The organism is Streptomyces sp. NPDC055025 (assembly GCF_053608565.1).
The window spans coordinates 1-57,671 of record NZ_JBSGVS010000014.1; the positions used below are offsets into that span (position 1 = coordinate 1).

Here is a 57,671-nt window from a genome sequence, read left to right on the forward strand (position 1 = left end):
GCGTGAGGCCGCGTGCGGAGTCGTATTCGTCGGGGTGTTGGGGCAGTCGGCCGGTGTGCGCGCGAGCTGGCTTCCTTCTGGCGCGCGCATCCGGCGGGTCGCGTCCGCGCGATCCGTGGTCGGGGCGGTGTTCGCGCCGTCCAACGAACAGCCTGTGTCACCCGGGCAAGGTCAGTCGCCTGCCGTGATGCGGAGCCTGATCGTGCGGGATTGAGGGCGAAGCGCGAACTCGGGCCATACGTCAGGTCCGCAGGCACGTGAGCCGAGTCCGTGCTGGGCCGCGTCGACGAACAGGTGACTCGTCGTCGACTCCGGCAGCTCGAAGGGGTGTCCGGCTCGGGCTGTCTGCTGTGGGGTGTGGCGGCTGAGCGTGAAGCCGGGGCGGCGTCCTTGCGTGTCGGGGATGGTCGTGACGCGCAGCACCCTGGTGCCGCCGCTCGTCAGCGCCAGCTGCCGTAGTTGGGAGCGGTGACCCGTCTCCTGGGGCCGCGCGTAGTCGACGGAGAGGCCGCGGACGGTGGAGGAGAAACGGCCGGTGCGTGCCGCGCGGAGGCTGTCGGGGTAGGACTCCAGCGGGCCGAGGCCGAACCACTCGGCGCCGTCCACGGGAGCCGCGCCGTCGGGCAGATCGAAACGGATCCCGATCCGCGGCCACACCGTCGGCCACCCTCTTGAGGGCTCGATCTCCACACGCAGTTCGAGTTCATCGCCCTCGACCGACCAGACGGACTCCACCATCACCGACAAGGCGGAGTCAGCCGCGGAGACCCTGTCGAGGGTTCGCAGGGCGTTCGCGGTGTGTTCCACGGATATCCGCCGTGTGGTCAGCCGGTCGAGACCGTCGCGGCGCCACAGTTGAGCGTGAGAGACCCCGGCGAGGCCGGCGTCGCTCTCCTCGACCTGGTCGGACGTGCCTTCGTCGTTGTCGGTCGGGGCACGGAACAGTTCCAGCCGCGGGCCCGCCGCGGCGCGGCCGGCGAGGCGTACGAGGGACCCGTCGGTGAACTCGGCGATGGCGAGGGTGAGTGTTCCGTCGCCCTGCCGCCAAGAGGATCGGGGCCGGACAGCCGGCGTGGGACGGGGCGCCGAACGGTCCAGCTGGGCGGTCGCGATCACATGCCCCTCGCTCGCCCAAGCGGTCCCGGCCGCCAGCACCGCGTCCATGGTGAGCCACGTCTCCGCGTCGTGCGACACCGGAACGGGTGGCAGGGGTACGCGCTCCGACTCGCCCGCCGCGACGACGGGGACCTCCATGTCCCCGGAATCCACGGGCGTCCCGTCGTGCTCGACGCGCCAGCGGAAGCGCAGGTCGGACGTGTCGGCGGAGTGCCGCAGATTGGTGATCGCGACGTGGTCGCCGTCGAAGGTGAAGCGGACCGGCTGCACGACCGCCTTGAACTCGTGGAGACCTGGAGTCGGGACGTCGTCGCTCAGCACCATGCCGTCCATCACGAAGTTCCCGTCGTGGACGACCTCTCCGAAGTCGCCACCGTACGCGTAGTAGGGCGTGCCGTCCGGGGCCGTCGTCAGGATGCCGTGATCGCGCCACTCCCAGACGAAACCGCCGTGCAGCCGCGGATGCTCGTGCACGAGCGCCTCGTACTGGTCGAGCGCTCCCGGCCCGTTGCCCATCGCGTGGGCGTACTCGCAGAGCAGGAACGGCTTGGTGCGCTGCCGGGCGCCCTGCGCGGGTGTGCAGTTCAGCAGCGGGGAGCGTGAACCGTCGGTTCCGATCTGCTCGGTCTCCAGCACCGACGCGTACATGCGCGAGTAGATGTCGGTGTATTCGCCGGTGTGGTCACCTTCGTAGTGCACGGGCCGTCCGGTGTCGCGGGCGTGGACCCACGCCGACATCGCGGCGAGGTTGCTGCCGGTTCCCGCTTCGTTGCCGAGCGACCAGATCACGATACTGGGATGGTTCTTGTCCCGTTCGACGGTGCGCTGGACGCGGTCGAGGTACGCGGCCCGCCACGCCGGGTCATCGCTCGGATTGCCGGCCCAGTCGAGCGCGGCGAAGCCGTGCGTTTCGAGATCGCATTCGAGGACGACCCAGAATCCGAGTTCGTCGGCGAGGTCGAGCAGACGTGGATGCGGCGGGTAGTGGCTGGTGCGGATGGCGTTCACATTGAACCGCTTCATGCGGGCCAGGTCTTCGCGGGCGTGCTCCTCGTCGAAGACGCGCCCGCGCTCGGGGTGGGTCTCGTGACGGTTCATCCCGTGGAACACGACACGGCGGCCGTTGACCAGGAACCGGTCGCCGCGGATCTCGACCGTACGGAAACCCGTCCGTACGGCGATGCTCTCCGCGGCCGTCGACACGGTGACGTCGTACAGGCGGGGCCGCTCGGCGGACCAGGGCTCCACACCGTCGATGTCGAGAGGGGCTATGTCGGCCGCTGTCGCCCAGACCCGCTCGACGCCCAGTTCGGGGAGGCGGAGGGTGACCGGGAACGCCGCCGCGTCGGCGGTGATCTCCGTCTCGATCCGTCCGCGTCCGTTGTCGAACCCGGTTCGCAGCCAGACGTCCTCGATGCCCCCGGCGGGCCGTGCGATCACGGTGACATCGCGGAAGATGCCGGGAAGCCACCACTGGTCCTGGTCCTCGACATAGCTGGCCGCGGACCACTGGTGCACCCGGACGGCGACGACGTTGTCGCCCGGGTGTACGGACGAGGTCACGTCGAATTCGTGGGCGAGCCGGCTGCCGGCGGCGCTGCCGATCTCTTCGCCGTTCACCCACACCTTGAAGACCGATTCGACACCGTCGAAGCGCAGGACGACGCGCTCGGCGTCCGACCAGTCGGAGGGCATGTCGAAATGGCGGCGGTAGTCGCCGGTGGGGTTCTCGTCCGGAACATGAGGCGGGTCGATCGGGAACGGGAACCGCACATTCGTATAGATCGGCCGGCCATGGGCTCCATCACCCTGGAGCACCCAGTGGGAGGGCACCGGGATGCTGTCCCAGCCGCTGTCGTCGAAGCCTTCGGCCGCGAAATCCTCCGCCGCCGGCACCGTCGGGGAGAGACGGAAACGCCAAGGCCCGTTCAGCGAACGTGAGGGGGCGTCGGAGTGCAGCCACGAGCGCGCCGCGCGCAGCGCGCCACGCCCTGGTGTGGTGTCCGAAACGTACGCGGAAAGTGCGGAGGGCAAGAGGTCACGACTCTTTCTTGGTGACAGGAGGATCCGAACGCCGGCCGGGTGCGCCGCCGTGAGGTGATCGGGGGGTTGGGCTCGTCCTTGGTGTGCGTCGCCGCCGCTGCCGTCGTCTACCGGATCACGACCGTTCGGATCTCCCATGGGCCGAGGGCGAGTTCGAGGCCGTCGGCGGCCGGCGTCGTGGAGAGCGGCCGGCCGAGCAGGTCGACCGTGGTGGCCCGGCTGAACGCGCCCGTCACGCGGGCGGTCGATCCCGTGTCGCTCATCGCGACGAGCCGTACCTCGGTGCCGGCACCGAGGTCGGCGTCGATGACACGGCGGATGCTGGAGACGAGGATGTCCGCGCCGTCGACCCGCACACCGGCCGTGTCGGGGGGCAGTTGGTCTCCGGCGGGTGCGGTTCCGCGGGCGACCAGCACGTCGTTGCGGAAGTCCTCAGCGAGAGCGACCGCGTTCGCGCCCTGCCAGCCGGTCGCCGAGGGCAGGACGGCGAAACGGTTCTCGATACGCACGCCGAGATCCTGCGCGCCCGGTGCGGGGATCTCGGTCGCCGCGGGCTCGTCACGGAGCGGATGGATGTTGACGCTGATCGAGCCGATCGCGCGCAGCAGGGTGATGGCGAGTTCGGAGCCGTCGTCGACGAGTTCGTACTCGGTGGCGTGGTCGAGCAGTACGTTGGCGGCGCCGGCCGACACGAACGAACTCGCGGGGAAGGTCGGGATCGGGTATTCGCCCCAGCCGCCCTCGGCGGTGAGCCCCCGTTCGGTGACGGCGAACTGTCCGGCGGACGCGGACACGGACGCCGGCTCGGGCAGCGGCACATGGAAACGCAGCCGGTGGTCGGCGGACTGGTTCAGGAACGCTGTGGAGACACGCACGAACGGCTCACCCGCGCGCACTTCCACGAGGGTCTCCACCGGGGTCGGCGCGGTCCGGTCGCCGCGCAGGTCGTGTTCCGAGGAGAGCGCGGTGGGCCATTCGTAGACGCGGGTGACCCGTACCCTCGAACGCAGCGGACCGTTCTCCAGGAGTTCGACGGTGGTCGTGACCGGCTGCGACACGAGCACATCGTGTGCCGGCGGGGCGTAGTTGTAACTGTCGCCGCGGTCACCGCCGTCGACGAGGCGGCCGACTCCGCGCAGTACGGTGCCGTCGGCTCCGGTCACGTCCAGCGTGCCGTCGGCGGCGACCTCGACCTCGACCAGTCCGTTCGACAGTGTGCGGGCCGTCGCCGTCGCGGGTGCGAACGCCGTCGGCCGCGCGTCGGTCCGGTCGCTCGCTCCGACCCGGAAACTCGCCAGCCCGGAGGCGGGGACGTGCACGGGCACGAGCGCGGTCGCGCGGGCCTCCTCCAGCGTCAGCACCGTCCACTCACCCGGATGCGCGGCGGCCGCGGCGGCGACCTCCTGGCGCAGGATCAGCAGGTCGAACGGTCCGCCGGCCGGCACCTCGGCGAGATGGAAGACGAGCGAGCCCGGGGTGAGTTCGTAGTGGTCGATCAGACGGCCGAAGAGCTCACGGCGGTGGATGCGGCGCAGCACGCGTTCGAGCCGCGAGGCGTCCATGCGCTCGTCGCTGAGTACGGTCGGGGCCTTCGAGACCAGCTGCACAGGAAGTGTCGAGCCGTCGGCGGCGGTCGCGATCGCAACGGTTCCCTCGGCCGGGGCCGCGACATCCACCTCGACCAGTGCCGTGCGCGGGAACGGCAGCGGATTGGCGACCAGATAGCCGTCGCTCGGCACCAGGGCGGCGGGCTCGGCGAGGGCCGTGTCCCGGACCGCGCGCGCGGTGTGTGTGGCTTCGGCGAGCCGCGCCTCGACCTGCTCGGCGGTCTCGTCGGTGCCGGAGCCGACGACCGAGTCGTGCGCGCTCGACTCGATGATCTTGTGCCACGCGAGTGAGAGGAAGGGCGAGTCGTCGCGCCGGGACCACAGGGCGTTCATCCGCTCGGCGTGGTCGACGGTGCGCTCGGCGACGGCCATCCGCTGCTTGAGCGCGAGCCGTACGGAGAGCACACCGGGGAGGATGTTGCCGCGCACATGGCTGCGCAGCTCACCGGTGACGACGGCGGAGACCTCGTCGCGTACGTGCTCGCGGATGTACTCGTCGAGGGTGGCGATGGTGATGGCACGCTCGTCGCCGGACGCCTGCCGCAGCCAGGCCGCCAGTCGCGGGTCGGGCGCGTTGTGATCGGTGCCGGCCATCGCGAGCAGCGGATCGTCACCCCACCGCTCGGCGGTCATCCGCGCGTAGTCGTCGAGCGCACGCCCGATCCGGTCGGGCACCAGGAGGATGTCGAGGCCGTTGTCGTAACCGTCGAAGAGGAACTCGGTGCGCACCTCGGAGCCGTCGGGAGCGCGCCAGCGGAAGGCGTGGCCGTCGACGGAGCCGGGCACACCGCGCCACAGCGCCGCGTGCCCGATTCCGGCGCGCGCCAGGATCTGCGGCATCTGCGCGACATGGCCGAACATGTCCGGCAGATAGCCGATGGGCATCGAGCCGCCGAGGGCCGCCGCGGACGCCCATCCCATCTGCAGATTGCGCACGATGGTCTCGCCGGAGCAGAGGAACTCGTCGAGCAGGATGAGCCACGGCCCGATGGCGAGCCGGCCGCCGGCGACCAGTGCCACGACGCGGTCGCGGTTCTCCGGCCGCATCTCCAGATAGTCCTCGACCGCGGCCATCTGCCCGTCGACGGTGAACCGGAAGTCCGGGTTCGCCTCGGCCGTCTCCAGCACGGTGTCGAGAGCGGCGACGAGCCGGTGCCGGAACACCTGGAAAGGCTCGTACCATTCCCGGTCCCAGTGGAAATGGGGCACGAAGACCGCGGAGTTCTGCATGGGGAAAGGAACCTTCTGTGTCGGCGGGGCAACGGGGGAGACGGCGGAGCGGTGGTACGAGGTCACTTGAGGGAGCCGGTGGCGAGCCCGGTGCGCCAGAACCGCTGGAGGAGGATGAACACGATGATCACGGGCACGATCGAGACCAGCGAACCGGTGATCACGGACTCCTGGAGGAGCGGTGCGCGGGCGGTCTGCCCGTTCCACTGGTAGAGGCCGAGCGTGATCGGGAAGAGCGATTCCTTCTGGAGCATCACCATCGGCAGGAAGAAGTTGTTCCAGATGGCGACGAACTGGAACAGGAAGATGGTCACCAGCGACGGGGTCATCAGCCTCATCGCCACCGAGAAGAACGTGCGGAACTCGCCGGCGCCGTCCAGGCGAGCCGACTCGATGATCTCCTGGGGCACGGCGGCGGAGGCGAAGATACGGGCGAGGTAGACACCGAACGGGCTGACGATGCTGGGCAGGAACACCGCGAAGTACGTGTTGACGATCCCGGTCGCCGAGAACAGCAGGAACAGCGGGAGGGCGAGCGCGGTGGTGGGGACGAGGACACCGCCGAGGATGACCGAGAACAGGAACTCCCGGCCCCGGAAGGTGAACTTGGCGAGCGCGTAGCCGCACAGCGCGGAGATCAGGGTTCCGACGGCCGCGCCCAGCACCGCGTAGATCACACTGTTCAGAGCCCACCGGCCGAAGATGCCGTCGCTGCGGCTGAACAGGGTGCTCAGGTTGTCGAACAGATTGAAGTGCGAGAACGCCAGCCCGTTGGTGGAGGCGAGGTCGCCCTGCGGCTTTGTCGCCGCGACGATCAGGAAGTAGATCGGCAGCAGGAAGTAGATCGCCAGGAGGAACATCAGGGCGATGACGGCCGTGCGGCTGACACGGCTTTCACGGATCAGGGGCTGATTGCTCACAGTCCGGCCCTCTTCGAGGTCAGTCGCATGAATCCGAAGCTCAGGACGAAGGTGATGACGGCGATGACCACGGAGATCGCCGCGGCCTGCTGGTAGTTGTTCCCGGAGGCCACCGCGTAGGCGAGCATGTTCGGTGTGTAGGTGCTTGAGATGTTCGAGGAGATCTGGCGCAGTACGGCCGGCTCGGCGTAGAGCTGCAGTGTGCCGATGATCGAGAACACCGTGGTGAGGACGATCGACGGGGCGATGATCGGGACCTTGATCCGCCACGCGATCGCCCAGTTGCTCGCGCCGTCGAGCTTGGCGGCCTCGTAGAGCTCCTGCGGGATCGACTGCAGTGCCGAGTACATGATCAGCATGTTGTAGCCGGTCCAGAGCCAGGTGGAGACGTTCGCCGCCGACCACAGCACGGCGCCCGGCCCGAGGAAGTCGGGCTGGAGGCCGATGCCCTTCAGCACGTCGACCAGCGGGCTGAGCTGCGGCGAGTAGAGATACGACCACATGATCGCGGCGATGACGCCGGGCACGGCGTACGGCATGAACGCCGCGATGCGGAAGAACGACTTGAGCTTCAGCAGGGGAGTGTCGAGCAGCAGCGCCATGATCAGCGCGACGAACAGCATGACCGGTACCTGCACGATGCCGAACAGTCCGATGCGCCCGATGCTGTTCCAGAACTCGGTGTTCTGGAACACCTGCGCGTACTGCTCGAAACCGCCGAAGGTCGTGTACGACGTGCCGTACTGCCCGCCGCCGCGGCGCACGACGAGGAAGCTCTGCCAGATCGCGTAGCCGACCGGCACCAGATAGAAGAGCACGAACGGGAGGAAGAACGGGGTCAGGAACGCGGCGATGGTGCCCGCCCGGGGGCCGCCGCCGCGGTGGCGGCGACGGCTTCCGGGTGTCACCGCCACGCGGCTCGCGCGGGGTGCGATATCTGTCATGCTGCGGTCACTTGCCCGCGGTGGCCGGGATCGCCTGGTCAGCCATCGACTTCAGCGCGGCCGCCTGGGCGGCCGCGATCGCGTCGGTGAGCGTGCCGCTGCCCGCCGCCGCCTTCGCCACCGAGTCCTGGAGCGCCAGGTTCACCGTCTTCTGGGTGGGACCCCAGGTGAAGCCGGTGTCGATGTTCTTGGACGAGTCGGCGAAGACGTCGAAGATCTTCTCGTTGTTGTAGTACGGGACGCCCTGCGAGAGTGCGGGAAGGTCCAGACCGGCGGTGGCCGCCGGGTAGAGGCCGCCCAGCTTGTTCTCCAGCGCGAGGGCCTCCGGGTCGGTGTTCAGCCAGGAGTTGAACTTGACCGACTCGTACAGATGCTTGCTGCCCTTCATGAACGCGACGGTGGATCCGCCCCAGTCGCCGGACGCGGCGTTCGAGCCCCAGGTGGGCATCGGGACGATCGACCACTTGCCGGCCTGGTCGGGCAGGTTGTCACGGAACATGCTGTAGCCCCAGGCGGCGCCGACGTAGCTGGCGATCTGGTTCTTCTGGTACGCGGCGTACATCTGGGTCGACCCGTGGGCGAGGTCGGTGCGGACGAGCTTGGCGTCGATCAGCTTCTGCCAGTACTCGGCGACCTGCTTGCTCTGGTCGGACGCGACGGTGACGTGCCACTTGTCACCGGAGTAGCTGTACATCTCGGCGTTGTTCTGCCAGAGGAGTCCGTTGAACCACTCGGCGTTGTTCGGGTCGAAGAACGTGATGCTGAGGTCGGAGTCGGCCTTGTGTAGCTTCTGCGCGTCCGCCGCGTACTCGTCCCAGGTCTTCGGGACCGTGAGGCCGTGCTGCTTGAAGATGTCGCTGCGTACGTAGAGGGCCATCGGACCGGTGTCCTGGGGGAAGGCGAACACACCGGTGTCCCCGAAACTGGCCTGCGACCAGGTCCACGGCACGAACTTCGACTTGGCCGCGGTGGCATCCGAGCAGGCCGAGACGTCCACGAAGGCGTTCTGGGTGCGCAGGTTGGGAAGTTCGTCGTAACCGACCTGGGCGAGGTCCGGTGCCTTGTCGGCCTTGAGGGCGTTGCCGAGGGTGCCGTACTGGTCGTTGGAGATGTTCTTCATCTCCACCTGGATGTCCGGGTTCTTCTTGTTCCACAGGGCGACGACCTGGTCCATGCCCGGAACGGTGTTCCAGTACTGGAGGGTGACTTTGCCCTTCGCGGGCGCACAGGAGGACGCGGAGGCGTCACCCGACGGAGCGGGCGACGAACACCCGGCGAGTACGGCGATACTGGCCGCCGCGGCGATGGCGGCGAGGCGGATGCGCGTGACGGTGCTGCTCATATTTTCCGTTCCAGAGGACGACTAGCGGCGGCGCTAGACGGGTCGACGTTGACACTCAGGCGGGGGATGCCTTCTGGTTGGAATGGACAGGACACAACGGGGTCGGTTCAGGGCCGAGCGCCGTGGCAGACATGGGAAAACCATGCATTCCGCCCGTGAGCGTTCACGTGAACGTTCACGGGAGCGCTCACGGGTGCTGTGAATTGTTCGGAAGTGTGCGCTCCGGTGCGGTCGAGTGTCAAGGCTTTGGAGTCGCGCACGAGTCCGGCAGGTTAAGCGGACCCGCCCAGCCGCAGTTCGGCCCGGACGACGAGATCGTCGGCCCCCAGCGGATTCACCCCGGTCAGCAGCCTCGCGGCCTGGTCGATGGCGAGCGCGCCGAGCTTTCGTGTGTCGAGGGCGACGCTGGAGAGCGGGGGCTCGACGAGGGTGCCCAGCTGGAGGCCGTCGAAGCCGATCACGGCGAGATCCCGGGGGACGCTCCTGCCCAGCCGGCGCGCCTCGCGCAGGGCGCCGATCGCGATGATGTCGTTGAAGGTGAAGACCGCGGTGACCTCGGGATGGGCGGTGAGCAGGGCCTTGAGCGCCGCTCCGCCGCCGTCGGCCGACTGCTCCGCACCGACCGCCAGGCCGGCGTCGATCCCGTACGCCGCCGCGGCCGTCGTGAACCACTCGCGCCGGATGCTCGGCTCCGCGCGGCCGTCGTGGTCGAGCATGCCGATCCGGCGGTGCCCCCGCGCCACCAGGTGCGCGACCGCGGCATGGACGCCCTCCTCGCCGTCGATCCGGATCGAGCTGAACCGCGCCGTGTGGTGTTCGCGGCCGATGAGCACCACCGGGGCGCCGCGGGTGAACCGCTCCAGATCGTCCTCGGAGCAGCTGAAGTAGCCGACGACCGCGTCCACCTGGGAGGCGATCACCTGCAGTGTGCCGAGTTCCTCCTCGGCCCTGTCCGCGGTGTCGTATACGACGACATGCCAGCCGCGGGCGCGGGCCGCCTCCAGCGCCGCCGCGGCGACCTCGGTGAAGAACGGGTTGAGCAGGTCCGGGATCACCAGGCCGATGGTGGTGGTGTCCTGCCGGACCAGACCGCGGGCGAACCGGCTCGGCCGGTAGCCCAGCTCGCGGGCGGCGTCGAGCACACGCTGTTTGGTGGAGCCGTCGATCTCGTCCTTGTCGTTGAGCGCCCGCGACACGGTCTGACGGGACACTCCGGCGGACCGGGCGACGTCATGGATCGTGATCCTCCGGGGTTCCGTCCCTGACGACGACACCATCGCGCACCTCCCGCTGCTCGCGGGCACCCGCGTGCTCGCAGGGCTGAGTATGCCTGTGCCGGGCGCGGCGGCGCGATGCCAGGTGTCCTCGCGGACCTGACCTCCGGGCTCCGGGCTCCGGGCTCCGTGGCCGCGCTCGCGCGCGTGCCGCCGCTCACGGATCGCGGTGACGGCGACGGTGACGGTGACGGTGGCGGTGATCGTGCCGGCAAAGTCGGGTGACCGCGCCGGTGAAGTCGGGTGACCGTATCGGGAAGCCGGGTGACCGTGCCAGGGGAGCCGTAGGGGTTGCCACCGCACGAAACCGCTTGCGGGCGTCGGCCATTCGCTCGGTGCCCTGTTCAGCACATATGTGTGGCGCGTTCGTCACCGTTGCCAGGCTCCTGATCGGCGCGTAGAAGAAGAGGACAAGCCCGACGCCGTGCGGGCCGGCGATTCGGGTCCGGGTCCTGCCGAAACCGACATCGACGGCCGCGATATGCCCCCCGGGAGCACGGCGGCCGAGAGGAGCGTCATATGTCCGCTTTATCCGATTCTCGGTGTCCTGTGCTGGATCCCACAGCGCGTGCGGCCCATGCCGACGCGGCTGTTCTGCGTGCCATGGGCCCGGCAACCCCGGTCGAACTCCCGGGAGGTGTCCGCGCCTGGTCGGTCACACGCCACAGTGTCATCCAGAAACTGACCAGCGATCCCCGCGTCTCCCGCGATCCCCGGCACTGGCCAGGCCTCGCCGACGTACCCGAGGGCTGGCCCCTCGCGGTCTCCGCCCTCATGCAGAACTTCCTGAACGCCTACGGTGAGGAGCACCGCAGGCTGCGCCGCAGGATGGCCCCGTCGTTCTCACCGCGGCGGGTGGAGGCGATGCGCCCGCAGATCCAGGCGACGGCGGACCGGCTGGTCGAAGCGCTCCACTCCCTGCCGCCCGGCCGGAGCGCCGACATCCGGCGCGCGCTGTCCCTGCCCCTGACCATGACAGTCATCTGCGACCTGTTCGGTGTCCCCGAGGCCCTCCGGGAAAAACTCGGCGCCTCCATCGACGCGCTGATGGACACCACGGCGAGCCCCGAGCAAGGGCGAGCCCGCATGGCCGAACTGTACGCACGGCTCGTCGAGTTGCTGGAGCACAAAAGGGCGCACCCCGGGGCCGACTTCACCAGCGACCTCCTCACCCCGCCCACGGAGAGCGAGGCGCCGCTGACCGACAAGGAACTGCTCGACCATCTCTTCCTGATGCTCGCCGCGGGGTACGAGACGGCCGTCAACCTCATCACCAGCGCCGTCCACGCCCTGCTCTCCCGGCCCGAACACCTCGTCCAGCTACGGCTGACCACGGTCAGCTGGGACGACGTCATCGAGGAGACGCTGCGCCACAACGGCCCGATCATGCACCACCCGATGCGCTACGCCCTCGAGGACATCGACCTCGGCGAAGGCGTTCTCATCCGCAGGGGCGAACCGGTCATCATCGCCTTCGCGGCCGCCGGACGCGACCCCGAGATCCACCCGGACAGCCCGGACACGTTCGATCCCACCCGAAGCGGCAAAGAACACCTCGCCTTCGGCCACGGCCCCCACTTCTGTCTCGGCGCCCACCTCGCGCGGGCGGAGACCCATATCGCTCTGACCACCCTGTTCGCCCGCCTGCCCCACCTCACTCTCGCCCACCCCGACGAGCCGCCCGCCCCTGTCCCCTCGCTCTCCCTCAACGGCCCCGCCCAGCTCCTCGTCGTCCCCCACCCCGGAGCTCCGGCAACCGACGGATAACCCCGCCATCCACGGCACCCCGCCATCCACGGCACCCCGCCATCCACGGCACCTCGCCCGGCGCTGGGCCGTTGGTTCGGTGGGCTGATGGGCTGATGGACCGGGGGGCAAAGCCGGATGTGATGATGCTGTCGTGTTGGACGTGATCGAGACGATCGACGCGGTGGACTGGGGCGCCGTACCCGGCCGTCCCGGCTGGTACGAACCGGCTCGTGCCGCCGGCGGTCTGCGCGCCCTGGCCCGCGCGGCGAACCTGGTGGCGGCCGCGGAAGCGCACTCTCTGCTCAGCGGCGGCGGACTCACACACGCCACAGTGCCGCGGTGTTCCCAGCGGTCGCGGTCGCGGCCCCTCTGCTGCTGGGCATCGCCCGGACGGGGCACCCGGCGGTACGGGACACCGCTCTCGGGCTGCTCGACGAGGCCTTGTCCTCCTTTCCCCACGCCGGCTACACGCGGGTGACGACGCCCCACGGCACAGCCGTCCCGGTCTGCTGCGCCCTCGCCCATCACCTGCGGACCCGCGCCGACTGGCTCGCGGGGCTGGGCGGAAGAGGCAGATCCCTCCTCGCCGACGCGGCCGGACACTGGTGCTTCGAGATCCGGGAGTGTGTCGCCGACGGCGGCGGCACGGCCGCCTTCGGGACCCTGGCCGGCCGTTTCCCGGACGGCGTGCACGCCGCGGAACTGCACGTCCAGGGGGAGATCACCGTACTGGGCGAGGTCGCCCTCGAATACCCGCCCGCGAAAGGCTCCCCCGAAGCCTGCCTGCGGGTCGCCGGACGGTATCCGGGTGAACTGCCGCCGGGCGCCGTCCTGTTTCCGGCGGAGTGCGGTGAACGCGTGCACTGACCGCCTTCCGAACGACTCCTCCACCTCACCGCATAGGACACGGTATTAGGGCTCAAGGAGTTGGTCGAGATCTCTCACCTGTGTCCCATAGCGCGTGTTCGAGCCCTCCAGAGTGGCCGCCTTCAGAACATCAGGTCGTACATCCGCGACGTTACGTGGAGACGTGATTCCGGGCGTGCTCTCATAGTTCGAGACGATGACATCGAGGTAGACCGGCGCTTTGAGTTGCCATCCCCGAAGCAGGAGCATCTGAGAAATCGCCGGGTAGGGCGTATAGACCGGATTGACGAGCCAGGTACGCAATACGGCCTCTGAGACGCTGAAGTCCACGCCGGCTCTGCCCAGCGCCCGGATGACAGCGGGGGCGAGTGGCGGCGCGTTCCGGTCCGGGTTCAACTTGATGAGTTCGTCGTAGAGCCGCACCGCGTCGACGATTGCCGCCTGTGCTTCTTTTGCTCTTCCACTCCGGTCCAACTTCTGGGCGGTGGCGAAGAGCGCTTGGGCGCGTTCGACCGAGGGCGGGATCGAGGGCGTGACGGAGGATAATTCATTGCCCTCGTCACGCTGGAAGACGCGCACCGACCCGATCGCTGCGGGCAGGACGACCGCGGTCAGAGCGGCCAGCATGGTGCGCCGGGGTGTCAGCCTTAACCGTATCCGTCTGGGCGGTGTGCCGGTCGCGGGCGTGCCGGTCGCGGGTGTGTCCGTCCCGACCGCATCGACGCGCCCGGACGACGTCTTGGGCGGCTGCGGCTCTTCGGTGGAGCCGGGTTCGACGGGTTCGAGGGCGGCGCCGTGATCCGGCGCCAGGGGGCCGTTTTCGGACGGCATGGTGGGTGACTCGTCGCCGTCCGCGGGAGCGAGTTCGGGCCAGTGCGGGGCTGTTGCGGAGGGCGAGGCCGCGGGTTGCGGGTGCGGGGCCGGCGGAGTGACGGTCCTTACCGTGGTGACGCGATCCCTTGGTGCGGGCGGCAGTTCGCCGTGCAGGACGGCCTGATGCAGGGCCCGTAACTCGGGACCGGGGTCGGTACCCAGCTTGTCGGCCAGCCGTTGCCGGACGGCGGAGTAGCGATCGAGGGCTTCCGCATCCCGCCCGGTCGCGTGCAGCGCTCGCATGAGCAGGGTTTCGAAGGGCTCGACCAGCGGATACTCGGCGGCAAGATCGGGCAACGTGGCGATCACCAAGGCGGGATGGCCGAGTCGAAGCTCGATCTGTGCCCACTGCACCACCGCGTCCAACCGGCGCTGGTGCCAGCTGTCCCGGACCTGCGCGGCCCATTCTCCGGGAAGGCCGGCGAGGGGCGATCCCCGCCACAGGCGCAACGCCTCGGCGAGCGCGGCGGCCCGAACATCGTCGCCGCGCCGTCGGTCACCGCCTTGTTCGGCTAATCGCCGGAATCGGTGTAAATCTGTCAGATCCGGGTCGGCGTCCAGCACATAGCCGGCGTGCCGACGTTCGATCCGCGCCGTTGTCCCGTCGGCGAGAGGGGCGGCCTGTGCCAACAGCCGCCGGATCCGGCTCAGATGCGAATACAGCACGGCCCGGGGATTGGCGGGCGGGGTGTGATCCCAGACCCGGTTGACGAGTGTCTCGATCGCGACCGGTCGTCGTGCGTCGACGATCAGGGCAGCCAACACCGTTTGCTGCCGTGGCGTCCCCACGTCGAGCGACTGACCTGCCGACCGTACCTCCATCTCGCCGAACATCCGGAATTCCACGTGTTCCCCCCAAGTGATCGATTGCGGGTGAAAGGCGGTCCGAGTCTCGATGCTGGCCGATCCGCAAGGTCGCCGCAAGGTTCGTGAGCAGGGCGCGACGTCATGGTGGAGACCGCCGGAGCGACTGGTCCGGCAGGAGTCAGACTGAGGGAGGAAACAATGCGCATTCGTAGCATCGCGTCGGTGTCAGTGGCCGCCGTGGCCATGGGAATGGCGCTGGCCACGACGCCGGCGCAGGCGGCGCCCGCCGTCTCGTACGGCCCCTATCAGTTCAAGAATGATTACAGCCATCTGTGCATGGATGTGGCCAATGGCTCAAAGGCCGACGGTGCCCGCATTCAGCAATGGGACTGCTACGGCGGCCCGGCGGAGAAGTGGCGCCTGGACGTGATCAGCACCATCAACGGCGTGAACTACTACGCGTTCGTCAACATGAACAGCGGCAAGTGTCTCGATGTCCCAGGGGGCAGCACGACCCCGGGCGTCGAACTGCAGCAGTGGACCTGCTGGAGCGGCGACATGCAGCAGTGGGCACTGTACAGAGCCGGCACCAGCTCCTTGACCATCAGAAACCTCAAGAACGGTCTCTGTGTGGACGTCAAGAACTGGGGCGGTGCGGGCGCGGCCCTTCAGCAATGGGACTGCAATGACCTCGCGGTACAAACCTGGCAGTACAGCTGACCCTCGGCCGGGTGGGACGGCATGCCGCCCATGAACCCACCGCCCGCGACCAGGGGAAGCACCGAACCGTGATACCGACCGCCAGCAAACCGTTCTGGCTCTTCGTCAAAGATGCCGGCAGCACGACCCCGGCCGTCCTCAGCCCGATCCGGATCAACCCCACCGCGGGGCGTTGACACACCCGTGCCGATTCAATCGCGCTCGGCCTGCTCGATATGAGCGGCACGGTTGCCTGACGGGTGGTGGCGTCGGTGACGGTGAGCTCCGCCGCGCTCTGCGGAGGGCGGCGGAGGGCCGACGGGAGGCGCTGGGAGACCTTCACCTGGTGGGGTCCCGCCCCTTTTCGGCTGCCTGTCCGGCCGCGGATCGCCCGGTATCACCGCTGACCGGCCAGCCAGACCTTCAGCTCGTGCCAGGCGGCCCGCTCCTCCGCCTCGGTGCCCCACCACCAGGTGAAGGGCGAGATCTCGGACATCAGTTCCTCCCGCCAACGGCTGAGGCTCTCGTCGAGGTGCTGACGAGCGATCGGGCTCATCTCCGCCTCCCAGCGGGCGAGCCACGAGGTGACCGAGGAACTCGCAGTCACACAGCACTCGAAAACCTCGCACGCCGAAGTCGGCGGAGACTGCTCCCGCAGGGTCCGCGTCCACCACGCCTCAAGGAAACCGGCGACGGACCGGGCCTGCTCGCGGGGCCACTGCGACCAGCCTGCCGCGGCAAGACCGCGAGCCATGAGGTCCGACTCGCTCGCACCTTCAGCGAGTTCCACGACGAGTTGTGGCAGGATCCGCCGGATGATCGCGGGCCGGTCGGTCCAGTGGAAAGGATCTTTCTTCGCGATCCGGCGGACAAGGTCCACCGGGAGGGGAACGTCAGGCGCCCGCAGCAACTCGACTTCACCTTCATCGAAGCACCGGCCACAGCCCGTTTCGTCCGCTTGGGCCTTCATGCCACCGAAGGTCTTCGCGATCCTTGCCACCGCAGCGGCAAGGGCCTCGCCATCTGGAGAAGTCACTGTGCATCCCGTCAAGACTCCAGCAGGCTGTCCCGGCCGAAGAGAGCGACGCTACCAGGCGACAGCGACCCCGTGCCTGCCTCACAGGGCGAGCCCGCTCGCGAAGGCGAGTTCCGTGCTCAGCGTGTTACGGCGAGCGGGGTTCGGTCAGCGGGGTTCGGTCAGCGGGGTTCGGTCAGCGGGTTCGAGCCGGCCTGCACCACAGTCGAGGTCAGTTCATCCGCCGACGGGCCCGCTTCACCTCGCGGTCGACGGCCCAGGCGTCGGCCACCGGCCCGAGATGGCCGAGCTTGTCAGGGTTGATCACCCCGCGGATGGTCTGAATCCGCCCGTCGAGCACCTCCAGGACCAGGATGTACAGGACCCTGCCCTCCCTGTCGCGGAAGATCGCGCCGGACTGGCCGTTGACCTCGTGCGGCTCGAACGTCACGTCGATCCGGATCAGCCAGGGGAAGACCGCACCCAGCACCCGGGCCACGTTCTCCGCACCCATGACGGCCTTGGCCAGCTGCGGGGCCTTGCCGCCGCCGTCCCCGACCAACCGCACGTCGGCGGCGAGCAGATTCCGCAGCCCGCCCACATCGCCGTTCTTCAGCGCGTCGAAGAACCGCGTCGCCAGCTCCCGCCGTTCCTCGGGGTCCGCCGCGAACCGAGGCCGCCCGGCCTCCATATGCCGCCGCGCCCGCACCAGCAGCTGCCGGCACGCCGCCTCCGAACGCCCCACCGCCGCGGCGACCTCGTCGAATCCGAAGGCGAACACTTCCCTCAGCAAGAAGACCGCCCGCTCCAGGGGGCTGAGCCGCTCCAGCAGCAGGAGCGCGGCCATCGACACCGAGTCGGCCAGCTCCACCGACCGCGCCGGATCCTGATACGGATCGCTCAGCAGCGGCTCGGGAAGCCACGGTCCGACATACTTCTCCCGCCGCACCCGCGCAGAACGCAGCACATCGATCGAGATCCGTGTCACCGCGGCCGACAGGAAAGCCTTGGTCGACGTGGGCCGGGTCGTCGAGCCGTCAAAGCGCAGCCACGTCTCCTGCACCGCGTCCTCGGCCTCACTCACACTGCCCAGAATCCGGTAGGCGATCGAGAACAGCAGCGGCCGCAGCTCCTCGAAGTCCTCGACCTTGCTCACGCCGACATCCCTCACCCGTGTCCGTACTCATACTCATACTCATACTCGTGCCCGTGTCCGTGCCCGTGACGTTCAGTGGAACTGCCCGGGTTCGTAGTCGCCCGCCGGCTGCTGGGTGATGACGTTCAGTCGGTTCACCGTGTTCATGAAGGAGACCAGGATCACCAGCGCGGTGACCTGCTCCTCGTCGTAGTGCTTGGCGGCGGACGCCCACACCTCGTCAGTGACCCCGCCCGCCGCGTCCGCGATCCGGGTCCCCTGCTCCGCCAGCTCCAGCGCGGCACGCTCGGCCTCGGTGAAGACCGTGGCCTCCCGCCACGCCGCCACCAGGTTCAGCCGCACCGAGGTCTCGCCGGCGGCGGAGGCTTCCTTGGTGTGCATGTCGACGCAGACCGCGCAGCCGTTGATCTGGCTCACACGCAGCGCCACCAGTTCCCGAGTCGCGGCCGGCAGCGGCGATTCCTTGATCGCCTTGCCTGCCGACATCATGTACTTGAGGGTCTTGCCGGCGGTCGGGTTGCCGAAGTAGTTCAGTCGCGCGTCCATGGTGTGCTCCTCAGTGGTCGCCGGTGGTCGTCGGTGGCTACACCCCCTGAGACGGGGAAGCCCGCCCACCTGTGACATGGACGAATGTGACCTGGGTCTCCCCGCCGCCCGCCGCCCGCCTTTCGCCGGAGCACCCGCCTCTGCCGGAGCACCCGCCTCTGCCGGAGCACCCGCCTCTGCCGGAGCACCCGCCGTCGGAGCGCGGTACGTCAGTGAGCAGCAGCAGGGGATCCGCTTCGGGTAATCGGGCGATCTCGGCGCCCCGACGACCCGACACCCCGACGACCCGACAGCCCGGCAACGCGTCGAGGTCTCGTGCCAGGCGTTCAGGGCCCGCCAGAAGTGGGCCGACCGGTCCAGGCCGTTCCCTCAGCTCACCGGCCGAGGACTTTGAGGATTTCCCGGGAGGCCGGTCCGGCCGAGGCCGGGTTCTGGCCGGTGTGCAGGTTGCGGTCGACCACGGTGTACGGCTCCCAGACCGGGCCGCGTGAGAAGTCCACGGAGAGCTTCCTGACCTCGTCCTCCATGGTCCACTTGGCCTTGGACAGGAAACCCACGGCGTCTTCCTCGTCATTGGTGAAGCCGGTGACCCGATACCCGTCGAACGGCGATGTACCGTCGGCGCGCCTGGTGGCCAGCAGCGCGGCCGGCGCGTGGCAGACCACTCCCAGAGGCTTGCCAGAGGCGAGGGCCTCCGTCAGGATCCGGGCCGAGTCCTTGTCGAAGGCCAGGTCCTCCATCGGACCGTGGCCGCCCGGGTAGTAGACGGCGTCGTAGTCCTCCACGCGGATGTCCTGCAAGGGGATCGGGAACCTCAGTTCGTCGGCGCGCTCGATCACCGTCTCCTCCTGGCGGGCGATCTCCGCGCCGCCGGCCATCTCAGGCCACAGGCTCATGGTGTCGACCCGCGGTACCACGCCACCGGGCGTCGCCACCGTGACCTCGTAACCGGCTTCCGTGAACGCTGTGTACGGGGCCACGAACTCTTCGGCCCAGAAGCCTGTGGGGTGCCTGTGGCCGTCCTTGAACGTCCAGTAACTCGCCCCGGTGACAACAAAAAGGATCTTCGCCATCGAAATCGCCTCCCGGTCTGGCCCGGCGACCATCGGTCCGGCGACCACCGCACCGCAGCTCAGCGCTGGCAGTCTGTATACGGGTGGCACTGGCGCGGCCGGGCACCGCACGCCCAAAAAGGAACTCCGAATCCGGATAAGAACGAACTCCGAAGCGGGGGCGTAAGCGCCACAGGACAACGATACGCCCCACTTTCCCGCGAGGATAATTCGCCCAAGGTCCGGCGCCGGCGGCAACGGCGGGGATCGGGAAGTGGCGGGCGACGGTGGTCGGCGGTCAGGGACCGGCCGGGGTGTGCGCGGGCGCGGCAGGACCTCCGGGCCTGCGGGCGTACAGGAACAGATGCTCTTCCGCCCCCATGCCGGGGAAGTCGGGATGGAAGACACTGAGCTGGTTGTGGACGACCTCCAGCCCGGCCGTGCGCAGCAGTTCGGGATAGACCTCCGCGGGATAGCTGGTGGCGCGGATGGTCTGTCCCATCCACTCGATCTCGGTGTCGTCCACGTCCAGGGGAACGGCGGCGAGGACGAACAGACCCCCGGGAGCCAGCCAGTTCGCGATCCGGGCGAGGGTGATGTCGAGATCGGCGCGTGGCATCTGCAACAGCGAGAAGAACGCGGTGACCGCGTCCCAGGCCCCCGGGGTGTCGGGCAGGGCGCGTACGTCAGCCAGTTCGAAGCGGGCGGCGGGCACCTGGGCGCGGGCCAGGCCCACCATGGTCTGCGAGACGTCGTATCCCGAGACGTGGTGGCCGGCCGCTGCGATCCGCTCCGCGGTCGGCCGTCCGGTGCCCGAGCCGATGTCCAGCACCCTCGCCGCTGGGGGCAGTTGGGCCAGCAGCCAGTCGATCGCCGCGAGCTGTTCGGGCAGGCCCGCGTACGTTTCCTCGTACGTCAGGCCGAGAGTGTCGAAGGGACGGGCCGCCTCCTCCGAGCCATCGACCTTGACGCCCGGTACCGGTACGGCCGCTGGTTCCTGGGTCATCGCGCCAACTCCTGTTCCGCCGCTGAGGGATGACGGTCACCGCATCCGCCGGGACACTACATGGTGGAATCATCTCAGCACGCCCTGTAGTCAATAACGAGCCAGCGGGTTGACCGGCCCGGCAACCACTGGTCCGCGCGGGGGACGACGCTGACGGCGGGTCCCACCTTGTCCCCGGTCCACCTTGTCCCGGTCCACCTTGTCCCCAGTCCCACCTTGTCCCCGCCTCGGGGCGCCTGGGCATCCGGCCCGGCCGGCCGATCAGCAGTCCGCCGATGGCGGGACCAACGGCGACGGTGGCGGTGCCCGTGATTGCCAGACCGCCGAGCACCCCGCGCGGCGGGGCCTCGTGTCCGGCATGCTCGGCGCGGCGGCGTATCAGCGGCATGGCCGCGACGAGCAGCTCAAACACGCCTTTCGGTATCGGCGACGGAACCCGTGGACCACTGAAGGAGGAAGCGCAGTGCTTCCTGGGAGCTGGTGCCGGGTTCCGCGGTGAAGGCGACCAACTGCTGGTCGGGCTGGGAGTCGACGGAGAACTGCTGGACGTTCAGGTCGAGGGTGCCCGCCACCGGGTGGTGGTACGTCTTGGCGAGCTGTTGTGGGCCGCGTACCTGGTGGCTGGCCCACCAGGTACGGAAGTCCTGGTCGCGGACACTCAGCTCGCCGACCAGCGCGCTCAGGGCGGGGTCGTGGGGGTTGCGGCCTGCTTCCATACGGAGGACCGCGACGCAGTCGCGGGCGGCGCGAGGCCAGTCCGCGTAGAGGGATCGGAACGTGCTGTCGAGGAAGGTCAGCCGGATCAGGTTGCGCTCGGCAGGGGGCAGCACCCCGAAGTCGGTCAGCAGGGCCGCCGCGCCGCGATTCCAGGCCATGACGTCCATACGGCGGTTGAGGACCATCGCGGGGATGTCGGGCATCGTGTCCAGCAGCTGCCGCAGTCGCGGCGCCACCTCGGGCCGGTCGGCATGCCGGACGGGAGCCGCGGGGGCGACGTCGGCCACGGTGAAGAGGTAGTCGCATTCGTCCGGGGCGAGCTGTAGCGCCTCGGCGAGCGCGTCGAGGACCGAGCGGGAGACCCGGCGGGTGCGCCCCTGTTCCAGCCGGACGATGTAGTCGACGCTCACATGCGCGAGCTGGGCCAGCTCCTCCCGGCGCAGGCCGGGGACACGGCGCGGTCTGCCGTCGTCGGCCATGCCCGCCTCACGCGGGTCCAGCGCGGCGCGGCGGGCGCGCAGGAATGCGCCCAGTTCGTTGTCCTCGGTAGCCACGGCGCCAGTCTCCCGGAGATCGCGGCAGCCTGCCTGGTACCGGCCTGCATAGGCAGGTCTCTCCCTGGTACCCCGCACCGGGCGGGCGCGACGGTGGAAGCCGTCGGACAACCACTTCGTAAGGACTGGAGAGCACCACACATGCGGACAGACGTCACCTTCCTCAGCGACGGCCTGAAGATCGCCGGACATCTCTACACCCCCGAGGACGCCACCGGCCCGCGCGCGGCTCTCGTCGTCGGCCACCCGGGCAGCGGTGTCAAGGAGCAGGCCGCGGGTCTGTACGCGCGGCGCCTGGCCGAGCAGGGCTTCGTCACCCTCGCGTTCGACGCCGCCCACCAGGGCGGGAGCGAAGGCGAACCGCGCGGCCTGGAGGACCCGGCCCGGCGGGTCGAGGACATCAGGGCCGCGGTCTCGTTCCTCACCACCCGGGACGAGGTCGATCCCGACCGCATCGGGATGCTCGGTATCTGCGCCTCCGGTGGGTACGGTCTCGCCGCCACCGCGACCGAACACCGCATCAAGGCCCTCGGCACGGTCAGCGCCGTCGACATCTCCCGCCAGTTCCGGTTCGGCGCCGACGGCACCCAGAGCCCCGCCGTCATCGAGGGCATGCTCGACGCCGCCGCTGCGGCGCGGACCGCCGAAGCCCGCGGCGAGGGCGTCCAGACCTTCAAGATCTTCCCCGACACCGAGGAGGAGGCGCGCGCGGGCGGACCGCATGTCTACGAAGGCTGGGAGTACTACTGCACCCTGCGTGCCGGGCACCCCCGCTCGGCGAAGTCGTTGACCTGGAGCAGCGTCGACCGCATCAGCGCCTTCGACGCCTTCCGCTCCGTCGGCCTGATCGCGCCGCGCCCGCTGCTCATGATCGTCGGCCGTGATGCGGTGACCTCCTGGATGAGTGTGGACGCGTTCCAGAAGGCACTCGGCCCGAAGGAATTCCACTGGATCGAGGGCGCCGTGCACACCGACCTCTACGACAAGGCCGAGTACGTCACGCCGGCGGTCGCGAAGCTGACCGATTTCTTCAGAGGCCATCTGTCCGGGACCGCGTAGGCCCTGTCCGGGCGATCGTGGGACTGCGATCGGCGTTGCGGTCCGACCGTTTTACGGCTTTACGGCTTTACGGCTTTACGGCTTTACGGCGGTTTTGGCATGAGATCGATTTACCGCGGTCTCAGCGTGAGACCGCGGGCAGCCTGCGGGGCTCGACGCGATCCTCCACGGCTCTGTCGCCTTCGCGTCCGACCAGATAGGCGCCCTTGCCCGGAGCCTCTGTCACCGCCTCCACCAGTTCCGTCCCACGGTAGACCAGGCCGACTCCGTCGTCGGTGCAATGAGCTGTCGGCAAGGTGCCGTCCGCGACAAGGCGGTGGATCAACGGCCGCCGGCCTTCATCCACGTCGTAATGCACGCCGTTGCCGTAGGGCAGGAACCCGAGAGCGTTCGTGACCGGACGCAGTTCCGGCCCGAAGGAGTCGGTCGTGCCTCCTTCGAACCAGCAGATGGATCCCGCGCTGACACCGCTCAGTACGACGCCGGCCTGCCAGGCGCGGCGCAGTATGTGGTCCAGGTGGTGGACCCGCCATACCGCCAGCAGATTGGCCACCGAGCCGCCCATGACCCAGACGACATCCTGCGCGAGCACCGTCTCCTCGATGTCCTCCACGTTCGGCATGGGGAACAGGTGCAGCGGTGTCAGCTCGAATCCTGCTATCCGCGCGGCTTCCGTGATCCGGGCGGTGAAGTGCTCGGCGTCTCCGATCGCGGTGCCGACGTACATGACACGCGGCCGCCGGCCGTGCACGCCTGAGAGGTCGACAGCGTGATGCGCCAGGGCATCGAACAGGACACTGGTGCGCTCTCCGACGCGGAGTCCGCCGGAGGTGGCGACGATGGTTGGTTCCGATGTCGTCATGATCATGATCATAACGCCAGATATGGTGGCGCTTCGCTGTCTAAGTTCAGAAACACGTTCTGCACTTGTCGTTCAATCTCCGGCGCCAGGCAGGACGGGCCGCCCGGCGGGTCGGTCGCGGGTTCCCGGAGATCCGTTGTCAGAGGGGTGTGTCAGAGTCGGCGAATGCTCGAAATCGTGGTGAAGACGGAGAACGGGGAGCGGCACGTTCGCGTGTCCGCCGAGGAACTGGCCGGGTTGGTCCGGCGAATCGGCGGTGACGGTGATCAGTTCCTGGTGGTCCACCGGATACCCGATCTGCCCGACGCCTTCGCCCAGGTCCGGCACAGGACAGGCGGGGACTACACGCTGGAACACCGCGACGGCGCCGCCGACCGGCACTTCCGGGTGATGGCCAACGGTTCCGAGGCGGTGATCGCGGCGATGACCGGCTGGGCCCGCGAGGAGTCCGGGTGGGACACCGGACCGGCCTGGTCGCCGCTGGACATGGGACCCAGCCGCGAGGTGCCGCCGCTCGACCTGGACGAAGGCGAGCGCGAGGAGTTGGGGAAGCGTGTTCGTGAGGTGCTGGTCGGTGGGTACGCCGACCGCGCCGAACTGGCGGAGCTCACCGAGGAGTATCTGGTCACCGCGGACCGCCGGCCCGTGTCGCGCGAGCAGGCGGAGGCGCTGGCCGACCGGATGTGGCTGGAGCGCGTCGCGGAGCAGGCCGATTGGCAGGGCGAGACCGACCCTGAGCGGCTCACCCGCGCGTTCACCGTCCTGCGGGAGGCCGGTATCACCGCCCGTGAGAACTTCACCTGTTGCCGCGGCTGCGGCCAGTCCGAGATCGGCGGCGAAGGCGGGCCCGACGCCCGTGGCTTCGTTTATTTCCACTCCCAGTGCACGGACTCCGCTGCGGCTGGCCATGGACTGATACTCCTGTACGGCGGCTTCGACGGCTCGTCCGAGACGACCGCAGCCGTCGGCCACGAGGTCGTGGCCGCCCTGGATGCAGCCGGCCTCCATGCCGACTGGGACGGTGACCCCGGCCGTGCCATCACCGTCACCCCCCTGAAGTGGCACCGCCGCCTGGTCGGCTAGGGCCTCTCGTTTGGATCTTGCTGGGCTCGCGTGCCCTGGCAGCGCGCCTCGCCGCGTTGTCATCGGTCGCCCACGCTCCGCGTGGGCTCCCTCCTCCGCCTCGCGATCCACGGCACCACGCGGACACCAGCCGCTATCGCGGCGGGCGCTCCCTCACCCAGCCTGATCCAAAAGAAAGACCCTGGAGATCGACTTCAGCGGGGCTCGTTCCGAACGCCGTCAGCTCGTCGAGCCTCCGGCGATCCGTATCGCATGAGGCGTGTCCTGGCAGGACGGGAAATGCGATGGACAGCCGGATCTCAGTGGCCGTACCTTCTAGCGGCTCAAACCTTCACGCGTCCGAAGAGGTGCATTTGATGACGGTCCAGGTAATCGCGGCCAGGTTTCGCCGACCGCCTTCCCCAACCGTTGTGACCGCCACGGACCGAAGGGATCCCAGTAGTGGATCTGCCACGTAGTTTCACCATCCGCGAGAGCAGCCATCGCCTCTGCAACCCGTTCATCAGCGAGAAACTGACCATTCTGGGGCAGGCCATCAGCCCGTCCCCGGGCACCCGCGTGCTCGGCCTCGCCTGCGGTAGGGCGAGCTGTTGTGCACCTGGTCCCGCGACCATGGTGTGACCGGCACCGGGGTGGACATCAGCACCGTCTTCATCGGCGCCGCCCGCGCGGGCCGTGGAGGTGGGCGTGGCCGACCGGGTCGGCTTCGTGCTGGCGTCGCGAGCCTCAGGACCAGGCCACCGTCGAGGGCTGCCACATGGCCCGCAAGGACGACCACGCCAGAACACCGAGAGCGGAGGCCGGAGCTGGGAGCCGTGCAGGCTGGCCGGGGCCGGGGCCGGGGCCGGGGCCGTACTGGACGGGCCGCAACCGGCTCGTAGCACCGACCGGGGCGGGGCGGAGCGGAGCGCGGCGGGCCGGGGCAGGTCCGGAAGGCGCGCGTTCCGAGGTGGGGTGCGGTGTGGACTTCGTGCGGTTCCGGGTGCGGGTCAATTGCTGTGTCGGGTGAGGCTGTAGACGAGGATCAGCACTGCCGCCGTCATGACCAGCACGTGTAACCATGCGGGTGCGGCGGTGGCGTCGGCGGCCACGGTCGTGGTCGTGGTGAGCGAGGTCATCATGATGTCTCCTTCAGCGCGGTCGCCCGAGGCGGAACCGCGGTCGGCGCGTGTGTCCTTCGTGCCTTTTGTGTCCTTGCCGCACCGGAGAGGGCCGTAGCATGACCGGCTCGTCCGGCGGTTGGTATGCGGGTGCCCCCGTGCCAGGACAGCAGACCTGTTCCGGCTCAGACTTCGCGTGTAAGGGCAAGGGCTGCCAACCGAGGGAGGGCCCACGGCCGACCAGAGGCGGCAGGCCGGGACACCTGTCCTCGCCGGAGCACGACGCAGATGTCGTCCCTCCTTCCCTTGCCCGGCTGTCACTCCGTGTCGAAGTCCGTCCCCCGGGAGGTCTCCTCCCACTCGTTGAGCTCGGCCCGTACGGAGTCCAGGTGTGCGGTCAGGAAGTCGACCGCGTCGCCGCCGAAGGCAAGGCGGAGCGGGGTCTTCTCGGCGTCCAGAGCCAGCCGGATCGCCGCCGCGGCCTCCGCGATGGCCCGCCCGAAACCGCTGCTCGCGCCGGTGACCAGCCAGACCTTGGCGTTCTCGCTCATCTTCATCTCCCTCGTCAACTGCCGTTCGGGCCTTCCCCCGTCGACAGGCCCGATCCTTAGCCAGGCACCAGGGCGGCGCCCAAGACTCGTCGTGATAGCCATGAGTTATGGACGTCCATGGGCGTGATTTGCGCTACTTCACCTCGGTCGCCGAGGAATTGAGCTTCACCCGCGCCGCCGAGCGGCTGTTCGTCTCCCAGCCCGCGCTGAGCAAGCAGATACGGATGCTGGAGAGGCAACTCGGCGCAGTCCTGTTCGAACGGGATCGGCGGACGGTGCGGTTGACCGCGGTGGGGGAAGCCCTGTTGCCGCATGCCTGCGCGGTGGTGGCCGCCTGGCAGGCCGCGGAGGCGGCGGTGGAGGAGGCGAAGACCGCCGAGCGGCGCACTCTGGTGATCGGCATGTCCACCAGTCCGAGCCGCGGGCTGCTGCCTGCTCTGCGGACCCGCCTCGTCTCCCCGCATCCGGACGCGCGACCCGTCCTGCGCCAGGTCAACTGGGTGGACCCCAGCGCCGGGTTGGCGGACGGATCCAGCGACGTAGCCTTCGTCTGGTTGCCGCTACCGGACGATGACCGTTACCAGTATGCGGTGGTAGCCCGGGAACCCCGGCTGGTCGCGCTCCCGGACGGACTCCCCTTGGCGGCGCGGGCCGCGTCCGACCCCGAGGGAAAGGTGGACTTCACCGACCTGCTGGAGGAGCCCTTCCTAGCCCCCCTCTGAGGCCGGCCCGCTGCGGGACTACTGGCTCGCCCTGGACGCCCGGGACGGTCGACAGTCGCGGATCGGCGGGGTGGCGGCCAGCGCCGAGGAGACCCACGAGGCGGTCGTCAGCGGCCAAGGGGTGGCGCTGCTGGCCACCGGCAACGCCCCGCTGGTCGTCCGGGACGAGGTGATCGCCGTGCCGGTCCGGGATATTTCCCCGTCCCAACTGGCGGTGGCCGCCTGCCAGGACGACAAACGGACGCTGGTTCTCGCCTACCTTGCCGCTGCGCGGGAGGTTGGGGCCACAACCTGTTGGTCAGGCGCCCAGAACGTGGTTAATCTCGCCGGCCGTGCTCTCACGACAGCCACCACGGCATGTCCAGGCGCCGCCGTTCTCATCGCTTCGCAGTCCTATCTTGCGGATTCTCACTCGTTTCAGAGCGGGACCAGACCGCGAGGTCTCCGCCGGGCAACGAAATGAAGCGCCATCCTCGTGGTCCTGTGATCTGCCAGGCTTCGAATGACGCGTCGTGTCGAGGGCGCGGTGCCGGTAGTCCTTGGGCGGAATGCCGTAGGCGGCGCGGAAGGCACGCGTGAAGGCCGCGTGGTCGTTGAATCCCCAGCGGGGTGTGATGCGGTGGATGGGAACGGCCCGTTGTGCCGGGTCGGTGAGGTCGCGGAGAGAGCGTTCCAGTCGCTGGCGGCGGATCCACACCGAGACCGTGGTGTCATGCGCTTCGAAGAGGCGGTGCAGATAGCTGACGGAGATGTGGTGTGCGGCTGCGATGAACCCCGGGGTCAGCCGCGGTTCGGGCAGGTGCTGCTGGACGAACGCCTGGATGCTCAGAAGCAGGACGTGCCGGTGGGAGTCGGCCGGTACGAGGGTGTCGGCATCGAGATGATGGGCGAGTGTCGCCGTCAGCAGGTCGAGGGCGACGGTACTCAACCGAGTGATGTCCGCCGACCGGTAGGAGTCGCTGGTCAGACTGGTCAGACTGGTCAGACTGGTCAGACTGGTGAGGAACTGGGTGAGCAGCGCCTCCATCCCCGCGCTCCCGGGCAGACGCATCGCCAGCAGCCGGTCGGCACCGCCCGCCGGCAGCGCCAGGAGTGGCCGTGGCACATGGGCGCGCACCAGCGTGGTGGTGTCATGGCCGGGGGCTATCCGGATGTGAAAGGGCTGCGAACCGCCGTACACAGCGAAATCGTGGGTCCCCAGCGCCGTGTCGTGGCCGGCCTGGGATACCCCGAGCTGCCCGCGCAGGGCGAACACGATCGAGGGCAACTCCGGATCGGACTTCCGGATCAACTTCGGTGTCCGCCGCACATCGGACAGCGAGCACGTCAATTCCACGACATTCACCGCCCCGAGGTCCAGCGCCCGCGCGGTGGCCCGGAAGCCTTCCGCGTCATCACTTCTCACCTGCATGGGGTGCACGCTGTTCACTTGAAGATCATCGAAGCGGGCCAGGCGCTCCTCCGGTGGCAGATCCTCACTCCGGAATATTGTCTTGATCATTATTCGCCCCCTTAGGTATTTCGAGAGGTGGTCGATATGTGGTCCGGCCGTTCTCAGCCACCATGCCGGGATCTCTTGCCGCTTTCACTCGCGCCCGCGTCGGTCGGTCGACAGGGCGGTCACATCGGCGAAAAATTGAATTGGATCGGCTGGCCGTTCTGTTGGCACAAGTGATCCGTCACGAGTTCTGGCTAAGTCGGGATCCTGTTACGTCTACAGCACTCCAGGAGTGAGGATTGCCCGGAAGCTCTCGCCGCCGTACAGCGACTCGTAGCGGATCTCTAGGTAGAGCCGGTGGCTGATCAGCTCGGTGAATTCGACATGGTCTCTGCGGTAGTCGGAGAGTCTCAGCAGGTACTCGTCATATCCGGTGGCCAGGTACTGCGGCTCGCGGAAGGTCATGACGGTGGGCCACAGGCCGAGGGCGGTGCGGATCCGGTCCGCGCTGGCTTTGCTCCAGGGGCCGATCTTCTCTCCGTCGACCATCACGACAGTGCTGGTCACCACGGCTGGGCCGAGTCCGGAGTTGGTGAGCCTGAGCCCTGCCACGGCGCCGGGCACCAGGGTGCGCTGCAGTACCAGGAGAGGACGGACGGAGTTGCGGTTGTGCCGGCGTGCCGCGCGGCCCTGGAGGACTGAGACGACGAGTGAAGCGACAGCGATCACTACGGCTGACGTCGCGATAACGGTTTCGCTGTCCATAGCAATCACCCCGGGGTCGAGGCCAGGAAGACAGGCCGACCAGGAGCATATGAAGGCGTGTTGAGGGACGGACAGTACGCAACCGGCCGTCTCCTGGCCGACAGGCGCGGCAGCGACCGGCCGCGGGCGGCGTCGTACCCGTAAGAAGGTGGAACTGATCGAAATTCAAGGCCAGTGGTGGGGAAAGTGATCACAAGCCGGCAGCGGTGAGGATTCGATACAGCGATGAGAGCCTGAGCGTGGAGTTGGCAGCGGCATCGTCGGCGACCTCGGGGTCCGCGTCCGGGCTCGGTTCGTCGACGAACGTACGCAGTGTGTGACGGGGGAAGTTGGGGTGGTCGACGAGTAGCGGTCGGATGTGGAACACGTCGCCGTGGGCGCGGACAAGCCGTTCCAGGACTTCCGGTGGTGCGTCCGGCCGACGGGCGACAGCACGGCGGCCTTGAGTTCCCGGTCGTTGTCCAGCCGATGCCATGCCTCTTCAGGAAGGTCGTAGCAGGAGGCCCGTACGCGCCGGAATGTCGCGTACGGGCAGTCCAGGTAGGTTATTTGCTCGTTGAGGGGCACATCGCGCAGCCAGTCCGGTTCGGCGAAGTTCCAGTTCAGAGCGACCTCGGCATCGATGCTTCCGTCCGCGCGTCGGCTTCTGCGAGCGCGTACAGTCGGTTGCGGGTCTCGGCAAGGCAACGGTCCCTCCACTCGGGCGGGACACCTGGTTGGCTGTGCTCGGCGGCGGCTGCACGGACCTGGCGATCCGGGTCGGCGAGTAGTCCCACGTGCACGGCGAGAGGCCGGTCGTACCAGCTTCGCGCGACCGCGGCACGCAGCCTCGGACTCGGTGCGCCGGCGAGTCCTGTCCGAGGCCGGCCGTAGGCTTCCTCCAGGTCGGCGATGCCGATCGGTACCCCGAGGTCCACGCGTCACGGACCGCCGGATCGGGATGCCCGGCGACCCTGCGGCGCATCGCCGGCGAGAGCCGCTCCCCGTGGAGGCTCACCGCGGTCCGGAGATCAATATGTTCCGCGCGCGGGCCTGATGGCCCACTCGTCCCAGGACAGACGGTCCTCGCGTCGGTGGGAACCCGGCCATGCGGCCACGCCGTGCGGAAAACGGGCGATGTCCGCGCCCATATCGGCGCAGTTCCCGGCGGACCCGCGCGTCTCCGGGAACTGGGCTGATGCGCCCCCGGCCCCGCACTCCCACGTATCCTCTTCCCCGTGTCAGCCCCGCCCCTGCATCACGTCGCCGTCCTCGTGCTCGAAGGTGCGAAGCCTCTCGACGTCGGTATTCCCGCGCAGGTGTTCACGACCCGCGCGAGCATGCCGTACGAGGTACGGGTGTGCGGCGCGGCGCCGGGTCTCGTGGCCGGCGGCGACGGCCTGTCGTACTACGTCGCCCACGGCCTCGAAGCACTCGCGTGGGCCGACATCGTCTTCGTTCCCGGCTACCGGCATCCGGACCGTGACGACCCGCCGCAGGCCGTCGTCGACGCGCTGATCGCCGCCCACCACCGGGGCGCGCGGCTCGCCGCCATCTCGACGGGCGCCTTCGCACTCGCCGCCACGGGCCTGCTCGACGGCAAGCGCGCCACGACCCACTGGCACTACACGCGGGCACTCGCGGTGAAGCGTCCACTCGTTCAGGTCGACGCCAACGTTCTGTTCGTCGACGAGGGCAGCGTGCTGACGTCGGCTGGCGCCGCCTCGGGCATCGACCTGTGCCTGCACATCCTGCGCCGCGATCTGGGGGTGTCCGCGTCGAACCACGCGGCGCGGCGCCTGGTGGCCGCCCCCTACCGCAGCGGCGGTCAGGCACAGTACGTGCCGCGCAGTGTGCCCGAGACGCTCGGCGAGCGGTTCGCCGCCACCCGGGAATGGGCGCTGCACCGGCTCGGCGAGCCCCTCACCCTTGAAGCGCTCGCCCGGCATGCGGCGGTGTCGCCGCGCACGTTCTCGCGGCGCTTCGTCGAGGACACGGGGTACACGCCGATGCAGTGGGTCATGCGAGCCCGCATCGACGTGGCCCGTGAGCTGCTCGAACGTTCGCAACGGGGCATCGAGCAGATCGCCGCCGACGTCGGTCTCGGCACCGGTGCGAATCTGCGGCTGCACTTCCAGCGCATTCTCGGCACCACGCCGAGCGAATACCGGCGCACCTTCACCCAGGGACAGTGACCCGTTCACCCAGGCCCTGTCCGGCCGATCTTCGCGGGCTCGGAATGCCTGGGACGGCACCTCGCCGTGTTGTCGGAGTCGTCCAAGTACGTCCAGTCCATCGACGACGCCGACCCTCCGCCTCGCGATCCACGGCACCACCGCGGACACCAGCCGCTGCCGCGGCGGGCGCTCCCCGATCCAGCCTGATCCAAACGAAAGACCCTACGGGCAGTAACCCGTCACCGCCCTGTGGCGTGATTCTTTTGGACCCTGGCGATCACGCCGCTGTCACCGGCGGAAGCCGCGCGAGAACCTGGCGGCGAACACGAAGGGACACCACTCATGACTCGCATCGCCATCAACGGATTCGGCCGTATCGGACGCAATGTGCTGCGCGCGCTGCTCGAACGCGACAGCGACCTGGAGGTCGTCGCCGTCAACGACCTCACGGAGCCCGCCACCCTCGCGCGGCTGCTCGCCTATGACACCACGGCGGGCCGGCTCGGCCGCCCCGTGACTGTCGACGGCGACGCCCTCGTCGTCGACGGCCGTCGCATCACCGTGCTCGCCGAGCGCGAACCGGCGCAGTTGCCCTGGGCCGAGCTCGGCGTCGACATCGTGCTTGAGGCGACCGGCCGCTTCACGTCGGCCAAGGCCGCCCGCGCCCACATCGACGCGGGCGCCGGCAGGGTACTCATCAGCGCGCCGGCGGACGGCGCCGATGTCACACTCGCGTTCGGGGTCAACACCGACGCGTACGACCCGGCCGCGCACACGATCGTCTCGAACGCCTCGTGCACGACCAACGCGCTCGCGCCGCTGGCCGCGGTGCTCGACGGTCTTGCCGGCATCGAGCACGGCTTCATGACGACGGTGCACGCCTACACGCAGGAGCAGAACCTGCAGGACGGTCCGCACCGTGACGCCCGCCGTGCCCGCGCGGCCGCGGTCAACATCGTGCCGACCACGACAGGCGCCGCCAAGGCGATCGGCCTCGTGCTGCCGAACCTCGACGGCAAGCTGTCGGGCGACTCGATCCGCGTGCCGGTTCCGGTGGGATCGATCGTCGAACTCAATACGACCGTCGCTCGTGACGTGACGCGCGAGGAGGTGCTGGCGGCGTACCGCGACGCGGCTCAGGGGTCGCTCGCGGGCGTACTCGAATACTCGGACGACCCGCTCGTGTCGTCCGACATCACGGGCAATCCCGCCTCGTCGATCTTCGACTCGGCTCTCACCCGCGTCGACGGCCGTCACATCAAGGTGGTCGCCTGGTACGACAACGAGTGGGGCTTCTCGAACCGCGTGATCGATACGCTCGAACTCCTCGCCACCAGCTGACCGGGAACCGGGGCGGCGCGCCTGCGGAGGCCGCGAGGCCGCGAGGCCGCGCTGCCCGGCACCCGCTGTTGGCGCCGCAGTTGGCGGGCCGGGACATCGACGACGCCGATCCTTCGCCTCGCGATGCTCCGCCGTGGCCTGAACGGCACGGGAGGTACCCCCTTCCACCAGAGACCCTGGCCTGGTCCACGAAGCACGAAGATCGACCGGACAGGACCTAATCGGTTGCCGGTCCCGGTGCCGTGCAGCAGGATGCGGGGATGCGTTTCTCGGTCAACATTCCGAACTTCGGCGACTTCGCCGACCCCAGGACCGTGGCGAAGGTGGCCGCGGCGGCGGAACAGGCAGGGTGGGACGGGCTGTTCGTCTGGGATCATGTGCTGCATCGCAAGCACCAGGGCAGGCCCTTCGGGGACCCGTGGATGCTGCTGACCGCCGCGGCGCTGGCGACCTCCCGAATCAGGCTGGGCACACTGGTCACCCCGGTCGCGCGGCGGCGCCCGCAGCAGCTCGCCCGCCAGGTGGCGACCCTGGACGCCGTGAGCGGCGGGCGGGTCACCTTCGCGGCGGGGCTGGGCGGGCCCGTCGAGGACGAGTACGCGAGTTTCGGTGACACCACGGACCCGAAGGTGCTGGCCGAGCGGCTGGACGAGGGCTTGGACCTGCTCCAGCGTTACTGGTCGGGTGAGCCGGTGAATCACGACGGGCGGCACTACCAGGTACGGGACGTGACTTTGCTGCCCGCGACGGTGCAGCGCCCCCGGCCGCCGGTCTGGGTCGCCGGCTTCTGGCCGAACCGCCCACCGATGCGGCGGGCCGCCCGCTGGGACGGCGCGGTCCCGCTGTTCACCGACGCCAGGCACGGCCACGTGCCGCCCGCCGGTCAGGTCCGCGACCTGGTCGCATACCTTCGCACGCAGCGCGAGGACCGGTCCGGCACCCCCTTCGAGATCGTCCTCGGCGGTGCCACGCCAGGCGGCGACGCCGCCAAGACCCGCGATCTGATCGGCCCGTTGGCGGAGGCGGGAGCCACCTGGTGGGACGAGCGGCAGATCCAGACCAGCGAAGCACTCGACCGGCTCACACCGGTGCTGCGGCGCATTGAGCAAGGTCCGCCGGTCTTGTAGCCGTACGTCTACGACCCCATGGCCGACGGGCCGGCCAAGCATGGCGGTGGGCGTCGCAGTACCGGTGCCATGCCGAGCACCTTGCGACAGCGGGACGGGACCGCGTTTCCGTCCCGCCCACCGCTCGCACCCGCGCGGTGCCGTCGTCGAACGGAGCACGGCCAGGAGCACCGCCCGCGTTGTCGGGCCCAACCTGCCCGGTTCACGGTCCGCCGAACTGACACTTTCGCGCCAAAAATCACCGGCAGTCCGATATGGCTCATCGGTGAACGGACCTGTGGGCGAACGCGGATCGCGCCGGTAATGCGCTTCATGTGCGCTGAACGCGCGGGCCCTGACACCCGTGCGCCGGTACCTCGTAGGGATGACCGCAGGTTCAAGCTTGCCGCTCCGGGGATGCTCTGAGTAATCAGTCGATTACGGCGTGTGTGTGGATGGTTGGAGTTCCGTCCGTTCACCGGCGGCCTTTCACCGGCACGCTCCACCGCGAACGCCGAGCCGCGTCTCTGCTCGTCATCCAAGGTCCTTGCCGGGCCTGCCGGTTCGACGGGCTCGGGGCCTGCCGGTTCGACGTTCTCGCGGTCGACGTTCTCGCGGTCGATGGGTTCGCGGCTTCTTCAATCGAGGAGGGAGGTGGGCGGCGTGGGTGAGCTGTCGTGGGTGCCGAACTGCCGGGGCGGGAGGTTCGGCCGTGTTCTGGAGCGGAGGCGGGTCTTCTATTCCGCGGGACGCGCGGCGGTGCGTGCCTACGGCCGCGGGGAGGGGTGGGTGCAGTTCAACCTCAGTCCCGCGGAAGGCGAGCGCCGTGACCTGTATGCCGATCTGGCGGTGACCGCGCGGGAGTTCCTTGCCGAGGGTGGGGTGCGCAACGTCTTCTTCATGCACAAGGAGCCGGGGCTGCGGGTGCGGTTCCAGCTGCCTCAACCCCGGGCGGAGGCAGCACGGGAGGCGTTGGAGCGTCGGGTGTCGCGGCTTCCGGGCCTGCGGGCGGCGCCGGTGGGCGCGGTCTACGAACCGGAGTCCTACCTGTTCGGCGGGCCGGGATCGATGCCGTTCGCGCATGACCTGTTCACGCTGGACTCGCTGGCCTGGCTGGATCACCACGTTGATACGGCCGATGCCGATGCCGATGCCGATGCCGGCGCCGACGCCGTGCCGGGGTGGCGCTGGTCACTGCTGGTGCTGCGGGAGATGTTCGCCGGGCTGGGGATCGCGGGTTGGGAGCACCGAGGCGTGTGGGAGACGGTGCGGTCGGCCACCGGTCGGCGGCTGGGTGGACAGCGGATGGCGGACGCGCGGGTACAGCGTGCCGCGGAGGGCATCCGTGCCCAGTGGGTGATGCCCCGGGCCCAGGCGCTCGCCGTTTTCCCGGTGGAGCGGGCCGGGGCGCTGGTGCGGCAGCTCGACGCGGTGGGGGAGGCGGCGCGGCGCTGGCGTACGGGCTGGTTCGAGGCGGGTGCGGCGGCGGAGCAGCCGGTCCCGCTGGGGCCGCGGCAGGCCCTCGCCTACGTCACGGTCTTCCACTGGAACCGCGGCCTGGTCTCCTGGGCCCGCCAGAGCTTGATCGCTGAGGCGCTGACCGCGGAAGGGAGCCGGGATGCCGCTCGTATCTGAGCCGGCCGCAGCCGTTGATCTGACAGGCCACAGCCGTGTCGGTTCGGTGGCGTTGGTGAGGGCGGCCGGGATGCCGTGGCAGGCGTGGGCGCGGGCGGGAAATCCCGCGCTGTTCGCGCGCGCGGCACAGCTGGAGGAGGAGGCCGGGGAGAAGGCGGAGCTGGCTCGTGAGCTGGCCGAGGAGCTGGGGCGCGATGTGGTGCCTGACGAACGGCTTACCGATGGGCAGCGCCGGGCGGTGCTGGAGACGCGGCGCCGTCTGCACGGCGGCCGGGTGCCGGCGGGCATCGAGAGCGTCATCAGCCAGGCCGTGGCACCTGTCGCCCCCGCTCTCGCCCAACGGCTCCGTGCGTGGACAAGCGCTGCGGCTTCCTCGATCTCCGGGGACGAGGAGTTCGCGCGGGAGGTGAAGGCCGAGCGCGAGCGGGTGGGCAGGCTGCTCCTGCGGGTGTGTACCGCCGATGCCGTACTGGCGGACTTTGTCACGGGTACCTGGCCGCGTCTGCTGGAGGACGCGGAGCAGAAGGCCGCGGGCGGTGAGCCGTGGAGCGGCAAGCGGATGCGTAAGACCACCGGCTATCTGTGGCGGGCGTTGGCCAGGGCGTCGGCCAAGACCACTCCACGCGGCTGGGTGGGACAACTTGCCGCCATCCCCGTCATCGGACAGACGCACGCCACTGATCACGCTGATTGCGCAGATCGCCCTGGTCGCCTTGGTCGTCCTGGTCGCCCTGATTGCGCAGGTCGCTCTGATCGCGCTGTGCCGCGGCTGCTGCCGTGGCCGCCCGTCCGCCTGGAAGAGGCAGCCGCCTGGCAGACGCAGAACGTTCACACGTTGTGGCGTGCGCTGCGGGACACCGACCTGGCGGCCGCCGGCGGGGGCACTGTGATCGCTCTGACGCCACTGCACCAGCTCATCAGCGCCCCTGAGGGCGACGTCGTGTGCCACGTGGTGGAGAGCGGTCCGGCGGGCGCACGGCTGCGGCGGATCACGCTACGGCGAACCGGCGTCCTTGACGCGGCCCTGGGCCTGCTGACCGACGGACCGCTCACCCTGGACGAGATCGAAGGTGAGCTGACGGCCGTTCTCCCGCGGCGGCTCGACGCGGACGTCCTGCGCGGCTTTCTCGCTCACCTTCTGCGCGTCGGCCTTCTTCAGGTATGTGCCGGGCCGGCCGGGCTCCGTGAGTCGCGGCAGGGTTGGACACGCCTTCCCGACGGTCCGGGTGGGTCCGCGGCGAACGTCGCCTCTGCCGCCAACGGGCGGGTGCCCGGCCAGGCTCACGGCGAGAGCGAGCCGGGCGCGTCTCCTGACGCGCCGGTGCCGGTGCCGGCGCCGGTGCCCGTGTCGGTGCCGTTGCCGGTGCCGGTGCTGTTGACGCGTACGGGCACGGGCACGGGCACGGAGGAAGGGGAGGGGAAGAGGGAGGGGTTTGTCGACTCCTACCGTCGGTTGCGCGCCGAGGTGCCCGCGGGCGGGATGGATCGCGTCGCCGGAGGGCTGCGGCTCGCCCGCCGTCTGACCAGTCTGCGATCGCTGGACGGCGGCGCCGACGAACCTGTCTGGCAGCGGGTGGCGGAAGCCGCGTTGATCGACCGCGAACCTCGCAGTGTCCTCGACATCCTCCTTGCCCGCTCTTCCTCGTCCCCTTCGGATCGGGCGCCCGCAGGGCCGGCCCGTTACACCGGATGGCACCCCCCGCGTATCCCTGACTCCGGGTATGCCGTGCTGCACGCGCATCTCGCCTCTCGCCTCGGCCAGGACCACATCGACATCGACGAGGCTCTGCTGGACAGGGTGGGCGCACCCGCGGTGGCCCCGTTGGTGGACAGCTGGCCCTCGGACCTGCTGTTACGGCCGCTTCCCCCGCCGGGGCCGCTCGCCGTCCTGGAGTCCTCCTCTCCCGCCGGCCTGCTCGACGCCCGCTTCGCCGGCGCTCTGCGCGATCTGCATGGCGGATACCCCAACGCCGACGCCTACCGTGCCTTCCTCACCACGCTTGAGCACTTGAGCGGGGCGAGGTTCGTCGAGGTGCTCCTGCCCCCGCTCGCGGAGCAGGCGGCCAATGCCGTACGACGGCCCCGTCTGACCCGCTGGTCGACCGGCGACGCCGGCGTCGCCCTCTACTACAGCGGCCCGTCCGACCCTCAGCGCGCCGGTGAGGCCCGGCACCTGCCGCTGGAGGAGATCACCCTGCGCCGGCACGGCGACGACCTCGTCGCGGAAGCGGCCGGCCGGCGCGTCTACCCCATCCATCACTCCACGCGCACCGCCCATCCGCCCTACGACAGGTTGCTACGGCTGTTGATGGCCGCCGGCCACCCCGCCACCCGCCACCTCGTCCGGCTGGACGGTCTGGCCGCGGCCTTCCCCGACGCCTCCCGGGTCCCCAGGCTGACCCTCGGCGGTGACCTCGTCGTCAGCCCCGCCGGGTGGCGCGTCCCCCGTGCCGCCCTGTGGCAGGCGACCGACCCCGAACCCGTCAAGGTACGCCGACTCGCCGCCCTGCGACACCGTACGGGTATGCCCCGCTTCGTCTTCCTCCGCTCCCGGCCCACGGGCAAGCCGATCCCCACCGACCTGACGGCCCTGCCCGCCCTTCAGGCCATCGAGCGGCTCTGCCACCACGACGGCGACGACCTGTGGGCCGAGGAGGCACTGCCCGGCCCGGACCACCTTCCGCTGCACGATCTCCGCCACGCCGCCTCCGCCTCCGCACCCGGCCCCGCACGCCGGGAACAGGCCGCGGTGGCAGCTCAGTTGCTGCTGCGCATGCCCTGCGACACCACCTCCGGCGACCTCGCCGCCCGTGCTCATACGGCCCTGATCGGCCGCCCAGACCTCCCCGGGTCCCCGCCGTGACCGACGCGGCGTCCCCCGGGGCGGACACCACCCACCCATGAGAAAGGAAGCGACCATGTCCGACACTCTCGAAGTCATCGACCTCGACACCCTGATCGACGATCTGGAGGCGCAGATCACCGACACCGAACTGCCCGACGCCCAGATGGCGACCCAGGTGTGCAGCGGCCTGTGCACCATCATCATCTGTACGCTCATCGTCTGCTGAGCAGGCACCTGTCCACCGGCCGCCCGGCCTCCGTGCCGGGCGGCTCCCCACCGTGAGGGACAACGCCCGTGCCCAGCCCCCACCCGGCGCTCGCCGAAGCAGACCTGCACGCCCGTGCCCTGGACCTGGCCACCCATGTCCTCGACCACTGGTCCGAGCACCCACCCACTCCACGCGATGTCGCCCGGCAGGCACCCGGCGACCCCGCCATCCCCTTCCTGTGCCGGCTGGTCTCCGCCACACCGGACCCGGCCGCCCGTGCGAGCGCGAGTGCCGCGCGTGCGAGCGCCGCCCGTGCCGCGGCCCATGTGAGTGCCGCGCGTGCGAGCGCCGCGCGCGCCGCGGCCGTGTGGGCCCGCACCGCGGGCAAGGGCCCCCACCATCCTGGCCTGTTCAACGGCGGCCTGACCGGCACCCTCATGGGCCTCCAGCACGCCACCCACCTCCACCCCGCACTGGCCGCGCCCGCCACACGACTGCGCACCAGACTCCTCACCCACCCCCGCCCCGGCCACCACGGGCATGTCACCTTTCCCGACTACGACCTCATCACCGGCCCGGCAGGACTCCTGCTGGCCCTGGCCGACGACGACACCCTGGACCCCCGCGCCCTGCTGCCCCTCATCCAGCACCTGAGCGACCTGTGCGGCAGCGACACTCTGGCCGGACTGCGCGCCCACTACCCCGGCCATCCCCAGCTGGGATGGCTCCACGGGCAGATCAACACCGGCATGGGACACGGCGCCGCCGGCGTGATGACCGCCCTGGCAGCCGCCGTACGCCGCCTCCACCGACACGACCCCACCACCGTGCCCGACCACGCCCGATCCGCCCTCGGGCACCTCCAGCACTGGTTCAGGCAGGAGGCCTTCGACGACCAGCGCTCCCTGCGCACCTGGGACGGCGCGGGCCCCCGTCCCCACCCCGCAATCCCCGGAGCACGCGCCCGGCAGGCCTGGTGCTACGGCACTCCCGGCATCGCCTGGGCCCTATGGGAGACAGCGACCGTCCTCGGCGACACCGGCGCCGCCACCTGGGCCGGGCACGCGTTCACCACCCTCGCCGACGCCTACGACACCGACCACCACCTCTACGGCGACCACATCGGCGACCACCTCGGCCTGTGCCACGGAGCCGCGGGCGTCCTCCTGATCGCCGACGCCTTCCACCGCCACGCCCACCACCCGGCCGCCCCCGCCCTCCGCACCCGCTTGCTCACCTATCTCGCCACCCACGACGAAGACCTCCACACCCCCGCCCCCCGACCCACCAGCCTGCTGTCCAGCGTCTACGGCGTCCTGGCCGCCCTCCTCACCACAACCGGCGGCGACCGCAGCTGGCTCGCCTGCCTAGGCCTGCGCTGACCACCGCCGGTCACGCCCAGGCCGTCGCCCGCTTCCGACCCGGTGGCGTCGACACCCCTCTCACCCGGCCCCTCGGCCTGCACCGGAAGAGAACTGCCCGCAGGAGTTGAGCTGCGAGGCCAGGCGAGACAGCGACCCGGAGCATGACCGACGGTCAGCTCCGGCCGACTCTGGTCAGGGCACACGGGCACACGGGCACGCAGGCACACGGCCAGAGGACGGCGCTCCGCCGAAGACATGGCAGACCTTTGAGCCGGACGACGACGTGATCTCCGAACTCGTCGGCGGCCGGCGGGATGTGTTCACTGCCGCCCGCGCGTTCAGCTCTCCGGACCGCACGGCCCGAAGCGATCAGATCGAGGCGTCGTCGGTCAGCGGAGGCACGGCGCACGGACGCAGGACCATGAGCGGGCCTTCCAAGCTCGCCACCATGGCAAAGGGGAACCGGTCGAGCTCAAGACAGAGTGCTACGTCATCGGGATGGACTCCTTGACGCACACCCTCCGCCAGCTCGGCGGCGGCGCGCGACGCGGCAGCGCGGCGGAGGAACTCGGCGCCATCCGTCGCAGCCTCGGCCGCTCTCCGAGCGATGTATTGAGCGCACGCCAGATCTTCATCGGCCTGTCCGTCGTCGCCGGTGACCACGAACGTGACACCGTCACTCCCGTGTGTCCGCAGGAGCCGAGCCGTTGCCTCCGCCACCGCGAAGCCGGCGCACAGCACCAGCGACGCCTCCTTGACCGCGAGGGCGCCGACCGTGCCAGCCGTGGTCTTCTGCACGACGGTCCGTCCGCCGAGGTCGACAAACCGCAGCAGGCCCGGCGAGTTGACCATGTCGAACCCGGGCGCGGGCGGACCGTCTTTGAGCGCGACCCAATCCGGATGGGATGCCTTGAGCGCCAGGGCTTCGTCCAGCGACTCGGCAAGGACGATCTTTTCCGCCCCCTGGGCAAAGGCCCAGGCGGCCACGGTGAAAGCACGCATGACGTCGACTACGACCGCCACGGACGGGGCTTCGACCAGCTCCCCGATGCCAAGGAAACGAGTGTCCATTCCGATCATGATCGCGCACGCCTGCCCCGAAGCACTCAGGGGGTGATCCACATCACATCAACGGTCTCGGTACGCAACACCCACCGCCCGCGACGCGGCGCTCCGCCGGGTCGCCTACGCCGGACGCGACTGGGCCGAGTACCTCGGGGCCCTGGCCGAGGACCTGAAGCAGCCACTGGTGGTGGCGGCCGCCGGTGACGGCCACGATTCGTGCGGCGGTCGAGTTGATCGATAGGGTGCCAGGTCACGACCGCACCCCGTTCGATCCACGGGCCGGTCAGGGCTCTGCCGCAGTCGGTGGCACATCCACGGCTGCCGTGCCGATCTCTGCCCGCCTGGGCCCTGCGCTACGGGGGCGATCCTCACGGCGGGGCAGTCGGGCCCCGGCCGACGGGCCAGGAGGAACGAGTGGCACAGATCATCGCCGAAGTCTCACGGACGTTCAACGAGTTTCTGCTCCTGCCGAACCGGACGCGGACCAACTGCTCGGCTGCGACGGTTGACTTGCGTACGCCCTTGGTGCGGCACATCGCGGGCGAGGCGTCGGCGATCGAGCTGCGGTCCCCGTTCACGTCCGCGATCATGCAGGCCGTCAGCACACCCGATCTCGCGATCGCACTCGCGCGAAACGGTGGTTTCAGCTTCCTGCACCACAATCAGCCGATCCAGGACCAGGCCGCGGCGGTCCGCCAGGTGAAGAACTTCAAGGCCGGGTTCGTCACCAGCGATACCAACGTCCGCCCCGACGACAGCCTGGGCCTCCTGGGCGATGTCATGCGCCGCACCGGTCACAGCACCGCCGCCGTCACCCACGACGGGACCGCCACCGGCCGCCTGCTCGGCCTGGTGACCTCCCGGGACTTCCATCCCCAGCGTCATGATCTGGACGGACCGGTCAGCGGCCGGATGACCGCTGTCGCCGACCTGGCCCATACCGGGCCCGACATCACGCTTTCCGAAGCCAACGCGCGGCTGTGGGACGAACGGCTCGACTGCCTCCCGGTGCTGGATACCGAGGGTCACCTGCAGCATCTGGTGTTCCGTTCCGACTACGCGGACAACAAGCGCTTCCCGAACCAGGTCGTGGACGATGCCAAGCGTCTGCGCGTGGGCGCGGGTATCAACACCCACGACTATCAGGAGCGCGTCCCGGCCCTGCTGGAGGCAGGCGCGGACGCGTTGTGCTTCGACTCGTCCGACGGTTACAGCGACTGGCAGGCGCAGGCTCTGTCCTGGGTGAAGAAGCACTATCCGGAGATCCCGGTCGGCGGCGGCAACGTGGTCGACGGCGAGGCGTTCACCTTTCTCGCCGAGGCGGGAGCGGACTTCGTCAAGGTCGGGGTGGGCGGCGGCTCCATCTGCATCACCCGGGACCAGAAGGGCATCGGCCGCGGCCAGGCCAGCGCTGTACTGGACGTCGCGGCGGCCCGGGACGCCTTCCGCGAACGCACCGGCGAGTACGTGCCGGTCTGCTCCGATGGCGGGCTGGTGCACGACTACCACGTGGCCCTGGCGCTGGCGATGGGGGCCGACTTCGTCATGATGGGGCGTTACTTCGCGCGCTTCGACCAGGCGGCCGGCGCGAAGCTGCCCACCCGTGACGGCTTCGTGAAGGAGTACTGGGGTGAGGGCTCGAACCGGGCCCGCAACTGGCAGCGCTACGGCCAGGGAGGCCAGGGGCTGGTCTTCGAGGAGGGCGTGGACGGCTACGTCCCCTACGCGGGCGACCTCAACGAAGGGCTCGCCCTGACCATCGCCAAGCTCAAGACCACGATGGTCTCCTGCGGCTCCACCACCCTGCTGGAGTTCCAGTCCACGGCCCGGCTGACCCTCGTTTCAGACCAGAGCTTCCAGGAGAGCCACGCCAACGTCACCCTGCGGGACACCCCGGCGACGGTCTCCTGACAAGCAGCCGAGTCCCGACGTGAGGACTGCCGGCGGGAGGGGAACACCGCATCGTCGGAACAATCCCCTCCCGCCAGTTTGTGTGAGCCGGCGCCGGATGACGAACGAGCCACCGGGCCGCAGCCCGTGGCCGTCGTGGACGGCGTCGGCGTGGAGCGGTCCTTCGTCCGTAGTCTCCGCGCCAGGACCGGCAAAGTGTGTCTCACCCGGTGCCCAGGAGCAGGGGAACGGGCACCTGGCTTCCGCCGTCTCCGGCTCGCGCGGACGTTCGGCAGCCGGCCTTGCCTCCAGCTCAAGGCCGGCTGCGGCGAGCCGGGTTTCCCTCGTCCGGGTTTCCCCCGTCCGGGTTTCAGCTCGCCCTTCTTGCGCACCGTCTCCCGGAAGTAGATGCGACCGTCGCGCCGGATACGAAATGTTTCTCCCACTCAGGCCGCACCAGACCGACCCACGATCCCGGCCGCCAGGTTTTGGGCCTTATGACATTGGTTCCCCGCTGTCAGGCCTGGTGGCGGGCGTAGGACGCGAGGCGGTCGGCGAACGCGGAGACGAGGCCGCGCAGTTCATCTGGACGTTCGACGACAAACGGCCGGTCGAGCGAGGCGAGTACGGGAGGCAACCAGTCGAGCCGCTCCGCCCGTAGCTCGACACGCAGCCAGCGCTCGGTCTCCGGATCCGCGCCCGCCGCGGGCGCGGGCTCTTCCACGCGCGCGACGCCGGCGGGAAGCCGGGCGCGGATCTGCTCGACCGTCCCGTGGATCCGCAAGGTCACCTGATGCCGGTACTCGGCCGTGGCGAACCCGGACAGGACGCGCTGTGCCGGATCAGGGCCCTCGGGCGCCTCGAACGAGCCGGGCAAGGTCCTCGCGTCTGCGATGCGATCGAACCGGAAGGTCCGGTCCTCGCCGATCTCGGGGTCCGTGCCCGTGACGTACCACCGGCCCGAATGGGCGACGATCCCGTACGGGTGCAGCCTGCGTTCGCTGCGCCGGCCGTCGCGGTCGGTGTACCTGATGGAGACCGGTCGGCGGTGGCGTACCGCGTCGGCGATGGTGAGCAGGACCCCGGCGTCGGGGGTGGCGAACTCGCCGGGCGAAGCCGTGAAGGCGAGGGATTCCAGGACCGTGTCGAGTCGGCGGGCGACGCGCTCGGGCAGCACCCTGCGGATCTTGGCCGCAGCCGTCTCGCCCGCCGTGTCCGCCGTCGTCATCAACCCCGCTCGGCGGCCGGCGACCAGGCCGAGGAGCACGGCGAGCGCCTCGTCGTCGCTGAGCATGAGCGGAGGCAAGCGGTAGCCGGGGCCGAGTCGGTAGCCACCGTAGCGGCCGCGCACCGCCTCGACGGGCACGTCGAGGTCGATCAAGTGGTCCACATACCGCCGCACGGTGCGGCCGTCGACGCCGAGCCGGTCGGCCAGTTCGGCAACTGTCCGGATGCCTCCCGATTGCAGCAGCTCCAGGAGGGTGAGCACGCGGCCAGTAGGTCGAGACATACCCAGAGCCTAGCGACAATACTGGACCGATTCTGTCCTCTATTCGTTCTAGCGTGCGAGGTGCAACGGCTCCACGTATCTAACGGCTCCACGTATCTAGGGAGAACACCATGGACTTCGTCTCGATCCGGATCATCACCGGCGACATCACGCGCCTCGTCGAGTTCTACGAGAAGGCCACCGGGGTGCAGGCGGCCTGGTCCACCGAGGATTTCGCCGAACTCAAGACCCCCAGCGCCACCCTCGCCATCGGCAGCACCCGCACTGTGCCGCTGTTCGCGCCGGGCGCCGCTCGCCCGGCCGACAACCACAGCGTGATCATCGAGTTCCTCGTCGACGACGTGGACCGCGTGCACGGGAACCTGACCGGCTTCGTCGCCGACTTCGTCAACGAGCCCACCACGATGCCCTGGGGCAACCGATCGCTGCTGTTCCGCGACCCCGACGGCAACCTCGTCAACTTCTTCACCCCGGTCACCCCGGCGGCCATCGCGAAGTTCGCTCGTTGACGCCAGGGCTCCCGATGAACGCCTCCGGCGAGCCTCGGGGCGCCAAGGAAAGGGGGCGCCGCAACGCACCGCTGACCCCCGAGGGGCGTCTGCGGTTGTGCCTGCGGATCGATGCCGGACGGCCGATCACGCACGTCGCGGCGGAAGCCGGGATCTCCCGACGCTGTCTGGCCAAGTGGGTACGGCCGATGGCGAACGCACGGCGAGGACGGCCTGCCAGTCCGTTCCTCGCGCCCGGTTACGAGCCCGGCCCGCACTGCGGAGGACATCGCCGACCTCGGCAGTGGAGCGGGCTCCGGAGCCGGCGATTCACTCACCGTCGACTCCCGCGCGGACGTGGTGGGCGGCGGGCCGAGCCGGACGTAGACAGCGTGAAGAAGTTCGTGCGGCGCCGGACGCGGAGCACGCCGCTGTCCGCCCCGCAGGGAGACGGTGAAGCAGATCGGTACGGTGACCACCATGGACGATGAGGTACTGCGTGGCCTGATGGAGGCGCAGCGGGCGGCGGTCGAAGCACGACAGGTCGCCGACGCGTGGCAGCGTATCGAGGCGTGGCTCGATCGGCACGCGCCGGGGACGCTGGCCGCGTTGCGGCGGGGCGCGATCGGGGGGGAGATTGCCGGGGTGCAAGACAGGATCGGTGTACGGATACCGCCGGGGCTGAGGGCTCTGTGGCGCGAACACGCCGGGGTGTACGACGTGCCATGGGCCTCGTTCATGCTCGGCGACTGGGCTCTGATGGACTTCGACGCGGTGATCTCCGTGTACGAGATGATGACGGACTTCCAGCGCAGAGACGGCGATGAGGAATACCCGACCTGGCGGCCTGCCTGGATCCCCATTTGCTCCTACGGCGCCCACGACAACACCTCGGGCCTGTTCCTGGATGCCGAGACCGGACGGATCTGTCACTGGGACCGGTACAGGGATCGCACTCCGCGGTATGAGTCGCTGACGACCTATCTGGAGGAGATGGCGGACCGGCTGGAGGCGCCGTCGTTGACGGAGGGCGAGAAGCCAGGGCTGCTCGACCTTCGTGCCTTGGTGTGGGGGCCGCCGCCGGACCCCGACCGGGCGGCCTTGTGGAAGCCCTTCCCCGGGAGCTGACGGAGCGTCCAGGGTGGCAGCCGTCCGGGACGACTGCCACTTTGGGCACGGCGCTGCCGAGAAGCTCGCCACTCGACGATCGCAGTGCGGAACCACGCTCTGCGGGCGGTGCGCTTTGTCGGCGCCGGCGCCGGCGCCGACGCCACATTCGGCCTACAGCCCCGGTCACAGCCAAAACAAACGGCCTTCTTCACCGTAGCCTCGGGGCAGTAGCATCCGCGAGTGCGAACCATCGAGACGCTGGTGCCGGACGCAGGGCAGGCGGACACCGCCCGCCTGCGTGAACTTGATGCCGGCGAACTCGCTCGGTACGTGGCCGATCCGACGTACCCGTGGTGGCGGCGCAGGCCTTGCGCGCTCGCGCTGGCCGCGCGGGTGCCGGAGCGGTATGTCGCCGATTTGATCGCACGCGTCTGTGATCCGTGCGACGTGGCCGAGGTCCGTATCGCGCTTCTCGACCTCCTCGCGGGGCGGGCGGAGCTTCTGCCCTGGCTGAAGCACGAGGACCGGCGGCACGAGCGCTCGTACGGCATGCCCGAGGCGATCCTCAAGGCACGCGGCATGCTCGGCGACCTCTTGGCCGCACGTGAGTTGGCGACGCTCGCGGCCTCTCCGTGGCCGAGTTGGCGGGCGGTCGGCGAGGCCGGATTGGACGCGCTGGTCACGCGTTACGGGTTGGAGGTGGTCGTGGTCGACCTCGGCGACGCGCGGCCCGAGGACCGCGCCTTCCACGTCCGGATGCGGCATCGCACCGGAGCGGATGTGACCGAGGCACTGGCGGACCCCGATCGTGGCGTCGCGCACCTGACCCAGTCGCTCCTGTCGGATCCGCACCGACTTCGCGGCTACCTGGACGAGGCACCGACGACCGAGGCGAAGCTCTGGACCGCGTACGCGCTGCACCGCCTCACCGGCGACGCGGCTGAGACCCGGGCGGTATACGACACCCTGGGGCGCCCCCGGGTCGAGGTGGCTGGTCTGGACGAGGAACTTCGCAGCGCGATCCTGCATGAGTACGCGAGCGGCTGCGAACGGCAGAGCGATCCCCGGTGGCGCGTCGAAGCCCTCTGCACCGAGCCGCCCACGCGCCCCGACCAGGACGAGCAACTCTTCCGGGCGACAGGCGTGCTGACCGCGGCGGGCCTCGCGCCGAAGCCCCCTGTCTCCTGTGGCGAGCACAACCGGCAGGGCGATGGGACCTACCACGTGATCGAGTTCGGTGAGAGCGAGCTGTTCATCAGTACCCTCGGGCGGTTCGCCACCGCCGACGAGGACGACCTCACCGCCCGCCGAGCCCTCGAATCGGCCGGTTTCCGCTGGATCGACGGGACCACCGGCGCGATCCGAGTCACCGACCTCTGCGTCTACTACTTCGGCGGGCGTGAACCGGTCAGCGTCGACACCCTGCTGTTCTACTGGCAGGACTAGGAATTCTCCCGAGAACGCCACCGGCAGCGCGCTCAACCGCCCGTCGGGCTTCGCGGTCCGCCCGGCCGAAGACCGACGGTTTCCCGCGGCGGAGTCGGCGATGACCGGATACGTCAGACGGACGGGGGGCCACTGGACCCGCGCTGACGCGGTCGCGACCGTCGCCACCGCCGAGGACCCTGCTCGGCCGACGGGAAGACCTGCCGTGACACCATCGAACCGGCACGGCGACGGGATCGCACAGAGAATCCCGTGCGGCCGGTCCATCAACTCTCCGGGACCTCACCGGCGGTGGCGGGCAATCCATGCGAACGCGAGGCTGTCCAGGAGGTGCGGGGCGTTCGCCAGCCGCTCGCAGATCACGAGCTTTTCGGGCCGACCGGTCAGGGCGTACCGGCCGTGTACGGCGGGCACGTGCAGGTCACCATCGGGGCCGGCAGCGACCTGCCCGAGCGCCGGCTCACCCCTCAACCCGAACCTGTCATCACGGTGCTGTTGCCGCGTCGACTGCTCCTGAAGGGCACGCAGCTGGGCACGCGCCATGTCCAAACCTCGATAAGTTAACCAGTTGAACCGTGAGGCTCGTCGCGCTGTAAGTGTGCGGCAATCTTTCACCGCACATTGGAGAGAAGAACGTTGCTCACAGCAGTTTTCCGCGGCCATGAAGGATTTATTGTGGTGGGCTTACTGCTCACCATTATCGGTGGGTGGATCGCCTACCGCATGGCACGCCCCCGAAGCCGGCGACCGGTTACGTATGCCTGCTGGATATCTTCTGCAGTCAGTCTGGTGGCCCTGACCATGTGGACGACGGGAGGAGAAACGGGAATTTCCGAATGTGTAGTCAACGGAGACGTCATGGAGCCGTTCCGGACAATTCAAGGCAGGCTCAATGCTGGAATGTTCGTTCCCTTCGGACTGTTCGGAGTAATGGCAACCCGGCGCCCCGCAGTGACGCTGGGCCTCGGTCTCCTGCTTTCTGCGGGAATTGAGACCGTGCAGGGAACTGCTTCAATCGTCGGGCGACTCTGCGACACCTCCGATCTGGTGGCGAACTCCGCCGGGTTGGCCGTAGGAGTGCTGATTGGTGCTGCTCTCAATGGATTGGACAAGGATCAGCAGCCTCTTTCGAGCCGCAGTGCGCGAGGCGCAATGGTCGCAGTAGGTCTTGGTGCAGTTGTCCTTGGCGGAGCATGGGGACTGTTTGTTTCACCGAGAGTGGTGGAACGCACGGTGAGCGATATAGGTGCGTCGCAGGCTCAGGAAGAAGCTATTGCTTCTGCCGTGCGACACGCATTTGGGAACGAGTACGCCGTTAGTTCGGTGAAGTTCACACCCGGCGGAGATGGCCAGGCAGGGACCATTATGGCTTCCCTCGCTAGAACTGGGAGCGGAGGCGACGGGGCGGCAGAGCTGAAGTGGCCAGGAAAGGACGAGTTTAATGTCAACCTGATCCGGAGCAGCGTGGAGGAAGGTCATGGATACTCGATAGATGGAATACCGGTGAAGGCGGATGCGAAGGAAGACGCCGAACGTATAGCAACGAAGTACGCCGAGCGCCACGCATCATGGGGTCTGGATAATTCTGAAATCTCGGTCGAGCCGGTTGATCAAGACCAGGATTTTGGTTGGATGGTGAGCTGGCGCAGGTGGAATGGGAAGGTTCTTCTCCCGATGAGGCTTGACGTTTTGATTGAGCCCAGTGGAAAACTTACGGATCTGATGACGAGGAACATCCCTGACCCCGAATTGCCTCCTGTGAAACGCTCCGAAAAGGAGGCCTGGAATTCTCTGGAGGAACACTTCTCGCTGAAGGGTGAAAAATCCAAGAGGATGGATCCCGTACTTCTTGCTCAGCAGAGAGATGGCTCATGGCGGGTAAACTGGCTTCTTGCACTGAAGACCGAAATGAAATACTATTCGGCGACTGTTGATGCTACGACGGGGAGAATGTACACGCCGGAGGAAAGACCTGTGAATAGCGTCGGCGGATAGGTGAGCGGCGGTGTACCGTCCCACTGTCGCCGGTCCGGGTCGGCGACGTGCTGCGAAACGGTTCCTCGCAGATGAGACCCGAGATCCAAGCATTCGTTCACGCCGGCCCGCTTCCTGACGGGGATGCCGGCGAAGAGGAGATCGACAGGCGCGTGGAACAACTCCACGCGATTTGCGGGCCGGTGACGGCGGAGGAGGCCAAGGCGCTGGTCCCTTGCTTTGGTCCGGACGACTGCTACGGCGCCGCCTGGACACTTCTGCACCTCATCGAGACAGGACCGAACCCCGTACTGACGACTCAGCCGGACCCGGATGGCAACGAGTGGCATCACCGGCTCTACAACCGGGCGGTGTTCGGAGGTCTCATCCCGACGACTTGACGAGTTGGCACCGTGCGGTGTCTCTGGGCTACTTACGCTCGCTGGTCCGCCTCTGGGTGTGAGGTGCGGGGACGACAGGCGAAGGGGCGCGACCGGCACGGCGCAGCCGAAGTTCAACGAGCAGATGGAGGAGAGCGCCGACACGGTGGCGTTCGGCATCGGCCAAATCCTGGCCGGCCGCGCCCTGGTGCGGGCGTACTGCTCGAAGTGCTCGGCGAAGTACGGACGAACGTGGCTCGGCTCTCGCTGTCCCACGCGTTGGAGTAACCCGCCTTTCGACGTGGTCGTGCCCGACATGCCGGGCCACGCCGACGCTGCCGCGTTCAGGCTTCCTTGTCAGCGAACCTGGTCGCTCTTCGGCCCGATGCCTTTGATCCTGGTCGGCGTTCCGTCCGGGGCGAACGAGTGGTGGAAGGTGAAGGCGTGCGGTACGGAGCCGTGGTCGTGGAGGTGTTCCAGCCTGGAAACTCCGTCCTGCCAGGTGGGTATCACGCCGTCGGAGACCCACCAGAACACGTAATTCGGGTGTTCTGTCCTCTCGAACCAGTCGTAACGCCTGTTCAGCGCCTCACGGTGCAGACCGGTGTAGATGGCGTCGAAGGCGGGGCGCAGGTCGGTCCAGAGTGAGAGGGTCGCGGCCAGGGCGGTGGTTTCCACCGTATGGCCCTTGCCGTACCAGGTCGGTACGGCGAACTCTCCCCATGCACCCCAGTCCAAGTCGAAGAGTGTGCCCCGGTCGCCGTCTGCCGCTTCAGCACGCGCGAGGTATCCGGGGTGCCGGCTGATCTTCCGGTAGACGGCCTCGCCGCTGTCGTGGAATTCGCGCGTGAGAGGTGCGGGATCGGCGAGAGGTGACTTCAGGACGCCGAATGTGTACAGCGCAAGATGGGGCATGCGTCTCTCCCTGGTTTGGGGTACCTGGTGTGGACCCGGTTCGGTGGCTTACGCACGGGGGCGAGGATTCGTGGGGCGTGGCCAACTCATCCCGTCGCGGGTGGCTCAGCCTGAAGGAACTCCTGCGCGACCGTGGGCGATCGCCGAAGACCAGGTGAAGGTAGCTGCCTCTGCGGGCCATGTCGAAGTTGCGTTTTCCCTGTCCAAGTGGCCTCTTGCACCGCTCATTGAGGGGGCTGGGGGCCGGGGGCGGTGACGGGCGGGGCAGGCTGCGGCGTAGCGGTGATCCACTTCGGCCGATCGGTTCGCCCGCCATGCCCGTCCGCACCCCCTGTCCGACAGCCCCGAGTGCCGCCGAACGCGTGTGGTTGAAGAAAATGGCCTACGGCCACAGACCGAGCACCGGCTGTGGTGCGTGCACAGGTGGTGCCGCACGCCGCACGTGGACGCTTCAGCGCATGCGTCGCCCGGGAGACGGGGCTGCATGTGGACACCGTGCGCCGCTGGTGTGGCCGGTTCACCCAGGCGGGGCCTGCCGGGGGGCAGAGACCGTCAACGCCGGGGCCGTCCCGCCTCGTTCGCACCGCGCCAGGCCGTCGAGGTCAAGGCGCTGGCCTTGCCGGCTGCCTGCCGAGAGTGAAGTCCGCTCTCACGCCGGTCGTGCCCGGAACTGGCCCGCGAGGCCGCCCGGCGGGGCATCGTCCCGTTCATGAACCCGGCTAACCAGGTTATGAGCCAGGAACCCTGCGCAAGCGCCAAGCGCGTGTTCTGGATCGTCGACAACGGCTCCTCCCGTCGCGGTCAGAAGGCAGCCGGCCGGCTCACCGCGACGTTCCCGAACACGGTCGTGGCCCACACCCCCGTGCACGCCTCCTGGCTCGGCCAGCGCAAGGCCCTCCCGCCCAACGACTTCACCGACCTCACCGAGTCAGGGACCGGCTCCGGGCCTTCGAAGACCGCTACAACGCCACGGCACAGCCGTTCCAGCGGAGGTTCACCACCTCCGACCTGGACGATCTGCTGGCCAGGCTCGACCGGCACACCGTCGATCGCCACGAAGAATCCTCTGTCGCACCGGCAGCGTGAACAACCTCCGAAGGATTTACGATGCCGACCACCAAGGCTCAGGCTCGGAGTCGCGTGCGCCCGCCTCCTCATGCGGTGAGAAGGCGGGCGGCATGGTGGGCGGGAAAGAAGGGGTGGGGTGGTTTCCGGCTCGGTTTCGGGGTTCTTCGGGCTGTTTCTACGCGCCCTGGATATCGATGATCTTGCCTCCGGGGGTGGGGACGGTGTAACGGACCTTCGTCGGGTCGCTGCCGCGCCAATACTGGGTGACGATCACCGTGGTCGTGCGGGGGTTGCTTGCTTCGAGCGAGACGGACCGGTCCCGCGGGATGTTCTGGGCGCGGAAGACGGGGTCGGCGGAGTGTTCCTCGGCCCATGCGTCGAGCCGCGCGTTGAGTCGGGCGGTGAGGAATTTGTTGCGGACCTCGCGCGGGTTCGTGTTGGGGCTGGTGCCCTCGACCGCGCTCTTGTACTGGTCGAAGAACGCGGTGACGGTCCGCACCGCGCCGCTGTGGGCCGCGTTTACGGGTGCCGTTGCCGAGGGGGTGCTCGCCTGAGTGGGCAGGGCGGCGGGCGCCGCTGCGGCGGCGGTGGTCCCGGCGTAGAGAGCGAGGGTCGCCGTGGGGGCGAGGATGAGTGCGGTGATGGGGGTGAGCTTGCCCATGGTGGCCTTTCCGGGGAACCGAAGGTCGGTGTCCCGTGGCAGGGTTTCCCGAGTCCGGTGTCCTGGATGCCCCCGCAGTCTGCGTGAACGTTCCTTTGCGGCCGATATGCCCCGTAACGGCGGAGCGCAGGCCGGGGCACGGACGGGGCGCATCCACCACCGGGATCTGCGCCCGTTCCGAGGCTCGGACGAGGGCGGGCTCCGGCTCACCACCACCGGCCGGGAGTGTGGACCAGTCGGGGAGTCGTTTTGGCTCCAGGCCGCTGCTCTCGCAATCGGTCGTCCTGCTGGTCAGGCCGTTGACGGTGCGTCGACCGGCGGCCAGGTCGGCGACGAACCAGCGTTGCCGGAAGGCGGCTGCCTACCGGTCGGTGGCCCCACGAGCGGGGAGAGAAGCGGCCCTGTGGCGTAGCGGCGCAGCGGTGTACAGAACAACTGGGACTGGGACAGAGTCGTAGTCGTGCGTGGCCGCGGCGGACGGATCGACGGTGTCTCGCGTGCGGACGTCTCGGTGCCGGTGGCGGCGACGGCGACGGGAATGGCGACGGGAATGGCGCCCAGGGCGCGGGCGACTCAAGCAGGCGCCTGGAGCGGTCACGGGTGCTCGGCTACGGTCCGGAAGTCCTGCTCTCTGGTCCAGGCCGCAACGTGGAAGTCCCATCGCCGGTCGGCACGCTGGAGCATGGCCGCCGCAGGGTGTATTGTCCCCTCGCCAACATTCCAGGGGGGACAGATGAGACGGTGGTCGAATGAAGGCCCGGACGGTCCGCATCCGATGACCCCGGCTCTGCGGGTGGAGATCAGATCAGATCTCGGCCAAGCGCGGGGACGGATGATCTGGGGGATCGTGCTGGCCGCCCTGGGTGCCGCGATGGCCATCTGGACGTTCCGCAGTGGTAACGGACAGATCGTCATCCTCGGCGGCGGCCTCGCCCTGGGCCTCGTGGTGTTTCTGAGCGGCTACACCTGGGACATGCGCATACGGCGGTATCTGAGCAGGCACGGCGTCCCGATCGAAGCCGTGAAAGACCCGCGCCGCTGATCGCGAGGAGGCCCGGTGCTCCTGTCTCGGACACCAGCCGGGGAGTGCTGCGGGGCGGGCGCGAAATCGCCCAGTGCTCCCGTCAGGCGGAAGTGAAACTCGGGGCGCTCTTTGGGCGTGGGTGCTCAGCCGTGGTACGGCCAGCGCGAAACCGTGTCGAAGAGCGCCCACGGTGTGATCAAGACCAGTCCCGGCCGTCCCCGCACCGACAGAACGATCAGCACGCAGGCCACCGTCGTGGCTGTCCTTCCTCAGTGGTTCGGTCCAGGCTGTCCGGCCTCCTTGCGACTCAGCCCGTACCGGAGGGAATGGTACGGGCTGAGCAGGCAACTGGCAGACTGGGAAGATCAGTTGGCGGCAACCGTCTGACGGCGGCGGGCTGTACGACGCTTCAGCGCTCGCCGCTCGTCCTCGGACAGCCCTCCCCAGACACCCTCGTTCTGCCCGGCCTCCAGTGCCCACCGAAGGCACTGCTCCATGACCGGGCAGCGGCGGCAGACGGCCTTGGCTTCCTCGATCTGGAGGAGGGCCGGACCCGTATTGCCAACAGGGAAGAACAGCTCGGGATCTTCCTCCCGGCAGATCGCGTTGTGACGCCAGTCCATGACAAGTCCTCCGTTCATTTGTTCGCGTTGATCGATCGTGTTGATCGCGGCCGCTCTACGGGGCCGTCTTCTCGCGTCTGCCCCGTAGAGCGGCAGATCCGCACTCCAATCGGAAACGGAGGGCCCACGCGGGAGCATGGTCAGGGCCGGGGCGACGCGGGCAAGCGGCGCAGGCACTTTTTCGACTTCCGTGCCTGCCGCGAACTCAACCGTGAGCGACGACACCCCTGACTCGATCACCTCTCCGCGTAGGTTCAGAGAAAGTCGACGCATGAACCCAGCAGACGATCACGCGGACGCAGTCGTTCTGAGCGTCGATGAATACGACGCGGTACGTGCAGCCATCACCGCCGTCGCTCGCCCCCGGGCCGGCGGACAGCGGCCCACACTCAACTCTCTGCTGGAACAGTGGAGCGACATGGCCGCGGAGCTGGAACAGGAAGGCTACTCGGACTGCGCACCCGAGTTCCACAACAGCATCTGGTGCCGAAGCGCCCTCGCGAGGATCTGGCCGCTGCTGCCTCCGCGCGTCCGGTCGATCAGACAGCCAGAGCTCGACCGCATCGACGAGCGATATCGCCGGGCCACGGTTCCCTGGCCTCGCCGACCCGAGGACGGGGCTGGGTGGTGGGCCCGGCGGGTTCCCCGTCGCCTAGGCCCTGTCCGGTCGATCTTCGTGGATCAGCCCGGGGCGGCTGGTGCGGTACATCGCAAGGCGGAGGATCGCCCGTGTACTGGACGTACTCGGGCGACTCCGACAACGCGGCGAGGTGCCGTGCCAGGCGTTCCGGGCCCGCGAAGATCGGCCGGACAGGGCCTGGAGGCCGAGGCCTCGGAGCACTGCGGGGGAGACTGGCCCTTGGGCTGGGAAACAACACCATTTCCCAGGCCGGCGGCCGTCCAGATCATCACCTGGGGGTGACCTTGCTCGAATAAGGCCGGATCAACGGAATTGGGATCTGTTGCGAAAGTTGATCACGGTTGTGGATGATCATGCCTCGTGGGGCGTCGCGATCTGACGGCCGGTCAGCGGGCCCGGCTTGTGGGGGACGCCAAGGGCCTGATCACTTGGGATGTCAGTACGGATTCCCACGGTTGCCCAGGCCCGCTGCCACGCAGCCGGAGCCCGTAAAGAGGGGCACGGCAGAAAGAGTCGGCCTGAACCCCCGCGCTGCGCTCTCAGGTGAGGATGCGGCCGAGGAATCCGTGGATGTAGCCGCTGATGGCGTCGAGATGTGTTTCCAGGGCGAAGTGGCCTGCGGGCAGGAGGTGGATTTCCGCGTCCGGGAGGTCGCGGGAGAAGGCGCGGGCGCCGTCCGGTCCGAAGATCTCGTCCCGCTCGCCCCAGACCGCGAGGGTGGGCACCTGGCTGGTGCGGAAGTACTCCTGGAGCTGGGGGTAGCCGTCGATGTTGCTCGGGTAGTTCCGGAAGAGCGCCAGCTGGACCTCGTCGTTGCCGGGCCGGTCCAGCAGGGCCTGGTCGTGCCGCCAGTTGTCCGGGCTGACCAGACTGGTGTCCTCGGCTCCGTTCTCGTACTGCCAGCGGGTGGTCTCGGGGCTGAATTTCGCTCGTGCGCCGCGTTCGGTGTCCGGTCCCGGAGAGGAGGCGTAGGCGAACAGGTCGTCCCAGAAGGGCTGGGCGAAGCCTTCCATGTAGGCGTTGCCGCTCTGTGTGATGATCGCGGTGATGTCGTAGGCGGGGTTGAGGGCCAGTCGCCAGCCGATGGGGGCTCCGTAGTCGTGGACGTAGATCGAGAAGCGGCTGATCCCCAGCTTGTCGAGCAGGCCGGCGGTGATCTTGGCCAGGTTGTCGAAGGTGTACGCGAACTCATCGGGCTTGGGCATGGACGACTCGCCGTATCCGATGTGATCGGTGGCGATCACGTGATAGCGGTCGGCGAGTGCGGGGATGAGGTGGCGGAACATATGGGAACTGCTGGGGAATCCGTGCAGGAGCAGGATGACCGGCGCGTCGGCGGGGCCGGCTTCACGGTAGAACACCTGCTGGCCGCCGATTGTCGCCGTGCGGTGGTGGGTGGGGGGCATGTCGACCTCCGGGGAATTCCCCGAGCGAATGGTGCTTCCGCGTGGTGCTTCCACGTGACACCCGGGCAGGCGGAGGGGCCGAGCCGCTGAGGCTCCGCAATGCCCTCCAGGCCGCGGGCCCGGACTGCCACACCCCAACGCTAGACACAACACCGGGCAGTGGCCACTCAGGACAGCGACCTCCCGCACTGCTGGCTCTACCTACGCTGAGCTGGGGTCTTCCGCTTTCTGGACCGCCGTCACACTGACGACTCGCCGTCTCACACAAGGTGAAAGACCCTGAATCGACCGCACGTCTCCAGGCACCGCACATCGCTGGTGGATCGAGTGCCGTCCCGTCCGGGAGACGCCGCAGCCGCTCCATCTGCTGCCACTCGCTGTTGATCCGTTGCCACCTCACTGTTGCCACCCGCCGAAGCGCCGACCCGTCCGATCGGCTGACCACCTGTCGGACAGCCCGCCTTCGGGCAGCCCGCCTTATGAAGCCCGAGGTCAGGCGTCCGCGCGGGCGCCGCGTGTGGCGCCCGCCGATGCGGCCACCACACACAGCACCGCGATCCACTGCGACCAGTGCAGCGACTCCTGGAGCACGATGAGGCCGATGAGGGCCGCCATCGCCGGTTCGAGGCTCATCAGGACGCCGAACACGCGCGGTGGGATCCTGCGCAGTGCTTCCAGATCCAGCGAGTACGGGATCACCGACGACAACAGTGCCACGCCGAGCCCCGCGACCAGGACCCACGGCTGAATCAGCGCCGTTCCGCTGTCGGCCACGCCGAATGGCACAGCCACGAGTGCCGCGACGGCCATTCCCAGAGCCAGACCATTGCCTTCCGTGGTGTGGCGGCCCAGTGCCGCGCCGACCAGGATGTACAGGCCCCAGCACGTTCCTGCGGCGAGGGCGAACAGAAAACCGACAAGGTTGAGGTCGCCGCGTCCCTCCAGCAGCAGGACCACACCGCCTGCCGCGAGCACGGCCCAGAAAGCGTCCAGCCATCGTCTCGACCCGGCCAGGGCCACTGTCAGCGGCCCCAGGAACTCGATGGTCACCGCGATCCCCAGCGGGAGCCGGGCCAGCGCCTCGTAGAAGCACAGGTTCATCGAGCCGAGAATCACGCCGTAGCTGAGCACTACTGTCCACGTGCGACGATCCATGCGCAGGGACGGCCGCCACAACAGCATCAGCACCGCTGCCGCGAAGAACAGTCGTAACGCGACTGTCCCGAAGCTGCCCACCGCGCTGAACAGGCTTTTGGCCAACGCCGAGCCCACCTGAACGCTGACGATGCCGAGCAGTACCAGTGCAGTTGGCGGGATCGCGCCGAAGGTACGTCCGGTCAGCGTGGTCAGCGCGGCCAGTGCTTTCAGGGAGAAGCGGGGGGACGGGCCGGGTTCATTCCTGTCGATGTTCATGATGGCCACGGGTGGATCATCGACGATCGGGCGCCGCGCGTCACGTGGTTGAAGTGTCTCCGACGGGGCGGGAACAAGGGCCTGGACAATCCTCGTTCCCGCTGGTCAGAGGCGTTTTCTGCGGAGCTGACCATCTGTCGGACAGTTTGCCTCATGGAGCCCGAGGCTAGTCCGTGGCGGTGGGTTCCGACAGGACGCCCGGGTGCTCACCGGGGACGCCCGGGTGCTTACCGGGGACGCCCGGGTGCTTACCGGGGACCTCCGGCTGTCGTTTGTCGCGCCTTTCCAGCGCCGCGAGGGTCAGGG

General features: G+C 68.9%; 48 protein-coding genes and 2 pseudogenes (1 of these 50 running past the window's edge). 22 read left to right on the forward strand and 28 right to left on the reverse strand.

The window, feature by feature from the left end:
- Positions 1-171 precede the first annotated feature (171 nt).
- The 6 genes from ACWGDX_RS11180 to ACWGDX_RS11205 form a co-directional block, all read right to left on the reverse strand.
- Entirely contained in the window at positions 172-3,150 is a 2,979-nt protein-coding gene (locus ACWGDX_RS11180; RefSeq protein ID WP_453624399.1) for a glycoside hydrolase family 2 TIM barrel-domain containing protein, read from the reverse strand.
- A gap of 116 nt (positions 3,151-3,266) precedes the next feature.
- The gene (locus ACWGDX_RS11185) at positions 3,267-5,996 is read right to left on the reverse strand and encodes a glycoside hydrolase family 38 N-terminal domain-containing protein (protein WP_453624401.1); all 2,730 of its coding nucleotides are present in this window, start codon (positions 5,994-5,996) and stop codon (positions 3,267-3,269) included.
- Between the two features lie 62 nt (positions 5,997-6,058).
- The gene (locus ACWGDX_RS11190; protein WP_453624403.1) at positions 6,059-6,916 is read right to left on the reverse strand and encodes a carbohydrate ABC transporter permease; all 858 of its coding nucleotides are present in this window, start codon (positions 6,914-6,916) and stop codon (positions 6,059-6,061) included.
- On the reverse strand, positions 6,913-7,860 hold the full coding sequence (locus tag ACWGDX_RS11195) for a carbohydrate ABC transporter permease (protein ID WP_453624405.1): 948 nt from the start codon (positions 7,858-7,860) through the stop codon (positions 6,913-6,915). The genes ACWGDX_RS11190 and ACWGDX_RS11195 overlap by 4 nt, the downstream gene beginning before the upstream one ends.
- A gap of 7 nt (positions 7,861-7,867) precedes the next feature.
- Complete coding sequence (locus ACWGDX_RS11200; RefSeq protein WP_453624407.1) at positions 7,868-9,202, reverse strand: ABC transporter substrate-binding protein; 1,335 nt, start codon at positions 9,200-9,202, stop codon at positions 7,868-7,870.
- A 272-nt stretch (positions 9,203-9,474) separates the two neighbouring features.
- Positions 9,475-10,479 carry a LacI family DNA-binding transcriptional regulator gene (locus ACWGDX_RS11205; protein WP_453624409.1) on the reverse strand — a complete coding sequence of 335 codons (1,005 nt, stop codon included), beginning with the start codon at positions 10,477-10,479 and terminating at the stop codon, positions 9,475-9,477.
- Positions 10,480-11,025: 546 nt separating this feature from the next.
- Here ACWGDX_RS11205 and ACWGDX_RS11210 point away from each other — a divergent pair.
- Positions 11,026-12,243: a cytochrome P450 family protein gene (locus ACWGDX_RS11210; RefSeq protein WP_453624411.1), complete on the forward strand. Its 1,218-nt coding sequence runs from the start codon at positions 11,026-11,028 to the stop codon at positions 12,241-12,243.
- A 321-nt stretch (positions 12,244-12,564) separates the two neighbouring features.
- Positions 12,565-13,092, forward strand: coding sequence for a hypothetical protein (locus ACWGDX_RS11215; RefSeq protein WP_453624413.1), 528 nt, complete (start codon positions 12,565-12,567; stop codon positions 13,090-13,092).
- A gap of 45 nt (positions 13,093-13,137) precedes the next feature.
- Here ACWGDX_RS11215 and ACWGDX_RS11220 read toward each other — a convergent pair whose 3' ends face one another.
- Entirely contained in the window at positions 13,138-14,799 is a 1,662-nt protein-coding gene (locus tag ACWGDX_RS11220; RefSeq protein ID WP_453624415.1) for an AfsR/SARP family transcriptional regulator, read from the reverse strand.
- A 171-nt stretch (positions 14,800-14,970) separates the two neighbouring features.
- Here ACWGDX_RS11220 and ACWGDX_RS11225 point away from each other — a divergent pair, with 171 nt between their 5' ends.
- On the forward strand, positions 14,971-15,492 hold the full coding sequence (locus ACWGDX_RS11225) for an RICIN domain-containing protein (protein ID WP_383040295.1): 522 nt from the start codon (positions 14,971-14,973) through the stop codon (positions 15,490-15,492).
- Positions 15,493-15,868: 376 nt separating this feature from the next.
- Here ACWGDX_RS11225 and ACWGDX_RS11230 read toward each other — a convergent pair whose 3' ends face one another.
- The 6 genes from ACWGDX_RS11230 to ACWGDX_RS11255 form a co-directional block, all read right to left on the reverse strand.
- Complete coding sequence (locus ACWGDX_RS11230; RefSeq protein WP_453624417.1) at positions 15,869-16,351, reverse strand: hypothetical protein; 483 nt, start codon at positions 16,349-16,351, stop codon at positions 15,869-15,871.
- Between the two features lie 367 nt (positions 16,352-16,718).
- Positions 16,719-17,642 carry an RNA polymerase sigma-70 factor gene (locus ACWGDX_RS11235; protein ID WP_453624419.1) on the reverse strand — a complete coding sequence of 308 codons (924 nt, stop codon included), beginning with the start codon at positions 17,640-17,642 and terminating at the stop codon, positions 16,719-16,721.
- Positions 17,643-17,714: 72 nt separating this feature from the next.
- A complete protein-coding gene (locus tag ACWGDX_RS11240) occupies positions 17,715-18,188 on the reverse strand; it encodes a carboxymuconolactone decarboxylase family protein (protein WP_453624421.1) in 474 nt (157 codons plus the stop codon).
- A gap of 374 nt (positions 18,189-18,562) precedes the next feature.
- Positions 18,563-19,261, reverse strand: coding sequence for a type 1 glutamine amidotransferase domain-containing protein (locus tag ACWGDX_RS11245; protein WP_453624423.1), 699 nt, complete (start codon positions 19,259-19,261; stop codon positions 18,563-18,565).
- Between the two features lie 277 nt (positions 19,262-19,538).
- On the reverse strand, positions 19,539-20,246 hold the full coding sequence (locus ACWGDX_RS11250; protein WP_453624425.1) for a class I SAM-dependent methyltransferase: 708 nt from the start codon (positions 20,244-20,246) through the stop codon (positions 19,539-19,541).
- Positions 20,247-20,650: 404 nt separating this feature from the next.
- Positions 20,651-21,517 carry a helix-turn-helix domain-containing protein gene (locus tag ACWGDX_RS11255; RefSeq protein ID WP_453624427.1) on the reverse strand — a complete coding sequence of 289 codons (867 nt, stop codon included), beginning with the start codon at positions 21,515-21,517 and terminating at the stop codon, positions 20,651-20,653.
- 141 nt (positions 21,518-21,658) lie between these two features.
- On the opposite strand from ACWGDX_RS11255, the gene ACWGDX_RS11260 reads away from it, so the two are divergent.
- Positions 21,659-22,576, forward strand: coding sequence for an alpha/beta hydrolase (locus ACWGDX_RS11260; RefSeq protein ID WP_453624429.1), 918 nt, complete (start codon positions 21,659-21,661; stop codon positions 22,574-22,576).
- A 121-nt stretch (positions 22,577-22,697) separates the two neighbouring features.
- Here the strand turns inward: ACWGDX_RS11260 and ACWGDX_RS11265 are convergent, their stop codons facing one another.
- Positions 22,698-23,438 (reverse strand): Type 1 glutamine amidotransferase-like domain-containing protein, encoded by a 741-nt coding sequence (locus ACWGDX_RS11265; protein WP_453624431.1) that lies wholly within the window; start codon positions 23,436-23,438, stop codon positions 22,698-22,700.
- A gap of 165 nt (positions 23,439-23,603) precedes the next feature.
- Between ACWGDX_RS11265 and ACWGDX_RS11270 the strand changes: the two genes are divergently transcribed.
- Both ACWGDX_RS11270 and ACWGDX_RS11275 read left to right on the forward strand, forming a co-directional pair.
- Positions 23,604-24,521: a DUF6891 domain-containing protein gene (locus ACWGDX_RS11270; protein WP_453624433.1), complete on the forward strand. Its 918-nt coding sequence runs from the start codon at positions 23,604-23,606 to the stop codon at positions 24,519-24,521.
- Between the two features lie 441 nt (positions 24,522-24,962).
- Positions 24,963-25,232 (forward strand): annotated as a pseudogene (locus ACWGDX_RS11275) (SAM-dependent methyltransferase); the annotation flags it as partial.
- Positions 25,233-25,510: 278 nt separating this feature from the next.
- Here ACWGDX_RS11275 and ACWGDX_RS11280 read toward each other — a convergent pair.
- Complete coding sequence (locus ACWGDX_RS11280) at positions 25,511-25,642, reverse strand: hypothetical protein (RefSeq protein ID WP_453622433.1); 132 nt, start codon at positions 25,640-25,642, stop codon at positions 25,511-25,513.
- 296 nt (positions 25,643-25,938) lie between these two features.
- Complete coding sequence (locus ACWGDX_RS11285) at positions 25,939-26,172, reverse strand: hypothetical protein (RefSeq protein ID WP_453624435.1); 234 nt, start codon at positions 26,170-26,172, stop codon at positions 25,939-25,941.
- Between the two features lie 107 nt (positions 26,173-26,279).
- Between ACWGDX_RS11285 and ACWGDX_RS11290 the strand changes: the two are divergent.
- Positions 26,280-27,180: pseudogene (locus ACWGDX_RS11290) on the forward strand (LysR substrate-binding domain-containing protein); the annotation flags it as partial.
- Between the two features lie 12 nt (positions 27,181-27,192).
- On the opposite strand, the gene ACWGDX_RS11295 reads toward ACWGDX_RS11290, so the two are convergent.
- The 3 genes from ACWGDX_RS11295 to ACWGDX_RS11305 form a co-directional block, all read right to left on the reverse strand.
- Entirely contained in the window at positions 27,193-28,395 is a 1,203-nt protein-coding gene (locus tag ACWGDX_RS11295; protein WP_453624437.1) for a helix-turn-helix domain-containing protein, read from the reverse strand.
- A 213-nt stretch (positions 28,396-28,608) separates the two neighbouring features.
- The gene (locus ACWGDX_RS11300) at positions 28,609-29,097 is read right to left on the reverse strand and encodes a hypothetical protein (protein WP_453624439.1); all 489 of its coding nucleotides are present in this window, start codon (positions 29,095-29,097) and stop codon (positions 28,609-28,611) included.
- Between the two features lie 190 nt (positions 29,098-29,287).
- Positions 29,288-29,572 (reverse strand): hypothetical protein, encoded by a 285-nt coding sequence (locus ACWGDX_RS11305; protein ID WP_453624441.1) that lies wholly within the window; start codon positions 29,570-29,572, stop codon positions 29,288-29,290.
- 742 nt (positions 29,573-30,314) lie between these two features.
- On the opposite strand from ACWGDX_RS11305, the gene ACWGDX_RS11310 reads away from it, so the two are divergent.
- From ACWGDX_RS11310 to ACWGDX_RS11340, 7 genes are all read left to right on the forward strand, one after another.
- On the forward strand, positions 30,315-31,271 hold the full coding sequence (locus ACWGDX_RS11310) for a GlxA family transcriptional regulator (RefSeq protein ID WP_453624443.1): 957 nt from the start codon (positions 30,315-30,317) through the stop codon (positions 31,269-31,271).
- A 324-nt stretch (positions 31,272-31,595) separates the two neighbouring features.
- Complete coding sequence (gene gap, locus ACWGDX_RS11315; protein WP_453624444.1) at positions 31,596-32,594, forward strand: type I glyceraldehyde-3-phosphate dehydrogenase; 999 nt, start codon at positions 31,596-31,598, stop codon at positions 32,592-32,594.
- A 260-nt stretch (positions 32,595-32,854) separates the two neighbouring features.
- Positions 32,855-33,721 (forward strand): LLM class flavin-dependent oxidoreductase, encoded by an 867-nt coding sequence (locus tag ACWGDX_RS11320; RefSeq protein WP_453624446.1) that lies wholly within the window; start codon positions 32,855-32,857, stop codon positions 33,719-33,721.
- A 642-nt stretch (positions 33,722-34,363) separates the two neighbouring features.
- Positions 34,364-35,335 (forward strand): thiopeptide-type bacteriocin biosynthesis protein, encoded by a 972-nt coding sequence (locus ACWGDX_RS11325; protein ID WP_453624448.1) that lies wholly within the window; start codon positions 34,364-34,366, stop codon positions 35,333-35,335.
- A complete protein-coding gene (locus ACWGDX_RS11330) occupies positions 35,319-38,198 on the forward strand; it encodes a lantibiotic dehydratase (RefSeq protein ID WP_453624450.1) in 2,880 nt (959 codons plus the stop codon). The genes ACWGDX_RS11325 and ACWGDX_RS11330 overlap by 17 nt, the downstream gene beginning before the upstream one ends.
- A 55-nt stretch (positions 38,199-38,253) precedes the next feature.
- A complete protein-coding gene (locus ACWGDX_RS11335; protein ID WP_453624452.1) occupies positions 38,254-38,406 on the forward strand; it encodes a hypothetical protein in 153 nt (50 codons plus the stop codon).
- 68 nt (positions 38,407-38,474) lie between these two features.
- Positions 38,475-39,770, forward strand: coding sequence for a lanthionine synthetase LanC family protein (locus tag ACWGDX_RS11340; RefSeq protein WP_453624454.1), 1,296 nt, complete (start codon positions 38,475-38,477; stop codon positions 39,768-39,770).
- A 351-nt stretch (positions 39,771-40,121) separates the two neighbouring features.
- Here the strand turns inward: ACWGDX_RS11340 and ACWGDX_RS11345 are convergent, their stop codons facing one another.
- Positions 40,122-40,823, reverse strand: coding sequence for a 2-phosphosulfolactate phosphatase (locus ACWGDX_RS11345; protein ID WP_453624456.1), 702 nt, complete (start codon positions 40,821-40,823; stop codon positions 40,122-40,124).
- A 408-nt stretch (positions 40,824-41,231) separates the two neighbouring features.
- Here ACWGDX_RS11345 and ACWGDX_RS11350 point away from each other — a divergent pair, with 408 nt between their 5' ends.
- Positions 41,232-42,728, forward strand: coding sequence for an IMP dehydrogenase (locus ACWGDX_RS11350; RefSeq protein ID WP_453624458.1), 1,497 nt, complete (start codon positions 41,232-41,234; stop codon positions 42,726-42,728).
- 496 nt (positions 42,729-43,224) lie between these two features.
- Here the strand turns inward: ACWGDX_RS11350 and ACWGDX_RS11355 are convergent, their stop codons facing one another.
- On the reverse strand, positions 43,225-44,217 hold the full coding sequence (locus ACWGDX_RS11355; RefSeq protein WP_453624460.1) for a helix-turn-helix transcriptional regulator: 993 nt from the start codon (positions 44,215-44,217) through the stop codon (positions 43,225-43,227).
- 110 nt (positions 44,218-44,327) lie between these two features.
- On the opposite strand from ACWGDX_RS11355, the gene ACWGDX_RS11360 reads away from it, so the two are divergent.
- From ACWGDX_RS11360 to ACWGDX_RS11370, 3 genes are all read left to right on the forward strand, one after another.
- Positions 44,328-44,726: a VOC family protein gene (locus tag ACWGDX_RS11360; RefSeq protein WP_453624462.1), complete on the forward strand. Its 399-nt coding sequence runs from the start codon at positions 44,328-44,330 to the stop codon at positions 44,724-44,726.
- Positions 44,727-45,185: 459 nt separating this feature from the next.
- On the forward strand, positions 45,186-45,833 hold the full coding sequence (locus ACWGDX_RS11365) for an SMI1/KNR4 family protein (RefSeq protein WP_453624464.1): 648 nt from the start codon (positions 45,186-45,188) through the stop codon (positions 45,831-45,833).
- 222 nt (positions 45,834-46,055) lie between these two features.
- Positions 46,056-47,261, forward strand: a complete 1,206-nt coding sequence (locus ACWGDX_RS11370; protein ID WP_453624465.1) for a hypothetical protein — start codon at positions 46,056-46,058, stop codon at positions 47,259-47,261.
- A 282-nt stretch (positions 47,262-47,543) separates the two neighbouring features.
- Here the strand turns inward: ACWGDX_RS11370 and ACWGDX_RS11375 are convergent, their stop codons facing one another.
- Positions 47,544-47,804, reverse strand: a complete 261-nt coding sequence (locus tag ACWGDX_RS11375) for a hypothetical protein (protein ID WP_453624467.1) — start codon at positions 47,802-47,804, stop codon at positions 47,544-47,546.
- 246 nt (positions 47,805-48,050) lie between these two features.
- On the opposite strand from ACWGDX_RS11375, the gene ACWGDX_RS11380 reads away from it, so the two are divergent.
- Entirely contained in the window at positions 48,051-49,256 is a 1,206-nt protein-coding gene (locus ACWGDX_RS11380) for a VanZ family protein (RefSeq protein ID WP_453624469.1), read from the forward strand.
- A 71-nt stretch (positions 49,257-49,327) separates the two neighbouring features.
- Positions 49,328-49,636: a hypothetical protein gene (locus ACWGDX_RS11385; RefSeq protein ID WP_453624471.1), complete on the forward strand. Its 309-nt coding sequence runs from the start codon at positions 49,328-49,330 to the stop codon at positions 49,634-49,636.
- 336 nt (positions 49,637-49,972) lie between these two features.
- Here the strand turns inward: ACWGDX_RS11385 and ACWGDX_RS11390 are convergent, their stop codons facing one another.
- The gene (locus ACWGDX_RS11390) at positions 49,973-50,530 is read right to left on the reverse strand and encodes a DUF3291 domain-containing protein (protein ID WP_453624473.1); all 558 of its coding nucleotides are present in this window, start codon (positions 50,528-50,530) and stop codon (positions 49,973-49,975) included.
- A gap of 426 nt (positions 50,531-50,956) precedes the next feature.
- On the opposite strand from ACWGDX_RS11390, the gene ACWGDX_RS11395 reads away from it, so the two are divergent.
- On the forward strand, positions 50,957-51,253 hold the full coding sequence (locus tag ACWGDX_RS11395; RefSeq protein ID WP_453624598.1) for a hypothetical protein: 297 nt from the start codon (positions 50,957-50,959) through the stop codon (positions 51,251-51,253).
- Between the two features lie 520 nt (positions 51,254-51,773).
- Here the strand turns inward: ACWGDX_RS11395 and ACWGDX_RS11400 are convergent.
- Positions 51,774-52,259, reverse strand: coding sequence for a hypothetical protein (locus ACWGDX_RS11400; RefSeq protein WP_453624475.1), 486 nt, complete (start codon positions 52,257-52,259; stop codon positions 51,774-51,776).
- Positions 52,260-53,034: 775 nt separating this feature from the next.
- On the opposite strand from ACWGDX_RS11400, the gene ACWGDX_RS11405 reads away from it, so the two are divergent.
- Complete coding sequence (locus tag ACWGDX_RS11405; RefSeq protein ID WP_453624477.1) at positions 53,035-53,301, forward strand: hypothetical protein; 267 nt, start codon at positions 53,035-53,037, stop codon at positions 53,299-53,301.
- Between the two features lie 347 nt (positions 53,302-53,648).
- Here ACWGDX_RS11405 and ACWGDX_RS11410 read toward each other — a convergent pair whose 3' ends face one another.
- The 4 genes from ACWGDX_RS11410 to ACWGDX_RS11425 all read right to left on the reverse strand — a co-directional run.
- Complete coding sequence (locus tag ACWGDX_RS11410; RefSeq protein ID WP_382853628.1) at positions 53,649-53,906, reverse strand: WhiB family transcriptional regulator; 258 nt, start codon at positions 53,904-53,906, stop codon at positions 53,649-53,651.
- Between the two features lie 1,179 nt (positions 53,907-55,085).
- Complete coding sequence (locus tag ACWGDX_RS11415; protein WP_453624479.1) at positions 55,086-55,952, reverse strand: alpha/beta fold hydrolase; 867 nt, start codon at positions 55,950-55,952, stop codon at positions 55,086-55,088.
- A 492-nt stretch (positions 55,953-56,444) separates the two neighbouring features.
- Positions 56,445-57,365 carry an EamA family transporter gene (locus ACWGDX_RS11420; protein WP_453624599.1) on the reverse strand — a complete coding sequence of 307 codons (921 nt, stop codon included), beginning with the start codon at positions 57,363-57,365 and terminating at the stop codon, positions 56,445-56,447.
- Positions 57,366-57,531: 166 nt separating this feature from the next.
- Positions 57,532-57,671, reverse strand: partial view of an MFS transporter gene (locus ACWGDX_RS11425; protein ID WP_453624480.1) — the end only. It continues 1,123 nt past the right edge of the window; the window shows 140 of its 1,263 coding nt (coding positions 1,124-1,263); the start codon falls outside the window, past its right edge — the gene reads right to left on this strand; the stop codon is at positions 57,532-57,534.

Excerpts from the sequence above, each read along its gene's own strand:
- ACWGDX_RS11270 (WP_453624433.1), top strand. The coding sequence starts at position 23,604 with ATGCTCGAAATCGTGGTGAAGACGGAGAACGGGGAGCGGCACGTTCGC.
- ACWGDX_RS11365 (WP_453624464.1), top strand. The coding sequence starts at position 45,186 with ATGGACGATGAGGTACTGCGTGGCCTGATGGAGGCGCAGCGGGCGGCG.
- ACWGDX_RS11330 (WP_453624450.1), top strand. The coding sequence starts at position 35,319 with ATGCCGCTCGTATCTGAGCCGGCCGCAGCCGTTGATCTGACAGGCCAC.
- ACWGDX_RS11405 (WP_453624477.1), top strand. The coding sequence starts at position 53,035 with ATGACCCCGGCTCTGCGGGTGGAGATCAGATCAGATCTCGGCCAAGCG.
- ACWGDX_RS11195 (WP_453624405.1), bottom strand. The coding sequence starts at position 7,860 with ATGACAGATATCGCACCCCGCGCGAGCCGCGTGGCGGTGACACCCGGA.
- ACWGDX_RS11410 (WP_382853628.1), bottom strand. The coding sequence starts at position 53,906 with ATGGACTGGCGTCACAACGCGATCTGCCGGGAGGAAGATCCCGAGCTG.
- ACWGDX_RS11265 (WP_453624431.1), bottom strand. The coding sequence starts at position 23,438 with ATGACGACATCGGAACCAACCATCGTCGCCACCTCCGGCGGACTCCGC.
- ACWGDX_RS11305 (WP_453624441.1), bottom strand. The coding sequence starts at position 29,572 with ATGGCATCGGCTGGACAACGACCGGGAACTCAAGGCCGCCGTGCTGTC.
- ACWGDX_RS11360 (WP_453624462.1), top strand. The coding sequence starts at position 44,328 with ATGGACTTCGTCTCGATCCGGATCATCACCGGCGACATCACGCGCCTC.
- ACWGDX_RS11320 (WP_453624446.1), top strand. The coding sequence starts at position 32,855 with ATGCGTTTCTCGGTCAACATTCCGAACTTCGGCGACTTCGCCGACCCC.
- ACWGDX_RS11295 (WP_453624437.1), bottom strand. The coding sequence starts at position 28,395 with ATGATCAAGACAATATTCCGGAGTGAGGATCTGCCACCGGAGGAGCGC.
- ACWGDX_RS11185 (WP_453624401.1), bottom strand. The coding sequence starts at position 5,996 with ATGCAGAACTCCGCGGTCTTCGTGCCCCATTTCCACTGGGACCGGGAA.
- ACWGDX_RS11385 (WP_453624471.1), top strand. The coding sequence starts at position 49,328 with ATGAGACCCGAGATCCAAGCATTCGTTCACGCCGGCCCGCTTCCTGAC.
- ACWGDX_RS11240 (WP_453624421.1), bottom strand. The coding sequence starts at position 18,188 with ATGGACGCGCGACTGAACTACTTCGGCAACCCGACCGCCGGCAAGACC.
- ACWGDX_RS11260 (WP_453624429.1), top strand. The coding sequence starts at position 21,659 with ATGCGGACAGACGTCACCTTCCTCAGCGACGGCCTGAAGATCGCCGGA.
- ACWGDX_RS11225 (WP_383040295.1), top strand. The coding sequence starts at position 14,971 with ATGCGCATTCGTAGCATCGCGTCGGTGTCAGTGGCCGCCGTGGCCATG.
- ACWGDX_RS11280 (WP_453622433.1), bottom strand. The coding sequence starts at position 25,642 with ATGATGACCTCGCTCACCACGACCACGACCGTGGCCGCCGACGCCACC.
- ACWGDX_RS11400 (WP_453624475.1), bottom strand. The coding sequence starts at position 52,259 with ATGGGCAAGCTCACCCCCATCACCGCACTCATCCTCGCCCCCACGGCG.
- ACWGDX_RS11415 (WP_453624479.1), bottom strand. The coding sequence starts at position 55,952 with ATGCCCCCCACCCACCACCGCACGGCGACAATCGGCGGCCAGCAGGTG.
- ACWGDX_RS11300 (WP_453624439.1), bottom strand. The coding sequence starts at position 29,097 with ATGGACAGCGAAACCGTTATCGCGACGTCAGCCGTAGTGATCGCTGTC.
- gap (WP_453624444.1), top strand. The coding sequence starts at position 31,596 with ATGACTCGCATCGCCATCAACGGATTCGGCCGTATCGGACGCAATGTG.
- ACWGDX_RS11375 (WP_453624467.1), bottom strand. The coding sequence starts at position 47,804 with ATGGCGCGTGCCCAGCTGCGTGCCCTTCAGGAGCAGTCGACGCGGCAA.
- ACWGDX_RS11245 (WP_453624423.1), bottom strand. The coding sequence starts at position 19,261 with ATGGCGAAGATCCTTTTTGTTGTCACCGGGGCGAGTTACTGGACGTTC.
- ACWGDX_RS11335 (WP_453624452.1), top strand. The coding sequence starts at position 38,254 with ATGTCCGACACTCTCGAAGTCATCGACCTCGACACCCTGATCGACGAT.
- ACWGDX_RS11355 (WP_453624460.1), bottom strand. The coding sequence starts at position 44,217 with ATGTCTCGACCTACTGGCCGCGTGCTCACCCTCCTGGAGCTGCTGCAA.
- ACWGDX_RS11205 (WP_453624409.1), bottom strand. The coding sequence starts at position 10,479 with ATGGTGTCGTCGTCAGGGACGGAACCCCGGAGGATCACGATCCATGAC.
- ACWGDX_RS11345 (WP_453624456.1), bottom strand. The coding sequence starts at position 40,823 with ATGGACACTCGTTTCCTTGGCATCGGGGAGCTGGTCGAAGCCCCGTCC.
- ACWGDX_RS11250 (WP_453624425.1), bottom strand. The coding sequence starts at position 20,246 with ATGACCCAGGAACCAGCGGCCGTACCGGTACCGGGCGTCAAGGTCGAT.
- ACWGDX_RS11390 (WP_453624473.1), bottom strand. The coding sequence starts at position 50,530 with ATGCCCCATCTTGCGCTGTACACATTCGGCGTCCTGAAGTCACCTCTC.
- ACWGDX_RS11285 (WP_453624435.1), bottom strand. The coding sequence starts at position 26,172 with ATGAGCGAGAACGCCAAGGTCTGGCTGGTCACCGGCGCGAGCAGCGGT.
- ACWGDX_RS11420 (WP_453624599.1), bottom strand. The coding sequence starts at position 57,365 with ATGAACATCGACAGGAATGAACCCGGCCCGTCCCCCCGCTTCTCCCTG.
- ACWGDX_RS11220 (WP_453624415.1), bottom strand. The coding sequence starts at position 14,799 with ATGTTCGGCGAGATGGAGGTACGGTCGGCAGGTCAGTCGCTCGACGTG.
- ACWGDX_RS11200 (WP_453624407.1), bottom strand. The coding sequence starts at position 9,202 with ATGAGCAGCACCGTCACGCGCATCCGCCTCGCCGCCATCGCCGCGGCG.